We start from the raw sequence: 57,493 nt of genomic DNA, 5'->3' as shown, positions 1-57,493 counted from the left end.
CGGCCGGCCGAGACCGAGAGACGTGAAGAACGACGCGAGCGCCGAGACCAGCGACGGCATGCCGGCGAAGTCGTCCGGAAGCAAGGGGGACCGGCCGAACCCCGGCAGGTCGACCGCGATCACGTCGTGGTGCGCCGCCAGCTGGTCGAGCACCGGCTCCCAGGCCCGCCAGTGATGCCCGATCCCGTGCAGCAGCACGAGCGGCGGCCCGGAACCACGGCGGGTGAAGAAGAGCGACGTCACTGCGGCGCGGTGTTGCGCCCGTAGCCACGCCCGAGCGCGCCCAACTGCGCCTCGAGCTCCGGCACCGAGGTGGCCGCCGCCCGCCGGGCGATCCAGCCGCCGAACGAGCCGTTGGCCACCGACCGGAACGCCGAGGCCAGCGCGACCACCCGCGGCACGTACACCCGGCGGCGGCGCCGCGCGACCGCGTCGACAAAAGCCTCCGCGCACCGCTGCACCGGCACGCTGCGCCCGAGCGGGCCGGGCAGCCGGTCGAGCGCGGCGCGGAACGTCGGCAGGTCGTCTTTCACGTCGCGGACCAGATCGGTGTCGACCCAGCTCATGTGTGCGGTGCCCACGGCGACACCGCGATGGGCGAGTTCGAGCCGGATCGCGTTGCCGAAGTGCTCGAGCCCGGCCTTCGCGGCGCAGTAGCCCGACATGCCCGGCAGCGCGGCGAACGCGGCGGCCGACGAGACGAGCAGGTAGTAGCCCCGCCGGGCGGACACCTCCGACACCGTGGCGCCGACCGTGCGGACGGCGCCGATCAGGTCGACCTCGATGGTCCGGACCAGTGCCTCCAGGTCGCCGACCGCGATCGTGCCGCGGTTGGCGATGCCGGCGTTGGCGACCACCGCGTCGATGCCGCCGAACGCGTCGACCGTGCCGCGCACGGCGGCCTCCAGCGCGGCCTGGTCGGTCACGTCGGCCTCGAACCACCGCGCGGCGTCGCCCAGCGACGCGGCCAGGTCGGCGAGCCGTGCGGGCTCCAGGCCGACGAGCGCGACCCGCGCGCCGCGGGCGACCGCGAGCCGGGCGGTGTGCGCCCCGATCCCGCGCGCGGCGCCGGTGATGAACAGAACGGAGCCGTTCACAAGATCACTCCAAACCGACGGGACGAAACGCGCGAGCGTCGAAGCGACGGGTGCGCAGCCAGAAGGACCAGGTGTGCCCGGGCCAGAGCGCCGACACCCGGCCGTTGCGGTCCTGATACCAGCTATGGCAGCCACCGGACTGCCAGACCGTCCCGGCCATCCGCCGGTCGACGAACGCGCCGAACGACGAGTGCGCGGCCGGCGTCGGCTCCCACGCGCCGCCACCGGCGGAATCGATGTGCCGGAGCAGCCGTACCAGATGATCGATCTGGCATTCGATCATGAACACCACCGACGTGTGCCCGAGCCCCGTGTTCGGCCCCAGCAGCAGGAACAGGTTGGGGAATCCGGGCACGGTCGAACCGAGGTAGGCCCGCATGCTCCCGCCCCAGGCCTCGGCCAGTGTGGACCCGGACGCGCCCCGGATGAGCGAGGCCAGCGGTGGGTCGGTGGCCTCGAAGCCCGTCGCGAAGATCAGCGTGTCGGCGGCATGGCTCGTGCCGTCGGCGGTGACCAGCCCGTCAGGCGTCACCGAGGCGATCGGCGACGTGACCAACGAGACGTTGGGCCGGGACAGCGCCGGATAGAAATCGTCGGAGAGCAGAACCCTTTTACAGCCCATCCGGTACGCCGGCGTCAGCGCTTCCCGCAACGCCGGATCGGCGACCGACGCCGCGAGATGCCGCCGCGCCGCCCGCTCCGCCAGCCGCATCACCGGCGGATGCAGGAACCCGACGGCGGCCAACTCGCGTCCCCAGTAGACACCGGCCCGGGCCAGCCGCCGCGCACCCGGCACCCGCGTGAACACCCGCCGCTCCCGCGCGGAGAAGTCGCGGTCGCCACGCGGCATCACCCACGGCGCCGTCCGCTGGAACAGCGACAACGACGCCACCGATGGCGCGATCCGGGGCACGAACTGCACTGCCGAGGCACCGGTGCCGACCACCGCGACCCGGCGACCACGCATCTCCAACGAGTGGTCCCAGCGGGCCGAGTGGAACGCGGCGCCGGCGAACGAGGTCAAACCGGGGAGCGGGGGGATGACCGGCGACGACAGCGGACCACCGGCGGCGACCAGGAAGTCGGCGGTGTGCACACCCTCGGAGGTGTCGATGACCCACCGACCGCCCTCCCACGCCGCGCCGCGCACCTCGTGGCGCAGCCGCAGGAACGGCCGCAACGACGCGGCGCACCGCCGCAGATATGCCCAGATCTCCTCCTGCCCGGAGAAACTGCGGGTCCACTCCGCGTTGGGCATGAACGACAATGAATACATGTGGGAAGGTACGTCGCACGCGCACCCGGGATATGTGTTGTCCCGCCAGGTGCCGCCGACGTCGTCGCCGCGATCGAAGATGACGAAGTCGTCGTGGCCGGCCGCCAACAGGCGCAGGCCGGTCGCGATCCCGCCGAAGCCCGCGCCGATGACGGCGATCCGACTGTGTCGGTCTTGTGCCGGCGCGGCGCCGTCGCCCGTGATCAGCTCAGCCATGATCGGCTCACCTCCACCAGCATTCCTCCGGAGGCGACACCCATGACCGCCCCGCGCACCGCGGCCGACGTGCGCGCGAGCCTGGAGCTCGCGCTCGCCAACGCCGTTGCCGAGAAAGGCTACGCCGCGACCACGATCGCCGACATCGTCGCCAACGCGCGCGTCTCGAAACGCACCTTCTACGAGCACTTCGCCGACAAGGAAGCGTGCCTGATGGCGCTCTACGGCGACGCCTGCGCGCGGATCATGGCGGTCCTGCGCAGCGCCGGCGCGATCGAGCAGCCCTGGCCCGACCGGATCCGCGCGCTGACCGCCGCCTACCTGGGCTCCCTCGACGCGATGCTGCCGGTCAACCGCGCCGTCGTGGTCGAGATGCAGGCCGCCGGCGTGCGGGCCTACCGGATGCGGCAGCGGGTGCAGCGCGAGTTCGCGCAGACCCTGGTCGACGTCGTCGACGGCGCGCGGCGGACCAACCCGAAGATCACGCCGCTCACCGCGCCGATGGCGCTCGCCCTGGTCGGCGGCATCAACGAGCTCATGCTCGACGTCGTCGGCCCGAGCGGCGAGCCCGGCAACACGTTCACCGGCCTCACCGAGCACGTGGTCGCACTGTTCACCGCGGTCGTCCCGGAGGGATGATGAACGGCGAAGCTCACAGGTGGCACACAGGAAACCCCTAAACGGCGCACAGTAAGCGCCCTCACGATATGGAGCATGGTCACGATCGGCGACGGGCGGCTAACCGACTTTCGGCGCATCGACGGCGCGCCGATCCGGGTGCTCGTCGTCGACGACGAGCCGACGCTGGCTGACCTGCTGTCGATGGCCCTGCGCTACGAGGGCTGGGACGTGCGGTCGGCACTGACCGGCGGCGGTGCCGTGCAGGAGGCGAAACTCTTCGGCCCCGACGTCGTCGTGCTCGACGTGATGCTGCCCGACTTCGACGGGCTCGAGGTGATGCGGCGGATGCGCGTACACGCGCCCAATGTTCCGGTCCTGTTCCTCACGGCGCGTGACGCGGTGGAGGATCGGGTCGCGGGGCTCACTGCCGGGGGCGACGACTACGTGACCAAGCCGTTCAGCCTCGAAGAGGTGGTGGCCCGGCTGCGAGCGCTGATGCGGCGGGCCGGGGTGGGTGTCAGCGCGCGCGAGGAGGCGGTGCTCACCGTCGGTGACCTCACCCTTGACGAAGACTCCCATGAGGTACGCCGCTCCGGTGCCCTGATCACCCTCACCGCGACCGAGTTCGAGCTGCTCCGGTTCCTGATGCGCAACCCGCGACGGGTGCTCAGCAAGGCACAGATCCTCGACCGAGTATGGAACTACGACTTCGGCGGGCAGGCCAACGTCGTCGAGCTTTACATCTCCTACCTGCGGAAGAAGATCGACGCCGGGCACGCACCGATGATCCACACGCTGCGGGGCGCCGGATATGTCCTCAAGCCCGCCGACTGAGCCGCCGGGGGCGCTCTCCCCAGCGCCCCCGGCGCCTCGTAGGCGGCGGACCCGGTCGCTCCGTGCCCGGCTGCTGTTCGCGGTGATCGCCCTGCTCACGCTCGTGCTGATCAGCACTGGCGCGATCACCACCGTCGCGCTCCGCCGTTCGCTGGTCGGCCAGGTCGACCGGCAACTCGCCGCCAGCCAACTCCGCGCCGGCCTGCCACCGGCCGGCGCCCACCCGGACAACGGCGACCCAGACCGGGGAGACGGCAACCCAGCCGCGGGCGATCAGTCCGGCGACGGCACCCCTTCGAGCGGCGATCAGTCCGGCGACGGCAACTCTTCCAGCGGCGGTCAGCCCGGCGACGGCACCCCTTCCGGCGGCGGTCAGCCCGGCCAAGCCACCCCATCCCCAGGCGATCAGCCCGGCGACGGCACCCCGTCCGCGGGCGATCGTCAGGGCTACAGCACCCCGCCGCCGGGGCGGCCACCGCGCAACGGCCGGCCTCCGGGACCGCCGCCACCGCCCGGGCCGCCGAGCGAGTGGCCCGACGTCGGGCCGGCCATCAACGGCCAGCCGCCCGACACGCTGGCCGCCGTGGTCCGCGACGGGAAAGTCACCCTCTCCGGCAAGCGCGACCCGGAATCCACCACCGAGATCCTCGCGATTCCCGCCGCGCTCCACCCGCTGCTGGCGAACGTGCCCGCCGACGGCCGCGCGCACGGCCGCGACCTCGGCGACCTCGGCGAGTACCGGCTCGCCGCCCGCGACGACGACGGCAGCACGGTCGTGATCGGACTGCCCATGAAGCCGGTCGACGACACCGTCCGCGACCTGGTCATCATCGAGTCGGCCCTGGCCGCCGCCGCGCTGCTGCTCGCCGGTGGCGCGGGCGCCCTCATCGTGCGCCGCTCGCTGCGCCCGCTCGAACGCGTCGCCGCCACCGCCGCCCAGGTCAGCGAGCTGCCGCTGGATCGCGGCGAGGTCGCGCTGTCGGTCCGGGTGCCGGCGGCCGACACCGATCCGGACACCGAGGTCGGCCGGGTCGGTGCCGCGCTCAACCGGATGCTCACCCACGTCAGCGACGCGCTCGCCGCCCGGCATGCCAGTGAGACCCGGGTACGCCAGTTCGTCGCCGACGCCAGTCACGAGTTGCGCACCCCGCTCGCCGCCATCCGTGGCTACGCCGAGTTGACCCGCCGCAACCGCGAGCCGGTGCCGGCCGACGTGCTGCACGCGATCCGCCGGGTCGAATCCGAGAGCGCGCGGATGACCACGCTGGTCGAAGACCTGCTGCTGCTGGCCCGTCTCGACGCCGGCCGCCCGCTCGCCGCGGGTGCCGTCGACCTGACCGCGATGGTGGTCGACGCGGTTGGCGACGCGCACGTGGCCGGGCCCGACCACCACTGGCGGCTCGACCTGCCGCCCGAGGCGGTCCTGGTCGACGGCGACGCGCTGCGGCTGCACCAGGTGCTCGCCAACCTGCTGGCCAACGCCCGCACCCACACGCCACCGGGCAGCATCGTCGTCACCTCGCTGACCACCGACGCCGGGTCGGCGGTGCTCGTCGTCGCCGACGACGGCCCGGGCATCCCGGCCGACCAGCAGCGCGAGGTGTTCGAGCGGTTCGCCCGCGGCGACTCGTCGCGGTCCCGCGCGGCCGGCAGCACCGGGCTGGGTCTGGCGATCGTGGCCGCCGTCGTCGACGCGCACCGCGGCACGGTCACCGTCGACAGCGAGCCAGGACAGACCGTTTTCACCGTACGGCTGCCGCTGTTCACCGACGACGACCCGGAAACCGGACAACTCCCGCCCGGATGACGCCGCGCGCCCGCCCGGTTTGCCGGTTACGCCAGCCGGGTATCGCACCCGTGCGGGATATCGACGGAGGGGAGTGGCCGTGGCCCGTCGGAGCGTGACAGCAGGTATCGCGTGCGGCGTGGTGATCGGCGTCGTGCTCGGGATGTTCGTGTTCGACAACATGGCCATCGGCATCGCGATCGGCATCGGCATCGGCCTGGCCATCGGGATCGCGCTCGGCTTCGGCGAGGCGGGCGAGCCGGGCGAGGCGGTCGGCCCGGGCGGCCCGGGAGGGCCGGGCGGGCCGGGACGGCCGGGCGGGCCGGGCAACGCGCGCGAGGCCGGCGCCGGCGAGTGGTCCGAGCAGGACCCGTGACCTGTCATACCCGGGTGGGACGCTGACCGGCATGAGCGTGCAGGAGTCGGCCGCCACCCGCATCCCCGGCGCGGTCGTCTGGCAACGGAGGATGACCGGCCCGGCGCAGGCGCGCATCCTGCCCGACGGCTGCACCGACCTGATCTGGTCGAGCCGCACCGGGCTGCTGATCGCCGGCCCCGACACCACCGCCGACCTGGCCGAGCTCAGCGCCGGCGAGGTGATCGTCGGCCTGCGCTTCCCGCCCGGCACCGGCCCGGCCGTCTTCGGCGTGCCCGCGGCCGAGCTCACCGACCAGCGGGTGCCGCTCGACGCGCTCTGGCCGGCCGCGACCGTCCGCGAGATCGACGACGGCATGGCCGGCGGTGGCGGCGGCGACCTGCTCGACCGGGTCGCCGACGCGCGGCTGCGCGCGGCCGGCGGCCCCGACCCGCGGGCCCGCGTGGTCGCCAGCCGGCTGGCCGGCGGCGCGACGGTGGCGCAGACCGCGGCGACCATCGGGCTCAGCGCCCGGCACCTGCACCGGGCCAGCCGCGACCTGTTCGGCTACGGCCCCAAGACGCTGGCCCGCATCCTGCGGCTGCGCCGCGCGCTCGCGCTGCTGCGATCGGGGGTGCCGGCAGCTCTGGCGGCCGCCGAGGCCGGCTACGCCGACCAGCCGCACCTGTCGCGTGACGTGCGCGACCTGGCCGGCGTGCCGCTCGGCGACCTGCTTCAGCCGAGCGCGGCGAAAAGGTCGACCGCGTTGCCGTCGGGGTCGGTCAGGGTCGCATAGCGCTGGCCCCAGAAAGCGGCGAATGGCGCGAGGTGCCCGGTGTGCCCGTCCTTCGTCATCCGCGCATACGTCTCGTCGACCTCCGCCGGTGAGTCACACCGGAACGCGAGCGAGGCGCGGGCCGAGCCGCTCGGCGGCTGCCACGACGGGTCGAACGACCGGATCGTCTCGACGGTGTCGAAGGCCAACCGCAGGCCACCGGGCAGCGTGACCTCGGCGTGCGGCTCCTTGTCGGCCTCGGCGGGGATGTCCAGGCCGAGCGCGCGATAGAACGCGAGCGATCGCTCCATATCGGCCACGACCAGCCCGAACAGGTCAATGCGAAGTGTCATGCCGCCACCGTAGGACGGCCGGCGGGGGTGGGTCTTGAAGGAATCGGACCCGGCCATGTTGGACAAGACACGCCAGGGCACGCGCTCGGGACGCTGCGCCGATCCGATCTCAAGCGTAGGGTCGGGGCACGGCACGTGACAAACATCCGTCCGGGTGGAAAACGGGTGTTGTCCGCGTGATGACGCGGTGCCGGGGAGGACGGGGCAGTCAACACCGCGTGCTCAACCGACCGCGGGGGCGGTCGCACGAGCGCGGGTGGCAAAGAGGGAGGAGTGGGCGGGATGCAAACCCATCTGGCCTATCTGGACGCGGGGTCCGGCAGCCTGATCGTGCAGGCGCTGGTGGCCGGCACGGCCGGTGTGGTGGTGGCCGCCAAGCTCTACTGGCGACGGTTGAAGAGCGTGTTCCGCCGCAAGACGCCGGCTGAAGCGACAACGGCCGACCAGGACTGAGCGCTCGGTGACACCTGAAAACCCCCGGCCGCACGCCGAGCCGGGTTCTTTCCGCGACCCTCAGACCCGGGTCTTCTACTCGGGCGACGAGGTCCTGCGCGGTCTGGGTGCGCAGGCGGCGCAAGACTGGAAGGCGCTGCGGGCCAGCGACTTCTTCGCGCGCACCCAGACCGACGGCACGGTCACCGCGACCGACGAGGTCGACCGGGAACTGCCCGGCGAGCCCGGCACCTGGAGTGCCACGCTGCGCCACACGCCGATCCCGTTCGTGACCTATCCCTACGAGTGGTCGCACGCCATGCGGCAGGACGCCGCCCGGCTGCACCTCGACCTGCTGCGGCGCGCGTTGGCCGCCGGCTTCACGATGAAGGACGGCTCCGCCTACAACCTGCAGTGGCGGGGAGCGGCGCCCGAGTTCATCGACATCGGCTCGTTCGAGCCGGCCCGGCCGGGCGAGCCGTGGGCCGGCTACCGGCAGTTCTGCCAGACGTTGCTCTACCCGCTGATGCTCCAGGCGCATCTCGACCTCGACCCGCGGCCGCTGCTGCGGGCCCAGATCGACGGCGTCGAGCCGGCGCAGATGCGCCGCCTCTTCGGCGGCACCAGGCGGCTGGCGGCGGGCGTGCTCAAGCACGTGCACCTGCACGACAGCATCCAGTCGCGCAACGCCGACCGGAGCACCGGCGCGGTCCGTGAGCAGCTCCGCGACGCCGGCTTCAACAGCGAGCTGGTCGCGGCCGCCGCGCGGGCGATGGCCAAGCTGGTCGACAAGCTCGACTGGGCGCCGCCGGCCACACACTGGGGCGGCTACCGGGAGACGTGCAGCTACTCCGACGACGACCGGGCGGCCAAGGCCCGCTTCGTCGACGCGGCGCTCGACGCCGCCGACCGCACCGACCTGGTGCTCGACCTGGGTGCCAACGATGGCGTGTTCGCCCGGCAGGCGGCCGCCAAGGCCGGCTACGTGGTCGCCGTCGAGGCCGATCCCGCGGTCGTCGACACGCTCTACCGCCAGCTCCGCGCCGACGGCGAGAAGCGCATCCTGCCGATCGTGATGGACCTCGCCGACCCTTCGCCGGGCGGCGGCTGGGCCGGCGTCGAGCGGGCCGGGTTCGCCGCCCGCGCCGCCAAGGCCGACGTCGCGCTGGCCCTGGCGCTCGTGCACCACCTGGCGATCGGGCGCAACGTGCCGCTGCCGGCGATCGTCGACTGGCTGGCCGGGATGGGCCGGCACGTGGTCGTCGAGTTCGTGCACGCCGAAGACCCGATGGCGCGGCGGTTGCTGGCCAACAAGCCCGACGGGCTGTTCCCCGACTACCACGTCGAGACGTTCGTCCGGCTGCTCGGGGAGCGCTTCGACATCGCGCGGCGGGAGACGTTGCCGGGCGGCACTCGTACCCTGATCGCGGGTGTCCGGCGTGACTGAAGCGGCGGCCGCGCCGCACCAGGTCCGGGTCTGGGCCCGGGGAGAGCTCGCACCGCTGCTGGAGATCATCGCCCTGTGCGGGCTGGCGATCGCCCAGCCGCTGCTCGACGTGACCGGCCGGAGTCCCGACTTCTTCCTCTTCTACGGCGCCGGCCGGGGCGACATCCTGCTGCTGGTCGCGCTGGTCACGGTCGTGCCGCCGGCCGTGCTCTGGACGCTCGGCGCGCTGACCGGGCTGGTCGGGCCGCGCACCCGGAAGATCACCCATACCGTCACCGTCGGCCTGCTGGTCGCCGCGATCTCCGTGCAGGTCGGCAAGAAACTGCTGCCCATGCGCGGCCTGCCGCTGGCGGTGCTGGGGCTCGCGGTCGGTGCCGCGATCGCCTACGCCTACTGGCGCTGGCGGGTGCCGGGCCAGCTCATGCGGATCGCCTCGCTGGGCCCGCTGGTGTTCGTCGCGCTGTTCGCGTTCGCGTCGCCGACCTCGGCCGTGGTGCTGCCGTCGGCCGCGCTGTCGGCACGCTCCGACGTCACCAGCACCAAGGCCAGCCACCCGCCGGTGGTGATGCTCATGCTCGACGAGTTTCCGCTGGTCTCGCTGCTCGGGCCCGACGGGCGGATCGACAGCGCGAAATACCCCAACATCGCGGCGCTGGCCGGCGGCTCGACCTGGTATCGCAACGCGACCGGGGTGAGCGGCTGGACCCCGTACGCGATGCCCGCGATGTTGACCGGTCGTTATCCGGCCAAAGAGGTCGCCCCGCACTACGCGGCCTATCCCGACAACCTCTTCACGTTGCTCGGCGGCACCTACGACACCAATGTGCAGGAGACCATCACCGAGTTGTGCCCGCCCAGCGAGTGTGGCGACGCGGTGAAGCACGACGGCGGAATGAAAGCGTTGCTCCGCGAGGTGGCCGGCGTGCTGGGCCAGATCGCCTCGCCGCGCGACGAGCCGGCCGACGACCCGGAGGCGACCTACCGCGAGTCGACGATCGCCGAGGCGCGCTCGGGTGTGGCGCCCGGCGACCCGAAGTTCCGCTGGGACAGCCTCGACGACAACCAGCCGTCCCGGTTCACCACGTTCCTCGACGGGCTGGTGCCGACCCAGCGGCCCGAGTTGCATTTCCTGCACCTGCTGATGCCGCACACGCCGTGGAACTATCTGCCCTCCGGCACGCGTTACGAGGCGCCGGAAGACTTCCCGCTCGACGGCCCCGGCTGGGTGGAGACCGCCCGCGACCGGCACCTGGCCCAGGTCGGCTACACCGACCTGCTGGTCGGCAAGATGATCGAGCGGATGAAGCAGACCGGCCTGTGGGACAAGGCGGTCGTCGTGGTGACCGCCGACCACGGTGTCTCCTTCACCCTCGACCACCAGGGCCGGGGGATGGGCGCGGTGACCGCGTCGCCCGAAGAGGTGCTCTGGGTGCCGCTGTTCATCAAGTCGCCGGGCCAGCAGGCCGGCGCGGTCGACGACCGCAACTGGCAACACGTCGACCTGCTGCCGACGGTCGCCGAGATGGCCGGTGTCACGGTGCCGTGGCAGGTCGACGGTCGCCCGGTGTCGGCACCGCCGCGAACCACCCCTGACCACACATACTGCGATCTGCCTGGCAAACCCGTGCAAATCTCCGATACGAGCACGTTCCAGAAGATCATCTCTGGCCAGGCGGGCCCGCACATGGCCCCCAGAACCCGGCCGGACCTGGTCGGCCGGCGGGTCGACACGCTCACGGTCAGCGAGGGCGCCGGGCCCAACATCAAGGTCGACGACGCCGACGCGTTCGCCGACGTCGAGCCGGAGACCGGCACGATCCCCGCGCTGGTCTACGGCGAGCTGCCCAGCAAGATCCGCGACGGCACGCCGATCGCGATCGCCGTCAACGGGAAGATCGGCGCGGTCACCCAGGCGACCTGGGCCGACAAGAAGGGCCGCCGGTTCGCGGCGCTCGTCCCCGACGAGACGCTCTTCGTGCCCGGCGCCAACACGTTGACGATCTACGAAGTTGCTGGCGGAGAGCTCAAGCGACTCCCGACCGCCTGATCGACCGCTCAGGTGTGGCAAATCCCTCGTCGCCGGGGACCTGGGCGCGATTCCGGCGGATCATGTCGAACGATTACCGTTGTACTGAGGCGTAACAACGACGCGACATCCCCCCACCCGTCAAAAGCGAGGACCTGATGACCGATGTCAAGCTAGACCACCCGGCCGGGCAGCTCTCGATGGCGGTACGACCGGCCGTGGAGGGCCCCGCGGGCCTCGACGTCGGCGCGCTGCTGAAAGAGACCGGATATGTCACCTATGACCCGGGTTTCGTCAACACTGCCGCGACCTCGTCGGAGATCACCTATATCGACGGCGACGAGGGGATCCTCCGCTACCGCGGCTACCCGATCGAGCAGCTCGCCGAGCACTCCTCGTTCCTCGAGGTCACCTACCTGCTGATCTACGGCGAGCTGCCGACCGCCGACCAGCTCGGTGAGTTCACCGACAAGATCCGCCTGCACACGCTCCTGCACGAGGACTTCCGCGGCTTCTTCGACGGCTTCCCGCGCGACGCGCACCCGATGCCGGTGCTCTCCTCCGCGGTCAGCGCGCTGTCGACCTTCTACCAGGACAGCCTCGACCCGTTCGACCGCGACCAGGTCGAGATCTCCACGATCCGGATGCTGGCCAAGGTGCCGACGATCGCGTCCTACGCCTACAAGAAGTCGATCGGCCAGCCGCTGCTCTACCCGGACAACTCCCTCGGCTACGTCGAAGACTTCCTGCGGATGACCTTCGGCGTCCCGGCGACCAAATACGAGGTCGACCCGGTCATGGCCAAGGCGCTCGACATGCTCTTCATCCTGCACGCCGACCACGAGCAGAACTGCTCGACCTCGACCGTACGGTTGGTCGGCTCGGCCAACGCCAACCTGTTCGTCTCGGTCGCGGCCGGCGTCAACGCGCTGATGGGCCCGCTGCACGGCGGTGCCAACCAGGCCGTGCTGGAGATGCTCGACCAGATCCAGCGCGACGGCGGCGACGTCAAGGCGTTCGTCAACAAGGTCAAGAACCGCGAGGCCGGCGTCAAGCTGATGGGCTTCGGCCACCGGGTCTACAAGAACTACGACCCGCGCGCGGCGATCGTGAAGAAGTCGGCGCAGGACGTGCTCTCCCGCATGTCGAAGGCCGACCCGCTACTCGACCTCGCGATGCAGCTCGAGGAGATCGCGCTGGCCGACGACTTCTTCGTGTCGCGCAAGCTCTACCCCAACGTCGACTTCTACACCGGCCTGATCTACAAGGCGATGGGCTTCCCGACGAAGATGTTCACCGTGCTGTTCGCGCTGGGCCGGCTGCCCGGGTGGATAGCGCAGTGGCGCGAGATGATCGCCGACCCGGCCACCAAGATCGGCCGCCCGCGGCAGCTCTACACCGGCGCCGCACAGCGTGACTTCGTGGGCATCGACCAGCGCTGACGGTATTCTGGAAAGATCCGGCAAAGCGCTCGACGAGGTCGTCAACGGACGACCCGCTGGATTGACGCTACCGTCGGTGGGGCAATAGGCGGCACCGGCCGGGATCCGGCCGGTGCCGCTCTGACACCGCCAACAGGAGGCTGCGTCACATGCAGGTCTGGCCTGGCCAGCGATATCCGCTCGGTGCCACCTATGACGGCACCGGCACCAACTTCGCGATCTTCTCGGAGGTCGCGGAGGGGGTCGAGCTGTGCCTGTTCGACGAGTGGGGGCTCGGCAACGAGCGCCGGGTCAGCATGCAGGAGGTCGACGCCTACGTCTGGCACGCCTACCTGCCCGGCGTCGAGCCGGGCCAGCGTTACGGCTACCGGGTGCACGGGCGCTACGACCCCCGCGCGGGGCTGCGCTGCAACCCCAACAAGCTGCTGCTCGACCCCTACGCCAAGGCGATCGACGACGACGTCAACTGGGACCCGGCGGTCTACGACTACGACTTCGACGACCCCGACCGGATGTCGACCACCGACTCGGCGCCGTTCGTGCCCAAGGCCGTCGTCGTCAACCCCTTCTTCGACTGGGGCAACGACCGGCCGCCACGGACGCCCTACCACGAGTCGGTCATCTACGAGGCACACGTCAAGGGGCTGACCCGCAAGCACCCGGCGGTCCCCGACGAGCTGCGCGGCACCTACGCCGGAATCGGTCATCCCGCGGTCGTCGACCATCTCAAGAAGATGGGCGTGACCGCCCTCGAGTTGATGCCCGTGCACCAGTTCGTGCACGACAACCGGCTGGTCGACCTCGGGATGCGCAACTACTGGGGCTACAACACCATCGGCTTCTTCGCGCCCTACCACGGCTACTCGGCGATGGGCCGGCTCGGCCAGCAGGTGCAGGAGTTCCGCGGCATGGTCAAGACCCTGCACGCGGCCGGCATCGAGGTGATCCTCGACGTGGTCTACAACCACACCGCCGAGGGCAACCACCTGGGCCCGACGCTGGGCTTCAAGGGCATCGACAACCCGAGCTACTACCGGCTCTCCGACCAGGACCGGCGCTACTACGTCGACTACACCGGCACCGGCAACAGCCTCAACATGCGGCAGCCGCACTCGCTCCAACTGATCATGGACTCGCTCCGCTACTGGGTCGAGGAGATGCACGTCGACGGCTTCCGGTTCGACCTGGCCGCGACCCTGGCCCGCGAGTTCTACGAGGTCGACCGCCTGTCGACATTCTTCGAGGTGGTGCAGCAGGACCCGGTGGTCAGCCAGGTCAAGCTGATCGCCGAGCCGTGGGACATCGGCCCCGGCGGCTACCAGGTCGGCAACTTCCCGCCGGTGTGGACCGAGTGGAACGGCAAATACCGCGACACCGTCCGCGACTTCTGGCGCGGCGAGCCGGCGACGCTGGCCGAGTTCGCCTCCCGGATCTCCGGCTCGGCCGACCTCTACCAAGACGACGGCCGCCGGCCGTTCCACAGCATCAACTTCGTCACCTGCCACGACGGCTTCACCCTCAATGACCTGGTGTCCTACAACGACAAGCACAACGACGCCAACGGCGAGGACAACCGCGACGGCGAGAGCCACAACCGGTCGTGGAACTCCGGCGTCGAGGGGCCGACCGACAACCCCGGCGTGCTCGCCCTGCGGGCCCGGCAGCGCCGCAACTTCCTCGCCACCCTGCTGCTCTCCCAGGGCGTGCCGATGATCGGGCACGGCGACGAGTTGGGCCGCACGCAACACGGCAACAACAACGCCTACTGCCAGGACAACGAGCTGAGCTGGGTCGACTGGGAACACGTCGACGAGCACCTGCTGGCCTTCGTCCGCAAGCTCACCGCTTTCCGGGCCAGCCACCGGGTGTTCCGCCGCCGCCGGTTCTTCACCGGCCTGCCGGTGCAGACCCGCAGCGCCGGCGCACCGCTGCCCGACCTCGCCTGGTTCACCCCCGACGGGCGGGAGATGACCCAGCAGGACTGGGACAACCACTTCGGCCGCGCGGTGATGCTCTTCGTCAACGGCGAGGGCATCCGCGAACGCGGCCAATACGGCCAGCGGCACGTCGACGACTCGTTCCTGCTCTGCTTCAACGCACACGACGACGGTCTGCGGTTCACCGTCCCCGGGCACGAATATGGGCAGAAATGGGAAGCCGTGATCAGTACCGCCGAATATCCGGGGGAGACCCAACAGGTGATGGAAGCCGGGGCGTCGATCCTGGTCCCGGACCGGTCCCTCGTCGTGCTCGACCGATCGGTCTGAGGTCACCGGGATGGCGACGCCGACCGGGACCTACCGCGTGCAGATCCGCCCCGACTTCACCTTCGACGACACCGCCGCCCTCGCCGGCTACCTGGCCGACCTCGGTGCCAGCCACCTCTACAGCGCGCCGCTGCTGACCGCCGCGCCCGGCTCGGCGCACAACTACGACGTGGTCGACCACCGCCACGCCAACCCGCAGCTCGGCGGCGAGGCCGGTCGGCTGCGGCTGGTCGCCGCGCTGCGCGCCGCCAAGCTGGGCTTCGTCGTCGACATCGTGCCCAACCACGCGGGCATCGCCGTCCCGGCGGCCAATCCGGCGTGGTGGGACGTGCTGACCAACGGGCGGGACTCGGCGTACGCCTCCTGGTTCGATATCGATTGGTCCCGGGACCGGATCCTGGTGCCGGTCCTGGGCGACGACGGCGATCTCGACGCCCTCCGGATCGAAGACGGCGAGCTGCGCTACTACGACCACCGTTATCCGATCGCGCCGGGCACCGGTGCCGGCACCCCGCGCGAGGTGCACGCCCGGCAGCACTACGAGCTGGTCGGCTGGCGGCGCGGCGATGCCGAGCTCAACTACCGGCGCTTCTTCGCGATCAGCGACCTGGCCGGGCTGCGGGTGGAAGACCAGGCGGTGTTCGACGCGACGCACGCCGAGGTGCTGCGCTGGCTCGACGCCGGCGAGATCGACGGGATCAGGGTCGACCACCCCGACGGGCTGCGCGACCCGGTCGGCTACCTGACGCGGCTCCGCGGGGCGGCCCTGGGCGCGTGGTTGATCATCGAAAAGATTCTGGAGTACGGGGAGGAGCTGCTCGCCTGGCCCGTCGACGGCACCACCGGTTACGACGCGCTGCGTGAGGTCTGCGGCCTGTTCGTCGACCCGGCCGGGGAGGCGGCGTTCACCGCGCTGGACACGTCGCTGACCGGCGTCGCGGTGTCCTGGCCCGAGCTGACCCACGCCTGCAAGCTCGAGGTCGCACACCGGATGTTCCCGGCCGAGCTGCACCGGCTGTCCGCACTGGTCCCCACGCTGCCCGACGCCGCCGCCGGGCTCGCCGAGCTGGCGGCCAACTTCCCGGTCTACCGGTCCTACGGTGCCGACGGCCTGCGCCACCTGGCCCGCGCCCGATCCGAGGCCGGCCGGCGGCGCCCCGACCTCACACCGACGCTCGACGCGCTGACCGCCCGGCTGCGCGACCCCGACGACGAGCTGGCGCAGCGCTTCTCCCAGCTCACCGGCGCGGTGATGGCCAAGGGCGTGGAAGACACCGCCTACTACCGGTGGACCCGGTTCGTCGCGCTCAACGAGGTCGGCGGTGCGCCGGAGCGGTTCGGCGTCGGGCTCGGCGAGTTCCACGGCGCCGCGGCGCGCCGGCACCGGCGCTGGCCGCGCGGGATGACCGCCCTTTCCACCCACGACACCAAACGCGGTGAGGACGTACGCGCGCGGCTGGCCGTGCTCGCGGAGGTGCCGGACCGCTGGGCGCGGGCGCTCGGATCGTGGATGTCCGCGGCGCCGCTGCCCGACCCGGCGTGTGCGCACCTGCTCTGGCAGACCGTCGCGGGAGCGTGGCCCATCTCTCGGGAGCGGTTGCACGCCTATCTGGAAAAGGCCGCCAGGGAAGCCTCGGTGTCGACCAGTTGGGCGTCGCCGTCCGCCTCGTTCGAGGGCGCCTTGCACGCCGTGGTCGACCGCATCTACGACGACCCGGCTCTGAACGCGGCGGTGTCGACGTTCGCCGCCGAGATCACTCCCGCCGGCTGGTCCAACGCGCTCGGGCAGAAGCTGGTGCAGCTCACCATGCCCGGCGTGCCCGACGTCTACCAGGGCACCGAGCTCTGGGAGAACTCGCTGGTCGATCCCGACAACCGGCGGCCGGTCGACTTCGCCGCGCGGGCGGCTCTGCTGGAGCGGATCGATCGCGGGTGGCAGCCGCCGGTCGACGCGTCCGGCGCGGCGAAGCTGCTGGTTGTCTCGCGAGCGCTGCGGCTGCGCCGCGACCGGCCCGACCTGTTCACCGGCTACCGGCAGCTACCCGTGTTCGGCCCGGCGGCCGACCATGTGGTCGCGTTCGACCGCGGCGGCGCGATCGCGGTGGCCACCCGGCTGCCCGTCGGGCTGTCCTTGCGTGGCGGCTGGGACACCACGTATCTGACCCTTCCGGGCAATTCTTCCGTTCCTGATGACTCTGCGTCTTCGCGGCGTTTTACGGATTCGTTCACCGGACGGGCTTACAGTGGACCCCGGCTACCGGTGTCTGACCTGCTCGTCAGCTATCCGGTCGCACTGCTGACCCCCGCCGAAACCGTGGTGGCGCCGTGACTGTGTTCTCTGTGTGGGCCCCGGACGTGTCGCGTGTGCGGGTGCGCTTGGATTCTGGCGATCTTGCGCTTTCGCTGGATGCCTCCCGGCCCGGCTGGTGGACGCTCGACGTGCCGTCCGCCGGTCCCGGCACCGACTACGCCTACCTGCTCGGCGATGACGACCAGCCGTTGCCCGACCCCCGCTCGGCCTGGCAGCCGGCCGGGGTGCACGGCTTCAGCCGGGTCTACGACCAGTCGGCCTACCAGTGGGCTGACGTTTCCTGGACGGGCCGGCAGCTGCCTGGCAGCGTGCTCTACGAGCTGCACATCGGCACGTTCACTCCGGAAGGCACCTTCGACGCGGCGATCGAGCGCCTCGACCACCTGGTCCGCCTCGGCGTCGACCTGGTCGAGTTGCTCCCGGTCAACGCGTTCAACGGCGACCACAACTGGGGCTACGACGGCGTCTGCTGGTTCGCGCCGCAGGAGTCCTACGGCGGTCCCGATGGCCTGAAGCGCTTCGTCGACGCCTGCCACCAGCGCGGCCTGGGGGTGGTCCTCGACGTCGTCTACAACCATTTCGGCCCTTCGGGGGCCTACGCGCCGATGTTCGGTCCCTACCTGTCCGAGGGCCCGGGCACCAGCTGGGGCTCCTCGGTCAACCTCGACGGGCCGCTGTCGGGCGAGGTCCGCGCCTACATCGTCGACAGCGTGACGGGCTGGCTGCGCGACTACCACGTCGACGGCCTGCGGCTAGACGCCGTGCACGCCTTGGTCGACCGCGGCGCCACCCACCTGCTGGAGGAACTGGCGGTCGCGGTCGACGCCCTGTCCGCCCACGTGGGCCGCCCGTTGTCGCTGATCGCCGAGTCCGACCTCAACGACCCGAAACTGATCACCGCCCGCGAGGGCGGCGGCTACGGTCTGACCGGTCAGTGGAACGACGACGCCCACCACGCGCTGCACACGCTGCTGACGGGGGAGCGGCAGGGCTACTACGCCGACTTCGGCTCGCTCCAGACCCTCTCGGACGTGCTGACCGGAGCCTTCTTCCACGCCGGCACCTGGTCGTCGTTCCGCCAGCGGGTGCACGGCCGCCCGGTCGACCGGACCCGGGTCCCCGGTTACCGCTTCGTCGCCTACCTGCAAAACCACGACCAGATCGGCAACCGCGCAATAGGCGACCGCTTGTCGGCGTCGCTGTCGCCGGGCCTGCTGCGGGTCGGGGCAACGCTGCTGTTCACGGCCCCCTTCACCCCGATGCTGTTCATGGGCGAGGAGTGGGGCGCCACCACCCCGTGGCAGTTCTTCACCAGCCACCCGGAGCCGGAGTTGGCCGCCGCGGTGGCCACGGGCCGCCGCCGCGAGTTCGCGTCACACGGCTGGCCCGAGGGCGACGTGCCCGACCCGCAGGACCCGGCGACCTATCTGCGGTCACGGCTGGACTGGGCCGAGCTCGACAAGCCCGACCATGCGGAAATCCTGGATTTCTATACGCGCCTGATCGCCCTGCGCAAGGCGACCCCCGACCTGTCCGACCCCCGTTTGGACAAGATCGAGGTAACCCACGGCGACCAGTGGCTGGTCATGCACCGAGGTTCGGTAGCGGTGGCAGCCAACCTGGCCGGCAAACCCCAACGCATCACAGTGCCGGGCTTCATCCGCTCAGTCCTGATGGCAACAGAATCCGGTGCGACGGTCATGCGTGACGGCATCCAACTCCCGGCCGAATCGGCAGTCGTCGTCGCCCTCGCGTAGGCGTCCACCATCTGGCCAAGGGACCAAGCGAAGAATCAGGTGAGCGCGGGCCTGCTCGAACATGCGGAACGCCACGCACGCGACCGCACTGGACCGTGGGTCATCGGCGGCAAACGTTGCGACGGGGTCGGGAAGGCCGGCGTTTCAACGTCAGCAACGAGAGGGAGTTCGCTCATCAACTGACCTGGAGCGCGTCTCTCGGATGGCAGATGGGCGCCAGCAGACCGGCGGTGCGCCGCGGTTCGACGCGGACCATCAACGATCTCGCGACCAGATGACCAGAGGCGCATCGGCGTTGGGTAGCCGAGGTGTGCGCTCGACGGCTGTTCGCCAACGCGTTTCCGGCCACCGTGTCCGCGCCATTGATTTTGCATTATCGAAAACCTCTGGCGGGGCAGATTTTCAGCAGTTGATCAGAGATAATTGATGCATGCGGCAGCTCCAATTCTTTACCACAAAGGAGCTAGCCGTGATGCGCGACCGCACCGCGGCCCGCAATTATTCGCCTGCGGGTGAGGAGTTCCGTCGTGAGCATCAGCGCCATCGTGCCTGGGGCTTGACCCAACGGCAGGCCGAGCGCCTGCGCCACGCCACTGACCGCGACCCCCGCGCACCAGCTGCTGGCGAAAGCTCGCCAGAGCCCGTCTCCCCGACAGCCACGCCGCTCCACCGCGCGGTGCGCCCGACCACGAACCCAGGCGTCATCGCAGGTCAGGGCGACTCGGGCGGTGCGAAGCCCATGACCGACCAACCGCGCACGCAGGCAAGGGGATCATCGCAGCCGGCCGCGGAGGCATCGACTGGGCCCGAGGGAGCGGCGCCGTCGCGACCGTCGCGAAATGCACCGATGTCCCGAGAAAAGAAAGCCAAGAATCGGCCCGAAATGCCGATAGGGGATTGTCGAAGCCGACCACACTGGCCCCGACCAAGCGACCAAAGACGCACCCTCGCGCGCGGCGGGAAATGCGCTTCCTCGGCCGAGCGAAAGACGCACCGGCGTTCTCAACACGATATCCGCTATCGCGCTCAATCGGGAACGCACCGACGCGGGCCGCCGGATAACGACGATCAAAGGCCGGCCCCACCTGCGCTCGCCGGTCTGGGACTGCACATCGGCATGGCGGCGGCCAACTTGATCCGGCGGGTGTTGCCGTCGATGCAGTTGCCGTGGTCGCCGGTGCGCGCCGACTTGCACACGGCGTCGAAGCGGCCGCCGATGATCGGGTCACACAGGTCCGAGATCCCGCACGACGTTGAGACGGCCGACGGACTCCTCCATGCGGTGCTCGACCGCGCCGATCTGCAGGAGCTGGTCGATCGGCATCACCGCGCGAGATATTCCGGGTTCATCGGTTTGGGTGATCTAGTGCCGCTCGCCGAGGTGTGACGCGGCTCTCGCCCGAGCTGTCGATTTCGGCCCAGCCGGGTTCGTCGGTGCGGCAAAGGGGTTCCATCCAGGGCCCCTACCCGGGGAAGGTGTGTCTCATGGCGAAATACATGCTGCTCATCTACGGCGACGCCGAGCAGTGGGAATCCATGACGCCCGAGCAGGGCGCGGCGCATGACGCCGCCCATGTCGCGTTCCGCGACAGTGCCGGTGTGCAAATCATCGGGGGGCACGAGCTCGTGTCGTCGCCCGTGGCGACCTCACTGCGGGCCGACGCCGCCGGAGACGTGATGCTGACCGACGGGCCGTTCCTGGAGACCAAAGAGGCGCTCGGCGGCTACTACCTGCTCGAGGCCGACGATCTCGATCAGGTGGTCAAGCTGGCCTCGCTGCTGCCCGAGGTGCGGGCCGGGCACAGCGGGGTCGAGATCCGTCCGGTGCTCGAGCACGAATGACCGACGCGGTCGGCGCGGCGGTGGCGTTGGCCCACCGCCGCGAGTGGGCGCAGGTCCTCGCCACCACGGCGCAGGCCACCGGTGACCTCGATCTCGCCGAGGAGTGTGCCCAGGACGCGTTCGCGCGGGCGCTCAAAACCTGGCCCCAGACCGGCATTCCGGACCGGCCTGGCGCCTGGCTCACCCAGGTCGCCCGCAATCAGGCCCGCGACGAGTTGCGCCGGCGGGAGGCGTTCCGGCGGCGGATGCCGCTGCTTGTCACCGACGAGGCCGCCGCGGGGCCGGATGCCGGGCTCGACGACGACCGGCTGCGGCTGATCTTCACCTGCTGCCACCCTGCCCTGGCGCGCGAGGCCCAGGCCGCGCTGACCCTGCGGCTGGTCTGCGGGCTCTCGACGAGTGAGGTGGCCCGGGCCTTTCTGGTGTCGCCGGCGACCATGGGCGCGCGGATCACCCGGGCCAAGAAGAAGATCGCCGAGGCCCGGATCCCTTACCGCGCCCCGGCGCCCGACCAGCTCGGCGCGCGGGTCGGTGTCGTGCTCGAGGTGGTCCAGCTCATCTTCACGACCGGGCACACGGCGCCCGCGGGTCCCCGGCTGATCCGGCACGACCTGCTCGACCGCGCCCTTGATCTCGGGCGGCTGCTGCACCTGCTGATGCCCACCGACGCCGAGGTCAGCGCCCAACTCGCGCTGATGCTGCTGATCGACGCCCGGTCGGCCAGCCGGGTCGGCGATGACGGCCGCCTGCTGCTGCTCGAAGAGCAGGACCGCTCCCGCTGGGACACCGACCAGATCAACGAGGGCGTCGCCCTGCTGGTGCGCGCACTCCGACACCACAACCCCAGCCGCTACGCGCTCCAGGCCGCCATCGCCGCCGTGCACGCCGAGGCGAAGACCTGGGCAGACACCGACTGGCCGGCGATCGTCGCCCTCTACGACCGGCTGCTGACGCTCTGGCCCTCGAAGGTCGTCGCGCTCAACCGGGCGGCGGCGATCGGCATGCGTGACGGGCCACATGCGGGACTAGAGCAACTCGACCCGCTGCTCGCCGATCCCACCCTCGCCACCTACCCCTACCTCAGCGCCGCCCGCGCCGACTTTCTCCGCCAGCTGCGCGAATGGGACAAGGCCGCGGCGGCGTACGAGGAAGCCATCGCCCTTACCGGCAACGACCCCGAGCGCCGCTTCCTCACCGAGCGGCTCGAAGCCGTGCGCCGGGCCTCCGCGTAGTCAACGCGTCAAGAAAGCATCAGGCCGCGTATGGAAAGCGTCTGAGCCAGTTCCCTCACGCCCGCTTCGGCGTTTCGATGCCTCCGGCGCCTGTCCGTTGTCGAGGGCCGCCCCGGTTTCGATGAATAGGAGTTACGCACGTGCATGACGTGCTGTTCGTACTCGTGACGGTGGCCTTCTTCGCCATCCTCGCGCTGGTGGTGCGAGGGGTGGAGAAGCTGTGAGCGCCGTCAACCTGATCGGCCTGATCGTTTCGGCCGCGCTCGCGGTGTTCCTGCTCGCCGCACTGCTGTTCCCGGAGCGTTTCTGATGAGCATGACTGTCGCGGGCATACTGTTCATCGTTTCGCTCCTGGTCGCCCTGGCGGTCGCCTACCGCTACTTCGGCGACTACATGTACCGGGTGGTGGTCGGGGCCAAGCACTCCGTCGTCGAGCGCGGCATCTACCGGGTGCTGAGGGTCAACCCCGAAGGCGAGCAGACCTGGAAGGCGTACGCCGGAAGCCTGTTGGCGTTCTCCGCGCTCTCGATCCTGTTCCTCTACGCGCTGCTGCGCCTACAGGGCGTGCTCTGGGACAACCCGAAGTTCCCGGGCGTCACCGACCACATCGCCTGGAACACGGCGGTCTCGTTCGTGACCAACACGAACTGGCAGGCCTACTCGGGTGAGTCGACCATGACCCACCTGTCGCAAATGGGCGGCCTGGCGGTGCAGAACTTCGTGTCGGCCAGCGTCGGCATCGCGGTCGCGGTGGCCCTCGTTCGCGGGTTCGCCCGGCGCAAGAGCGGCACGCTTGGCAACTTCTGGGTCGACCTGACCCGGATCACGCTGCGCATCCTGCTGCCCGTCGCGGTGGTCGCCACCGTCGCGCTGATCATCGGCGGCGTCGTGCAGAACTTCTCCGGCGGTCACGACGTGTCCACGCTGACCGGCGGGTCGCAGACCCTGACCGGCGGGCCGGTGGCCAGCCAGGAGGTCATCAAGGAACTGGGCACCAACGGCGGCGGCTACATGAACGCCAACAGCGCCCACCCGTTCGAGAACCCCACGCCGTGGACCGACTGGATCGAGCTGTTCCTGATCCTGCTGATCCCGGTCAGCATGCCGCGGGTGTTCGGCCGGATGGTCGGTCAGAACCGCCAGGGGTACGCGATCCTCGCGGTGATGGGCATCCTGGCCATCGCCAGCATCGGCCTGACCAACGCGTTCGAGCTCGCCGGCAACGGCACGGTCCCGCACGCGGTCGGCGCGGCGCTGGAGGGCAAGGAGATCCGGTTCGGGACGTCGAACTCGGCGACCTTCGGCGCGATAACCACGCTGACGTCGACGGGTGCGGTCAACTCGTTCCACGACTCCTACACGTCGCTCGGCGGCATGATGCCGATGATCAACATGATGCTCGGCGAGGTCGCGCCCGGCGGTGTCGGCGCGGGTCTCTACGGCATGCTCGTGCTCGCCGTGATCACGGTCTTCGTCGCCGGCCTGATGGTCGGTCGTACGCCGGAATATCTCGGCAAGAAGATCGGGTCCCGTGAGATCAAGTTCGCGTCGCTCTACTTCCTGATCACACCGGCGGTGGTGCTGATAGGTGTGGCGGCGGCGATGGCGACGTCGAACCACACGACGATGCTCAACGTCGGTCCACACGGCTTCTCCGAGGTGCTCTACGCGTTCACCTCGGCCGCCAACAACAACGGTTCGGCGTTCGCCGGCATCACCGTCAACACCGGCTGGTGGGACAACGCGCTCGGCTTCGCTATGCTGCTCGGCCGCTTCCTGCCGATCATCATGGTGCTCGGCCTCGCGGGCGCGCTGGCCAGACAGCAACCGGTGCCCGAGTCGAAGGGCACGTTGCCGACGCACCGGCCGCTCTTCGTCGCGATGCTCGTCGGCGTGACGGTGGTCCTGGTGGCCCTGACGTTCCTGCCCGCCCTCGCTCTCGGCCCGCTGGCCGAGGGTCTCTGAGCCGCCGTCCACAAAGGATTCTGGAGATGACTGCAACAACAACGGCGGCCGCACCGACTGCGGCGCCGCGCCGGATCGGCGGCGGCCTGCTCGACCCCAAGCAGCTATGGACGTCGCTGCCCGACGCGACCCGCAAGCTCGACCCGCGCACCCTGTGGCGCAACCCGGTGATGTTCATCGTCGAGGTGGGCGCGGTGTTCACCACCGTGCTCGCGATCACCGACCCGACGCTGTTCGCCTGGCTGATCACGGTCTGGCTCTGGCTCACCGTGATCTTCGCGAACCTCGCCGAAGCCGTCGCCGAGGGGCGAGGCAAGGCGCAGGCCGCCACGCTCCGGGCGGCCAAGCGGGACACGATGGCCACCCGGCTGACCGGCTGGGAGCCGGGCACACCGACGTCGCGCTACCGCGACGAGGTGGTGTCGGCCGGCGAGCTTCGACAGGGCGACATCGTCGTCGTCGAGGCAGGCCAGACGATCCCCGGCGACGGTGACGTCGTCGAGGGCATCGCCAGCGTCGACGAGTCGGCGATCACCGGCGAGTCGGCACCGGTTATCCGCGAGTCCGGCGGCGACCGCAGCGCGGTCACCGGCGGCACCAAGGTGCTCTCCGACCGGATCGTCGTCAAGATCACCCAGAAGCCGGGCGAGAGCTTCATCGACCGCATGATCGCGCTGGTCGAAGGTGCCACCCGGCAGAAGACGCCCAACGAGATCGCGCTCAACATCCTGCTGGCCGCGCTGACCATCATCTTCCTGCTCTCGGTGGTCACCCTCCAGCCGATGGCGATCTTCGCGAAGGCGTTCCAGGGCGCCGCGCCGGACACCCAGTCGCTCAACGCCGACGGCATCTCCGGGATCGTCCTGATCTCGCTGCTGGTCTGCCTGATCCCGACCACGATCGGCGCGCTGCTCTCGGCGATCGGCATCGCCGGCATGGACCGGCTGGTGCAGCGCAACGTGCTGGCCATGTCCGGCCGGGCCGTCGAGGCCGCCGGCGACGTCAACACCCTGCTGCTCGACAAGACCGGCACGATCACCCTGGGCAACCGCCAGGCATCGGAGTTCCTGCCGGTCGAAGGGGTCACCGCGGAGACGCTCGCCGACGCGGCGCAACTCTCCAGCCTCGCCGACGAGACCCCCGAGGGTCGCTCGATCGTCGTGCTCGCCAAGCAGGACTACGGCCTGCGGGCGCGCGAGGAGGGCGTGATGCCCAACGCCCAGTTCGTGGCGTTCAGCGCCGAGACGCGAATGTCCGGTGTGGACCTGACCGACCGTCGGATCCGCAAGGGTGCGGCGTCGGCGGTGATGAAGTGGGTACGCGAGAACGGTGGCCACCCCACCGAGGAGGTCGGCGAGACCGTCGACGCCATCGCGGGCAGCGGCGGCACGCCGCTGGTCGTGGCGGAGCACATCGAAGGGCAGCCCGCCCGGGCGCTCGGCGTCGTGCACCTCAAGGACGTGGTCAAGGCCGGCATGCGGGCGCGGTTCGAGGAGATGCGCCGCATGGGCATCCGGACCGTCATGATCACGGGCGACAACCCGCGCACCGCAAAGGCGATCGCGGACGAGGCCGGTGTCGACGACTTCCTCGCCGAGGCCAAGCCCGAAGACAAGATGGCCCTGATCAAGAAGGAGCAGGAAGGCGGCCGGCTGGTCGCCATGACCGGCGACGGCACCAACGACGCGCCCGCCCTGGCGCAGGCCGACGTCGGCGTGGCGATGAACACCGGCACGTCGGCGGCCAAAGAGGCCGGCAACATGGTCGACCTCGACTCGGACCCGACCAAGCTGATCGAGATCGTGGAGATCGGCAAGCAGTTGCTGATCACCCGTGGTGCGCTGACCACGTTCTCGATCGCCAACGACATCGCCAAGTATTTCGCGATCATCCCGGCCATGTTCGCCGGCATCTACCCGAGCCTGGACGCGCTCAACATCATGAAGCTGTCCAGCCCGGAGTCGGCGATCCTCTCCGCGGTCATCTTCAACGCGCTGATCATCATCGCGCTGATCCCGCTCGCCCTGCGCGGCGTGCGCTACCGGCCGAGCAGCGCGTCGAAGCTGCTGACCCGCAACCTCTGGATCTACGGCCTGGGCGGGATCATCGTCCCGTTCATCGGCATCAAGATCATCGACCTGATCATCCAAGGGATCTTCTGATGCGCCTACCTTCCTGGATCTCCCAGCACCTGACGGCGTTGCGCGCCGTGCTGGTCTTCACCGTCCTGCTCGGCCTGATCTACCCGCTGGTGATGACCGGCGTCGCCCAGATACCGGGCCTGCACGACAAGGCCAACGGTTCGATCGTCAAAACCGCCGACGGCAAGGAGGTGGGCAGCGGGCTGATCGGGCAGTCGTTCACCGACGCCGACGGCAACGCCGTGCTGACCTACTTCCAGTCGCGCCCGTCGGCGGCCGGCGACGGCTACGACCCGACCTCGACCGCGGCCAGCAACCTCGGCCCGGAGAGCATCGAAGACGTGCTCCCGGTGCCGGGCGCGGTCGACGACGAGGGCAACCCCGACGAGGGTACGCAGAGCCTGCTCACCCAGGTCTGCGCCCGCAGCGCCGAGGTTGGCCAGCGGGAAGGCGTCTCCGGCGCCCGCCCGTTCTGCACCAGCGACGGCGTCGGCGCCGTGCTCCGGGTCTTCCGGGCCCAGGGCCTGACCGGCACCGTCACCCGGGCGGTCAGCGTCAACCAGGCCTGCCCGGCGACCCCGTTCGTCGCCACCTACGAGGGCGTCGCCGTCGAGTGCGGCAAGCCCGGCGAGGACTATTCGGGCGGGGTGCTGACCGCGATCCGCGGTGACGCGCCGGCCGACCCGGCGGTGCCGTCCGACGCGGTCACCGCCAGTGGCTCGGGCCTCGACCCGCAGATCAGCACCGCGTACGCGGACCTCCAGGTCAACCGGGTCGCGCGCGAGCGTGGCGCGGACCCGGCCGCCGTGCGCAAGCTGGTCGACGAGAACACCCAGGGCCGCGCGCTCGGCTTCATGGGTGAGCCCGGTGTCAACGTTCTGAAGCTCAACCTCGCGCTGGACCGCGAGCTGCCCGCTCGCTGACGGGGGGCCAGGGGCGGTTCTTAGGAAGGGATCCGATGGCACGCGGAGAACTGCGGATCTATCTCGGGGCCGCCCCTGGTGTGGGCAAGACGGTGGCCATGCTCGAGGAGGCACAGCGCCGCCTCGATCGGGGCACCGACGTGGTGGTCGGGTTGGTCGAGACGCACGGCCGGGCGTACACCGGCCGGATGGTCTCTGATCTTGAAGTGGTGCCGCGGCGCGCGATGGAGTATCGCGGCGTCGCGTTCACCGAACTCGACGTCGACGCGCTCCTCGCGCGGGCGCCCGAGGTGGCGCTGGTCGACGAGCTGGCGCACACCAACGTGCCCGGCTCGCGCAACGAGAAGCGCTGGCAGGACGTCCAGGAGCTGCTCGACGCGGGGATCACCGTGCTGTCCACGGTGAACATCCAGCACCTGGAGTCGCTCAACGACGTCGTCGAGCAGATCACCGGCGTCGCACAGCGCGAGACCGTGCCGGACAGCGTCGTGCGCGGAGCCGACCAGGTCGAGCTGGTCGACATGACGCCCGAGGCGCTGCGCCGGCGGATGGCGCACGGCAACATCTACCGGCCGGACAAGATCGACGCGGCGCTCGGCAACTACTTCCGGGTCGGTAACCTCACGGCGCTGCGCGAGTTGGCCCTGCTGTGGGTCGCTGACAAGGTCGACGAGCAGCTCGAGCGCTACCGCGCCGCCAACGGGATCGGCACGACCTGGGAGACCCGGGAACGCGTCGTCGTCGCGGTCACCGGCGGGCCGGAGGGCGAGACGCTGATCCGCCGCGCCGCCCGGATCGCCGCCCGCAGCAAGGGCACCGACCTGATGGCGGTGCACGTCGCCCGCTCCGACGGCCTCACCGGCGCCGACCCGGCCCTGCTGGCCAAGCAGCGGCTGCTCGTCGAGAGTCTGGGCGGCAGCTACCACCAGGTGGTCGGCGGCGACATCCCGCGGGCGCTGCTCGAGTTCGCCCGGGGCGTCAACGCCACCCAACTCGTGCTCGGCGTGAGCCGGCGCGGCCGGCTGGCCCAACTCCTCGCCGCCGGCGTCGGCGTCACCACCTCGGCCCGCTCCGACGCCATCGACGTGCACCTGGTGACCCACGACGAGGTCGGCCGGGGCCGCCGCCTGGCCGCTCCCGCACCCGCCCTCTCGGCCCGGCGCCGGCTGATCGGCCTGGGATTGGCGGCCTTCGGGCTGCCCGCGCTGACCGGCCTGTTGTGGCCGTTGCGCGGCGACCTGTCGCTGCCCAGCGAGATCCTGCTCTACCTGGCCGCGGTCGTCGGCATCGCGCTGGTCGGCGGCATCTGGCCGGCCCTGCTCGCCGCCGTCGCCGCGTCGCTGCTGATCAATTTCTTCTTCACCGAGCCGGTGCACACCTGGACGATCGCCGAGCGGGAGAACATCCTCGCGCTGCTCGTGTTCGTGGTGATCGCGGCGGCCGTGTCCTGGATCGTCGACGTAGCCGCCCGCCGGACCCGCGACGCCGCCCAGGCCAGCGCCGAGGCGCAGACCCTGGCCACGGTCGCCGGCAGCGTGCTGCGCGGCACCCGCCCGCTGACGGCCTTGCTCGAGCGGCTCCGCGAGACCTTCGGGCTGGAGGCCGTCACGCTGCTCGAACGCCGCGCCGACGCCCGGCCCGACCAGCAGCGCGACCCGCGGGCCTGGTCGGTCGCGGCCTGCGTGGGCGGCCCGCCGTGCGCCGCGCCCGGGGACGCTTCGACGGAGGTGAGCGTCGACGACGGGCTGGTGCTGGCACTGAGCGGGCGGACGGTCGCGGCCGCCGATCGCCGGCTGATCGAGGCGTTCGCCGCCCAGGCCGCGGTCGCGCTCCGGCACGAGCGGCTGGCCGAGCAGGCCGCGCAGGCCCGCCCGCTGGCCGAGGCCGACCGGATGCGTACCGCCCTGCTGGCCGCGGTCAGCCACGACCTGCGTACCCCGCTGGCCTCCGCCAAGGCCGCCGTCGACAGCCTGGTCAGCCAGGAGGTGGCGTTCTCCGAGGACGACCGCGACGACCTGCTCGCGACCGCCGACGAGTCGCTCGACCGGCTGGCCCGGTTGGTCGACAACCTGCTCGACCTGAGCCGGCTCCAGGCCGGCGCGCTCGGCGTGACGCTCGCCGAGATCGGCCTGGAGGACGCGGTGCCACGGGCGCTCGACGAGCTGGGCGAGGCCGGCCGGCTGGTCCGCGCCCAGATCACCGCCGACCTGCCGGCCGTGGCCGCCGACCCGGGCCTGCTGGAGCGGATCCTGGTCAACCTGATCACTAATGCGCTGCGCTTCAGCCCCGCCGGCCGGCCGCCAACGGTCACCGCCCGCTACCACGGCTCACTGGTGGAGTTGCGCGTGGTCGACCGTGGCCCGGGGATCCCGGAGGCCGACCGCGACAAGGTCTTCGTGCCGTTCCAGCGGATGGGCGACCGCGACAACCACAACGGCGTCGGCCTGGGTCTGGCGCTGTCCCGGGGCCTGGCCGAGGCGATGGGCGGCACCCTGATGCCGGAGACCACCAACGGCGGCGGGCTGACCATGGTGCTGGCGCTGCCCGCCGCGGTCTCCCCGGGCGACGGCGCGGCACCCGAGGCGGTCGAGCGGGCTGTGCGGGAACGCCGCCACCGTCGATGATGCGGGTGCTCGTCGTCGACGACGACCCGCAGATCGTGCGGACACTTCAGATCAACCTTCGCGTACGCGGCTACGCCGTCGATTTCGCCAGCGACGGTGCCGGCGCGTTGCGGCTGGCGTTGCGGGCGCGCCCCGACCTTGTGGTCCTTGATCTCGGCCTGCCGGACATGGACGGTCTCGAGGTGATCCGCGGCCTGCGTTCCTGGACCGCCGTGCCGGTGGTGGTGCTGACCGGCCGCAGCGGCGGCGCGGTCGCGGCCCTCGACGCGGGAGCCGACGACTATCTGACGAAGCCGTTCCTGGTCGAGGAGTTGCTGGCCCGCCTGCGGGCGGTCGCGCGGCGCCGGCTTCCCACGTCGGGGGTGCCTTCGGTGCGGATCGGCCGCTACGTCGTGGACGTCGCCGACCGCACCCTGCGCGGTGGCGATCCGTCGGTCCGGCTCACGCCGACCGAGTGGCACCTGCTGGAGATCCTGGTCCGGCACGAGGGGCGGCTGGTCAGCCACCGCCAGTTGCTGCGGGAGGTGTGGGGGCCGTCGTATGAAGGATCGACGAACTACCTCCGGCAGTACGTGACGCAGCTCCGGCACAAGCTGGAATACGTGCCGTCGCGGCCGCAGCATCTGCTGACCGAGCCGGGGGTCGGCTATCGGCTGGTGTTATAGGCGGTGTTTCTGCACCTTGCCCAGGGCGTTGCGGGGGAGTTCGGCGACGAAGACGACCTCGCGGGGTCGCTTGTGTGCGGACAGGGTCGTTGCCACGTGCCGGATCAGGGCGTCCTGGTCGGCTCCGTCGGCCACCACGTAGGCGACGATCCGCTGGCCCAGGTCGTCGTCCGGGCGGCCGACCACCGCGGCCTCTTTGACGCCCGGGTGGGTGAGCAGGGCATCCTCGATCTCGCCGGCGCCCACCCGGTAGCCGCCCGTCTTGATCAGGTCGGTCGAGGCCCGGCCGACGATCCGGTGCACGCCGTCGCCGTCGATGGTGGCCACGTCGCCGGTGCGGAACCAGCCGTCCGCGGTGAAGCTGGCCGCGGTCGCGTCGGGGCGACCTAGATAGCCCTCGAACACCGTGGCACCGCGGATCTCCAGGGCGCCCGGCGTCGTGCCGTCGTGTTTTCCGGGCTCGCCGTGGTCATCGACCAGGCGGGTTTCCACGCCCTTGATCGGGACGCCGACGGCGCCCGGCTGGCGGTGGCCGTCGGCCCGCGTCGCGACGGTGATCAGGGTTTCGGTCATGCCGTAGCGCTCGACCGGGGCCTGCCCGGTCAGCTCTTCGATGGCGGCGAAGACGCCGGCGGGCAGAGCGGCGCTGCCGGAGACGAGCAGGCGGGCGGTTCTGAGTTGGCGGGCGGCCTCCGGCGCTGCCGCTACCCGGTGCCAGATGGTGGGGACGGCGAAATAGAGGGTGCCGCAAGCCTGCGCCAGGAGGTCGGGGAGTGGGCGACCGGTGTGGTGGAGGCGGCTGCCGGTGCGCAGGGCTCCGAGCACCCCTAGGACCAGTCCGTGTACGTGGTAGAGCGGCAGCGCGTGCACCAGGCGGTCGTCGGCGGTCCAGTCCCAGGCGGCGGCGAGGCCGTCCAGGCAGGCGGCGATCGCGTCCCGGGTCATCGGGACGCCCTTGGGCTTGCCGGTGGTGCCGCTCGTGTAGAGGACGAGCGCCGGTGTCTCGGTCTGCGCGGCCTCAGCCCAGGGTGCTTTCTCGGAGATGTCGATGGGGACAAGCTCGACGCCGGTCGGCAGGGTCGTGCCGGTCGTGCCGGTCGTGCCGGTCGTGCCGGTCGTGCCGGTCGTGCCGGTCGTGCCGGTCGGCCCGGTCGTGCCGGTCGTGCCGGTCGGCCCGGTCGTGCCGGTCGTGCCGGTCGGCCCGGTCGTTCCGGTCGGCCCGGTCGCGCCTCTCGGCCCGGTCGCGCCTCTCGGCCCGGTCGCGCCTCTCGGCGCGGTCGCGGCGGTCGGCCCGGTCCGCGTGGCGTGGCCGGTCCGCCACGTCGTATCGGTCGTCGCGGTGAGCAGCACGTCGGCGCCGGAGTCGCGGAGGATGTGGTCGCGCTCAGCGACCCCCGCGTCGGGTGGGACCGGCACGATCGGAACGCCTGCCGCCAGCCCACCCAGGACGGCGGCGACGGTCTCCACCGTGGACGTGGCGAGGACGGCCGCCGCCTTGGCGCCCTGGATCCGCCGGGCCACGGCACCGCCGGCCGCGGCCAGGTCGGCGAACGAGAGCGCGTGGTCACCGACGCGGACGGCCTCGGGTTCGTCGCCGAAGGCGCCGGTCAGGGCGGGGAGCAGAGACACCCGGTCAACGCTGCCATATCGGGGCGCACGGGCCGGCCGTACCCCCGTCTGTGGTTCCGTAGCTGAAGGACAACGCGCCGTAACCCTTCCGGCGGGCCGCGTGTCGTGGGAGCTTTGTGGGTACATCGGGTGGATCCCTCTCCGACGGGCGGTGTCTGATGGGCGAAGAGGTCGACCAGCGGGAGTTCACCCGCGAAGACCGGGCGCGCTACCGGCAGAAGGTGCGCCGGTGCCTCGACGTGTTCGCGGAGATGCTGCGCGAGTCACGCTTCGACTTCGAGCGGCCCTTGACCGGCATGGAGATCGAGCTCAACCTGATCGACGACTCGGCCGACCCGGCGATGCGCAACGCCGACGTGCTCGCCGCCGTCGCTGACCCGGCCTTCCAGACCGAGCTGGGCCAGTTCAACGTGGAGATCAACGTCGCGCCCCGCCGGATCGGCGATCGGGGCTCCGCCGAGTTCGAGAGTGACATCCGGGCGAGCCTCAACGCCGCCGAAGACAAGGCCCGCGCGGTCGGCGCCCACATGGTCATGATCGGCATCCTCCCCACGCTGCGGCAGAGCCACCTGACCGTCGAGTCGCTGTCGGCCAACCCGCGCTACGCGTTGATCAACGAGCAGATCTTCACGGCCCGCGGCGAAGACCTGACCATCCGCATCGACGGCGTCGAGCGCCTCAACACGACCGCCGACACGGTGGCGCCCGAGGCCGCGTGCACGAGCACCCAGTTCCACCTCCAGGTCAGCCCCACGCAGTTCGCCTCCTACTGGAACGCCGCGCAGACGATCGCCGGCGTCCAGGTCGCGCTGGGCGCCAACTCGCCCTTCCTCTATGGCCGCGAGCTGTGGCGGGAAACCCGCATCCCGCTGTTCGAGCAGGCCACGGACACCAGATCGGAAGAGATCAAAGCTCAAGGTGTACGCCCGCGGGTCTGGTTCGGCGAACGCTGGATCACGTCGGTGTTCGACCTGTTCGAGGAGAACGTGCGCTATTTCCCGGCGCTGCTCCCGATCTGCGACCCGGCCGATCCGGCGGAGACCCTGGCCAACGGCGACACGCCGAGCCTGGCCGAGCTGCGTCTGCACAACGGCACCATCTATCGCTGGAACCGCCCGATCTACGACGTGGTCCGCAACCGCCCCCACCTGCGGGTGGAAAACCGGGTGCTGCCCGCCGGCCCGACGGTCGTCGACACGATCGCCAACGCCGCCTTCTACTTCGGCGTCGTCCGCACCCTGGCCGAGTCAGACCGTCCGCTGTGGTCCCAGATGTCGTTCAGCGCGGCTGAGGAAAACTTCCACAACTGCGCCCGCAACGGCATCGGCGCCCAGGTCTTCTGGCCGGGCCTGGGCTACCTCCCGGTGACCGAGCTCGTGCTCCGCCGCCTGCTCCCGCTGGCATCGACGGGCCTTGACCGCTGGGGCGTCGAGCCGGCCGAACGCGACCGCCTGCTGGGCATCATCGAGCAACGCTGCCTACTCGGCCGCAACGGCGCGAGCTGGCAGGTCGACACCCTGCACCACCTGGAGGTCGAAGGAAACCTCGACCGCCGCGAGGCGCTGCGCGAGGTGGTCCGCCGCTACGTGCCCCTGATGCACAGCAACCAGCCGGTCCACGAGTGGCCGTCGCCGTAGCTTTTCGCCCCAGTCATCCGGCGGTCGCCGCGCGAAAGAACTCATTCGACGGCGGCAGCGCCAGCAGGATGATCACCGAAACCACCGTGAGCAGCCCGATGAGGCCGAGGATCGCGACGCTCGGGACATACCAGGAAGGCAGCGCGGCGGTCACGTGCCGCTGCACCGTGAGGGCATCGGTCCCCTCGGGAGTCTCACCCCAGACGATCAGCCCGGCGCGGAAGCCGCTGTCGACCAGGGTGAAGGCTCCGCAGCACACGCCGATGCCACCGAGGGCCCTGATGGCTGCGCGGGCCTTGACGTTGCCCCGGCCGTTGAGGACCGCGAGCACGAGGTAGGCGATCGTGAACAGCCCGGCCAGGACGGCCCCCACCGTCGTGGTGACGATGATGCTGACGCTCTCTTCATCGCCGGTGCCCCAGTAGGCGGCGGCGGTGGCGTCGACGATGGTGCCGGCCTGGCTCAGCTGCACCACCAGGCCGACCACCTGCACGGCCGCCAGCAGGTAGAGCAACCGCACGGCGACGGTCACGCCGGCCGGTCTCGTCCATGGTGCCGGCCCGAGGGCGAGACTCAGCACGAACCTCAGCCGCCGGATCCCGCCTCGATGCTGGCCGCGGAGCGTTTCGAGCTCGGCGGTCCACTCGCGACTCTGCTCGTCGCGAAGGTGGGCCGGCCACCGCCGGACCGCCGCTCGCTGAAGGATGCCGACGAGACCGTGGGTTCGTCGGTGCACTCGCGCGCTCATGCCGGCCTCGGCTTCGTGCTGGGGCGGACCGCGGGGCCGAGCTGCTGGTAGAGCTGTGCGACGCCCTGCCGAGCGGCGGCCACCCCGTGGGCGGTGAGCCGGTAGTAGCGGCGCGGCGGCCGTGCCGCCTCGGGGTCGAGGATCTCCCATTCCGCCCGCACCCAACCGGCCTGCCTCAGCCGGGCGAGGATCGGGTAGAGGGTGCCGCTGGGCATGCCGGTCGCGTTCATGAGATCGAGGCCGTAGCGGTCGCTCGCGGGGTCGTGAAGAAACGCGGCCAGCACTTTGGCCACCCCTGCTGTCACGCGCACGTCACCGGTCATGATCGACCGACCCGACTCTCGGCACCCGACACATGTTGGAAATCTACATAGTCCTTGGCCAGCAGCGCAAGGGCCGCGTCGCGAGACGGTCACAATCCGCGCTTGGCGATGTATGAATCACCAGCCAGCGCCGACGCGACGCACCAGGTTCGCCGACTAGTCGGCGGGAGCCGCTGGGCGGCGATCGGCTCGCCTGCTCCTGGCGGGGTCGGGTTTGCCGACTAGTCGGCGGGAGCCGCTGGGCGGCGATCGGCTCGCCTGCTCCTGGCGGGGTCGGGTTTGCCGACTAGTCGGCGGGAGCCGCTGGGCGGCGATCGGCTCGCCTGCTCCTGGCGGGGTCGGGTTTGCCGACTAGTCGGCGGGAGCCGCTGGGCGGCGATTGGCCCGCTTGCTCCTGGCGGGGTCGGGTTTGCCGACTAGTCGGCGGGAGCCGCTGGGCGGCGATTGGCCCGCTTGCTCCTGGCGGGGTCGGGTTTGCCGACTAGTCGGCGGAAGCCGCTGGGCGGCGATCGGCCCGCCTGCTCCCGGCGGGGTCGGGTTCGACGGCCAGCGACGCCAGGCTCCGCCGGGCCAACCCGGTCGCGCGCTCTCGACTGCGTCGGGTTTGGCGCCCAGCGACAGCGGGACCCGCCGGGAGTCCACCCGGTCGCCCGCTCCTGGACGGGGTCGTTTGACGACCGGGGACGGCAGGCTCTGCCAGGCGGGTCCGGCCGCAGGCCTCTGGGTGCCGGCCGACCGTCTTAAGTGCCTAGCGCGCTGCGGTCCAGGCGGCGAAGACGGCGCCGAGGAGGGTGAGGCCAAGCGTCGCCTGGAGGAGGAGGGCGGGGCCGATGTGGGACCACAGGGTCGGGATGCGCGGCCGCAGGAGTTGGCCCGTCGTGATGTTCACGATGCGCTCCACTTTGGGGGGTGTGGCGCGGTCTTTCGGGCGGATGACCGTGACCTGGATGTGGTCGGAGGGTTCGAGGGCACTCTGCGGTAGGTGGCCATGGATCTCGACCTCGCAGAGCCGGCCCGCGCTGTCGCGCAGGCGCAGCGGGGTGACCAGGAACTCCGGTGCTTTGCGAAGGTCCTTGAACCTTCTTGGCGCGCCGGCTCGGGTGCCGGCCTGGAGGAGTGACAGCAGGGCGCGGCCGATCAGCCGGCCCACTGTCGCCGCCGTCACAACCGCCACCAGGACGGGTTGGCCGACCTTCATTTCGCGGGCGTACCCGGGCATTAGCCGCACGACGCGACCGGTCAGGATCGGACCACTGTGGTAGAAGACGGTGTCGTTCATCATCGCGGACCACCACTTTGCGTTAAGCCGTGTTCACCCAGTGTATTGATCCGCGCGAATGATCGCCCGTGAATGAATCGGCTTTTCGATCACCCGACCGGGCGACCGGCCACCTCCTCGTAGAGCGCGACGTAGCGCTTCGCCATCGCCGCCGGCGTGAAGCGGCGGGCCGCCTCGTGCCGGCATTCGGCCGGGTCGAGCTTGCCGGCTGCGAGCACCAGGTCGGCCAGTTCGTCTTCGGAATCGGTGAGCAGGCCCGTGCGGCCGTGCTCTATCAGTTCGGGCAGGCAGCCACGGGCGGTGGCGACCACCGGGGTGCCGAGCGCAAGAGACTCGACGACGAACGTGCCGCCCGGCTCCTCCCAGCGCAGCGGCGCGAGCATCGCGCGGGCCTCGGCGACCAGGTTGTCGCGGGCCGCGCCGGTCAGTGTGCCGACCCAGCGGACCCGGTTGCCGTCGACGTAGGGGCCGACCTTCTCGCGCCAGAAGCGAACGTCGGGGTTGGTCGACGCGGCGGGGTCGCGGAGCGCGGCGGCGAGGTCTTCGGGCTGCTTGTAGGGGCCGACCGGGCCGGCCAGCACGAGGTCGAAACCGGCTTCGTGCGCGAGGCGTACACCTAAATCCTGGCCTTTTCCGGGGGTGATGCGGCCGAGCATGACGACGTGCTCGGCGCGGTCGGCGATCGGTCGTGTCTCGGCGTCGACCGCGAGCGGGGTCGCGAGGTAGACGTGGCCTATGGCGTGCGCGCGAAGTGCGCGCGGTGCCCTCCTCAGCTGAGCGGCGCTGACGCCGTTGACGCTGATCCGGCCGCCGCCGTCGAAGGCGCCGTAGAGCTCCGGATGCTTGGCCAGGTCCCAGTGCAGCGTGTGCAGCACCGGCGTGGCGCTCGGCTCCATCGCGGCCAGCATGGCCAGGCCGATCGCTTCGACGTGGTCGTGCACGAGGTCGATGTCGTCGCGTTGCCGCACCGTGCGGACCACGGCCGCCTGGTGCGCCGTGGCCACGCCGCTGGCCTGGTTGAAGGGGCGTTGCAGCCAACCGAACTGGCCGTCCGGGAAGGGCGCGACCAGTTCGTCGACGGGTTCGGTGCTGGTGCCCACCGAGGCGAGCACCACGGTGACGCCGAGCCGGCGTAGCTCCGGCACGAGCGTCGCGACGATGTTCTCGATGCCGCCGTAGCCCTGCGGCGGCACGGGCAACCAGGGCCCGGCGTTGACCAGCACCGTGAAGGTCATGCCGGTGCCCCGGCTATTCGTATGGCGCGTCGTCTGGTCATGCCGCCACCCGGCTGCGGCGTCGCCGGGTTTGCAGGTCGGCCATGTCGCGCAGTGGCGGGCGCTCCTGGACGGAGACGTCGGTGACGACGATCTCGCGGTCGAGGTTGGGCAGTGAGTCGGTGCCGCCGCGGCGGAACTGGGTGAGCAGCGTCGAGGGCTGTGTGTCGGTGGTGACCCAGCCCTGGCGCTGGAGGCGTACCCAGACCGTGTGCAGGATCTGCCCCGACATCCGGCCGAGCGCCTCGGTGCTCTGGTGGCGGTGGCGCCGTTCGCCGAGGTCGACCTGGGCGAGGGCGTCGAGGCCGACCAGCTCGAGCAGGTCGATCAGCATGGCGATCTCGACCCCGTAGCCCGAGACGAACGGGAGCTTCTCCAGGAGCGTCCGGCGGCCGGCGTATTCACCGGCGAGCGGCTGGACGAAGCCCGACAGTTCCGGCCAGAAGAGGTTGAGCAGCGGCCGCGCCGTCAGCTCGGTCACCCGGCCGCCGCCGTCGGCCTCGACCACGCCGGCCGAGTGGTGCAGGCCACGGTGGTAGAAGCCCTTGACGTAGCCGACGCTCTGGTCGGTGAGCAGTGGCCCGACCAGCCCGGTGACGAACCTGGCGTCGAAATCTTCGAGGTCGCCGTCGACGAACGCCACGACGTCGCCGCTGGCGGCCACCAGACCGGCCCAGAGGGCATCCCCCTTGCCTTCCAGCCGCGGCAGGCCGCGGGTCATCTGGTCCTGGCTGACCACATGTGCGCCCGCCGCCGCCGCCACCCGGGCGGTCGCGTCGGACGACCGCGAGTCGACCACGATCAGCTCGTCGACCAGGTGGACGCGTTCGACGAGCTGCTGCCGGATCGTGGCGACGATCGCTCCGATCGTCGCCTCCTCATTGCGGGCGGGAATGACCACGCTCACCGTCGTGCCGCGCTTGGCGGCGACGAGCTGGCGCGGCGTCCATTGCCCCGCTGATCCGGTGCGGTAGGTCGACCAGGCCTCGACCACTGGTGAAACGCTTGTTCGCGAGTGCCACACAGGCACACCCCCAGACGCGATTCGCTGTGCCCTAAAAGTTCTCCTGTGCCATCCAGCGGGGCCGTGGCCCTCAGAAGCTGTTGAGAGTCGGTCGATTTCCCCGGATTGCCCGCCCCAAACTGTGCCCGCTTTTACACATACTGATCATCGAATTGCGCATTGCCCACTCACCTGTGTGAACGTTTGATGACGCGGCAGGTGTCGATGGTTCCCGAGGTCCGACACATATCAGATGTTTGATCCGAATACGCCGGTGGCAAAAGTAACTGGTGTGACGGCGACATTCGAGGTGAAAGGTCGGCTTATGGCGTTTAGCGAAAAGTGTCGAGTAGGCATGATCGGTGCGGGAAATGTCGCTCAGCGGCATGCGCGCGTCCTGTCTGGTTTCGCCGACGTGGAGATCATCGGCGTGACCGACGTGGTGCCGCCCGCTGCTGAGGCGCTGGCCGCGAGGCACGGCATACCCGCACTTCCCGACTCTGCGGCCCTCCTCTCGCTCCAACCCGACGCCGTCTACGTGTGTGTTCCCCCTTTCGCCCACGGCCATGCCGAGGAAGCCGTGCTGGCCTCCGGGGCGGCGATGTTCGTCGAGAAGCCGATCGGCGTCGACCTCACGGTGCCGACCCGGATTGCCGCCGAGGTGGCCCGCCGCGGCACCCGCACGGCGGTCGGCCATCACTGGCGCTACCTGGACATCGTGAGCACCGCCGCCCACCTCCTGGCCGACCGCCCGGTGCGGTTGGTCAACGGCGTGTGGTGGGACAAGGTGCCCCCGGTTGCCTGGTGGATCCGTGCCGACCGGTCCGGCGGACCGGTCGTGGAGCAGGCGGCCCACGTGGTGGACCTGGCCCGGGCCCTGGTCGGCCCGGTGACCTCGGTGCGCGCCGTCGGAACCGGGGCCCCGCCCCCGGTTGAGGGCGCCGACGTCGATGCGGCCACAGCGGCGACGATGACCTTCGCCAGCGGTGCGGTCGGGACGCTGAGCTCGGCTTGCGTCCTGGGCTGGAAGCAACGTGCCGGCCTCGAGATCATCGCCGACGGATTGGCGCTCTTCGTGGGTGAGGACGAATTGCTCATCCGGGACGGATCAGGCGAAGAGCGCCGGATCGCCGGCGATCCCGAGGCCGCCCGGGTGGCCGTCGACCGCGCGTTCGTCGACGCCCTGCGCGGTCTCGCCGACGACGTCCGGGTGCCCTACGCGGAGGCGCTGGAGACGCACCGCGTGACCTGCGCGATCGCCGAATCGGTCCGGACCGGTCAGGCGATATCCCTCGTCGAGCCAGCCGCCACCTCCATACCCGCGCCGCGCCCATCGGCCGAGGGACAGGCGGGGGTCGCGCCTCGCCCGGCGCCTGAGCTGCAGGCGGCAGCGGTCCCGCGCCCAGCGGCCGAGCAGCAGGCGGTGGCCCCGCCCGCGCCGCTTCAGCGTGCCGACTCGGCGCCGGTGCCGTCGCCGCAAGCGTCCGCGGGGATGGACGGGCCTGGTGGGGCGGGGACCGCTCGGGGCGGTGAGCGGGCCGATGGGTGACCGCGTGGTGGTGGTGACCGGCCCGGGGGAGGTCGCCATCCGTGACGTTGCCGCCGAGCCGGTGCGACCCGGGACGTTTCGGGTGGAGACCGTCTTCAGCGGGGTGTCGGCCGGCACTGAGTTGAGCTATGTCAAAGGCACCAATCCCTATCTCGGGTCGACCTGGAACGCCGAACTCGGACTTTTCGAGCCGGGTGCGGCGTCGTCGCCGTACCCCGTTGAGCGGTTGGGTTATATGGAGGTCGGGCGGGTCGTGGCCAGCCTGACCTCGGCGGTCTCGGACGGTGACCTGGTCGCGATGACCATCGGTCATCGCACCGGCTATCTGGGCGACCCGCTGGTCGACCGGGTGGTGCCGCTGCCGGGCGACCTCGACCCGATGCTCGGCGTCTATGCCGCCCACATGGGGCCGATCTGCGCGAACGGGCTGCTGCACGCGGCCGCCGACCTTGGCCAGGGTGAGGTGCGCGACCTCGGCGACGGCGTGCGGGGGCGGCGGGTCGTGGTCGTCGGCGCCGGCGTCGTCGCGCTGCTCACCGCCGCGCTGGCCCGGCAGCATGGTGCGGCCTCGGTCGTCGTCGTGGATCCGACGCCGGAACGCCGGGCCGTCGCGGCGGCGCTGGGCTTCGATGTGCTCGACCCGGACGGCGACGCGGACCCCGCCGTGGTGCTGAAGACCCGGTGGCGGCACGCCGCTGGCGACCGCGGCGCCGACGTGGTTTTTCAGTGCCGGGGGCAGGCCTATGCGCTGCAGCTGGCGCTGCGGCTGCTGCGACCGCAGGGCACGGTCGTCGACCTCGCCTTCTATCAGGGCGGCGCCGACGCGGTGCGGCTTGGCGAGGAGTTTCACCACAACGGCCTTTCGGTGCGCTGTGCGCAGATCGGGCGGGTGCCGCGTGGGCTCGCCCATGCCTGGGACCGGGACCGGCTTTCCGCTGAGACCATCGACCTGCTCCGTTCTCCGTGGGGTGCGCTGCTCCGCCAGCACCTGGTGTCGGCCGTCGTGCCCTTCGAGTCGGCCGCCTCGCTGCTGGTCGATCTCGCCGACCGCAAACGCCAGGAACTACAGGTGATTCTGAGCTTCTGAACGAAGATCAGGTCGGTTATCCACAGGCAGATTCGAACACTTGTCCACAGGCTCGTGCCGGGCTCCTCTTCGTCGCACCTTCCGGGTACCGTTTCGGTCCATGGGAGTCATGCAGCGGTTGAAGAACAGGACCCAGCGGTTCCTCCAGCGTCCCGGCACGACCGTCGACCTGGCGCCGCTGCAGAAGGTGCTTCCCGAGATCGAGGCGTTAGAAGACGAGCTCAAGGAGCTCGACGACGAGGCGTTGACGGCGCGGGCCGACGAAGCGACCAAGGTCGCCGAGATCTGCGCGCTCGGGCGCGAGGCCGCCCGGCGCGCGATCGACGAGCGCCCCTACGACGTCCAGCTTCTAGGCGTGATGGCGATGCTCGGCGGCAGTGTCGCCGAGATGGCCACCGGTGAGGGCAAGACGCTGACCGCGGCGATCGCGGCCTACGGGCACGTGCGCAGCGGCAACGGTCCGGTGCACGTGCTCACGGTCAACGACTACCTGGCCCGCCGCGACGCCGAGTGGATGGAGCCGATCTACAAGCTCCTCGGCCTCACCGTCGGCTGGGTCACCGAGGCGTCGACCCCCGAGGAGCGGCGCGCGGCCTATGCCTGCGACGTCACCTACGCGTCGGTCAGCGAGGCGGGCTTCGACTACCTGCGCGACCAGCTCGCCACCGACGTCGACGACCGGGTCCAGAGCACGCTCGCCACGGCGATCGTCGACGAGGCCGACTCGATCCTGATCGACGAGGCGCGGGTGCCGATGGTGCTGGCCGGCGCGGTGCCGGGCGAGCAGGACCCGGTGCACGTCGCCGCCGGTGTGGTTAAAGGGCTGCGCTCCGGTCGCCACTACGAGATCGCCGACGACGGTCGCAGCGTGGCGTTCACCAACGCCGGTCTGTCCGTGGTCGAGCGCAAGCTCGGTGGCATCGACCTCTACGACGACGAGCACGTCGAGCAGCTCTCCGCCGTCAACGTCGCCCTGCACGCGCACGCGCTGCTGCACCGCGACGTCGACTACATCGTGCGCAACGGCGCCGTCGAGCTGGTCGACGAGATGCGTGGCCGGGTGGCGCAGCGGCGCCGGTGGCCCGACGGCCTCCAGGCCGCGGTCGAGGCCAAGGAGGGTCTCGACGCGACCGCCGAGGGCGAGGTGCTCGGCACCATAACGGTCCAGGCCTACATCGCGCTCTACCCGACGGTGTGCGGCATGACCGCGACCGCCGTGCTGGTCGGCGAGCAGCTCCGCGAATACTTCAAGCTCGAGGTCGCGGTGATCCCGCCCAACACCCCGTGCATCCGGGTCGACGAGCCCGACCGCATCTACGCGACCCGCGCCGAGAAGGAAGACGCGCTCGTCGCCGAGATCACCCTGAGCCACGAGAAGGGTCGCCCGGTCCTGGTCGGGACCCTCGACGTGAAGGAGTCGGAGAGTCTGGCCAAGGCGCTCGACGCCGCCGGCATCCCGTGTGTCGTGCTCAACGCGAAGAACGACGACGAGGAAGCCGCGATCATCGCCGAGGCGGGCAAGGCCGGCGCGGTGACCGTCTCCACGCAGATGGCGGGCCGCGGCGTCGACATCCGGCTGGGCGGCAGCGACCAGGCCGACCGGGAGCAGGTCGCCGAGCTCGGCGGCCTCTACGTCCTCGGCGGCGGCCGGCACCACAGCCGCCGCGTCGACGACCAGCTCCGTGGCCGTGCCGGCCGGCAGGGCGACCCGGGCTCCTCGGCGTTCTTCGTGAGCCTCGAAGACGACCTGATCCAGCGCAACGCGCCCGACGCGATCCCCGCGTCGCCGCGGATGAACTTCGACGGGCTCGTCACCGACGAGCAGGTCGACTACGCCGTGGAGCACGCGCAGCGGGTGTCCGAGGGCGTGCAGCACGAGATCCACAAGAACACGTGGCGCTACAGCGTGGTGATCGAGCAGCAGCGCAAAGCCCTGTCCGAGCGGCGCGAGCGGGTGCTGACCACTGACGTGGCCGCCGACATGCTCAAGAAGCGCAGCCCGGAGAAGGCCGAGGAGCTGGTCGAGCTCGACGGGGAGCTGCTCCCGCGGGTGGCGCGGTCGATCGCGCTCTACCACATCGACCGGTTGTGGGCGGAGCATTTGGCAGAGCTTTCGGAGGTACGCGAGGGCGTGCACCTGCGTGCCCTCGGCCGCCTCGACCCCCTCGACGAGTTCCACCGCGCTGCGGTCCCCGCCTTCAACGCGGTGGTCCCGGCGATCGAGGAGCGCACCGTCGAGACGTTCGACGAGAACGAGTTCGACGAGAACTGGGCGCCCGACGACAAGACGCTGGTCCGGCCGAGCGCGACATGGACCTACCTGGTGCACGACAACCCGTTCGGCTCCGAGCTCGACCGCCTCATCGCCTCCGTCGGCCGCCGCCTCAGCTCCGGCGGCGGCAACTAGGGCGGCTCCGACCGCTGTCCGCCACGGCGCCGGAGCTGATCCGGACGTCCGGTGACGGATGGCGCGTCCGGTCGATTTGGTGACGTGCATCGCAGAGCGCGCCGGATCCTGCCCGGGCCGATCTGCGTCCGGGCAGGATGGCGTGGAGGCGGGCGCTGGGGGTACCCCGGTGTCGCGCGGCGCGCACAGGGGTGCCTCGGCGTCCGTGGTGCGGGGGGAGGACAACCGATATGGCGGGTCCGGGTTCGGATCGGGATCCGATCAGTTTGGTGGCCGTGGAGACCGCGGCTCTGCTCCGGGAACTGACCGCCGGTCTGTTGGCCAGCAACGACCTCGAAGAGGCGCTCGACCACCTGGCGAAGACCAGCCGGCACGCCCTACCAGGGGTGTCCTGGTCGAGCGTGACCCTGCTCCGGGCGGGTGAGCCCGCCAGCGTCTCCGCCTCCGACCGCCGGGCGCGGCGGTTGGACTCACTGCAATACGCGGCCGACGGGCCAGCGATGAGCGCCATCCGCCAGCGCGAGGTCGTGCTCTGCGACGACCTGGTCACCGAGACCCGCTGGCCGGAGTGGACGCCGCGGGCGGTGACCTACGGCGCGTGCGCGGTGCTAGCGGCGCCGGTCGACGTCGACGACCAGGTGCTCGGCTCGATCAGCCTCTACGCGTGCGAGCCGGGAGTCCTCGAGCAGAGCGCGCAACTGACCGCCATGTTGCTCGCCGAGCACGCCGGGCTGCTGCTCGCCGCCGTGCGCGAGCGCGACCGCCGCGACTCGGTGCCGAGCGACCTCGCCGACACGCTCGCCTCTGGCGAGGTGATCGGCCAGGCGATCGGCGTGGTGATGATGCAACGCCGATGCCCGCCGGCCGAGGCGCTCGACGTGCTGCGCGGCGCGTCGACCGCGCTCTCCCTGCCGGTCGAGGACGTGGCCCGCCGCCTGGTGCACTCGGCCGAGGCCCGCGCTAGGGCCAGCGCCAGCTGAGCAGGGCGTTCCGAGACTTCGCGCTGGGCCTCGCCGGCTCGGCCGAGGCCCGCGCTCGCGCCAGCTGAGCACGGTCCGTGACTTCGCGCTGGGCCTCGCCGGCGGGGACGTCCCGCGGCCTTGGCGCCAAGTCGCCTCGAGCCGTGACCTTCCCGGCGGTCTTGGCCGGACCTAACGGGCCGGGGGGAGCGCGGTTCGGTGCGTGGTCTGGTGATCCACATCGGATTTGCGGTCGGCAGCGCGTCGGTTTGGGCGTAGATCTGGCGGCTGGGGTGGCGCCTTACCGGACTGTCGGCTGTGGAGGGTGGGGGCGCCGGCGACGGTGCGATCGCCGAACGGACTAAGGCATGGGCCGAACCGGCGACCCTGACGGATGGTGCCAACAGGGCTTTAGGCGTATCGATCGGGTGAATCGGGCGACGTGGGTTTTCGTCCGGCGGTTTCGGGTATGGCTGCGTGGCACCCTGACCTCGACAACAGGGGTGGAGGAGCTCGTGGATACCCGCCTTCGAATCTCCGGCCATCCGATCCAGCCGGTGCTGATGACATTTCCCGTCGGCCTTTTCGTGTGTGCCGTCGTCTTCGACGTTGGACGGTTGGTCGGCGCACCGAGCGTCGTCGGAGAGGTGGGCTACTGGACGGCGGTTGCCGGACTGGTCGGCACCGCCTTGACGATGGTTGCCGGCCTGATCGACATCTGGGACGTGCCCGCCGGCCCGATCCGCCGCGACGTCGTGACCTTCAACGCGGTCAACGGCGCCATGGCCGGAATCTTTCTGCTCGTCTGCCTGATGCGCGCTGGCAGCGGGCATCCGCTGGCCAGCGTCCCGATGGTGATCATGGAGGGCGTGGCCCTCGGCGTCGGCGTGTTCGGAATCTGGCTCGGCGCGCGGCTGATGCGCCGCTTCGGCACGATGGCCGGCGACCGCGTCGCGCCGCGCGGTCGGCGACTCGTCGCCAGGCCCGACGCGGAAGGATCGGGCACCGTGTACGCCACCAACCGTGCCGCCAGTCGTGCCGGGCTCAATTTCCGGCAGCCCGACGCGAACGATCTCGACCTCACTACCGAGATCCGCCCCGGCCTCGGTGGTCTCGGTGGCCTCGGCGCTGACAAACCGAACGCTGCTGCCTGACGCCAGCAGCACCCCCGATGGCCCGTAATGGGTCCGGCGCGGCGTGAAGGGGCCGGCTGTGGAATCTGGCCGGCACATCCTGGCGAGTCGATCGCTCTGGACACCGAGCGTGCCGGGGCTTGGTCGGTGATCGTTTGCATCCGGCCGGCCACGGTGGGTGGGGCGCCCATGATCGTTTGAGTCTCATCGAGACGTAGCGCGGCGTGTCGTGCAGTTCTGACGCACATGATCATGCCTGGGCGTTGGAATCGTGCAGATCCAATGCAAACGATCAAGGCGTTCGATGTGCGTTGCCCAACCCAGCACCTCAAGCCCTCTTCGGCGCCGTGCGCTACAGCAGATCTAGGTAAAATTTGCTGCCATGGGGGCATTTATTTACCTAGATCTCGCGCAGACAGAAGTCGTGACCGGCGTGGCGGCGGCGACACGCCGGCGGGCAGCGCTGCTCGGGGCGCGCAGGTCTCGTCGGCGCGTCTGCGGCTCTCCGCGTCTGCGATCGGCAGCGCCCGCGGCTAGGTCGCCAACGGGTGGCAGGTTGTGGGCCGGGCGGTATCGGTGGTCGGGTCTCCGGCGGCATGGCGGGCCGGCGGGTGGGCGGCGTCTGCGGCCGGGTCTCAAACGGCGCGGGTCGGGACGCGGGGCCTAGAGGCGTCGAGGGTCGGGTCCCAACGGCGTGGCAGGCTGGTGCATCCGGGCTGCGCTGCGGCTGGGTGTCTGATGGCGTAGCCGGCAGGCGGGTCCGGTGGCGTCTGCGGCCGGTTCTCAAACGGCGTGGGTCGGGAGCGGGCCCGGAGGTGTCTGGGGCCGGGTCTCCTGCGGCATGGCGGGCCGGCGGGTGGGCGGCGTCTGCGGCCGGGTCCCAAACGGCGCGGGTCGGGAAGCGGGGCCCAGAGGCGTCGAGGGCCGGGTCCCAAGGGCGTGGCAGGCTGGTGCATCCGGCTGCGCTGCGGCTAGGTGTCTGATGGCGTAGCCGGCAGGCGGGTCCGGCGGCGTCTGCGGCTAGGTCTCAAACGGCGCGGGCGGCACGCGGGCCTGGCAGGATCCGCAGCTAGGTCTGTCTCCAACGGAATAGCCGGCAGGCGGCCCCGGAGGGCCGGCGCCGACTGCGGCTAGGTCTCCAACGCCGCGCGGTCAGAGGACGCGGGTCACGCCTTCGGCGGCCACGCGGGACTCGATCAAGGATTGGTCGAGGTTGGCGCACAGCACCACGGACGCGCCCACCGACAGCGGAGCCAACAGCCACTTCAACGGATGTTCATGCTCAGCCGCGTCGATCAGCAACCGGTCACCCGCCGCCAGCCCGGCGTCGGTCGCGACCCAGCGCGCCAGCGCACCCCACTGCGCATACGTCGTCCCGTCGACGCTGGCCGGGTCCGTGGGGAGCAGCGAGACCGACGGCGAAGCCGAGAACCCCGACAGCGACGGCAGGAACTCCTGGTAACCGGAAGGCGTCGACACCGGCCGCTTCGAGTCGTAGACCGATAGCAGGAACCGGTGCGTCGCCGCCGGCACGTCGACTAGCCAGTCGTCCAATTGCCCACGAGACACGAAGACCGCGTCCAGCGGCTCGTTGAGCCCAGGCTCGAGCGTCGGCAACCCCGCCGTGGCCGACAAGCGGAACGACACCGCCACCCCGGCCGACCACGCACCGAGCAGCGCCGCCGCCGTTTGCCAATGGGGCGGCAGCAGGACCGCGGCCCGGCTGCCCGGACCAAGGCCGCAACCCGAGGTCAACAGGCCAGCCACGCGAGCGGCCCACCCGCCCAGCTCGACGGCCGACAGCGCGACCCGCGAACCCGTCGCGTCGTCATAGAACGTGAGCAGCGGCCGCGACGCATCCGTCAGCGCGCCGGCGCGGGAAACCAGAGACGACGGAGAACTGTCCACGGACGACCACGATATAGAACCTCAGCGCGGCAGTGCGCCCTCGGACACGCATGCCGCCCGCAAGGCCGCCGCCTCCGCGTTGGACGGGCGGACCACCGCCACCATCGACGGGCCTCGGGCCGTCATGGCCGCCTCGATCGCTCGCACGCCGTGTTCGCGCAGCGATGCCTTCGTGGAGCGGGCGAACATGTCCTGCAACCGCTGGTATTCCGGCTCGGTCAGCTCGACCGGCGCTCGCCGGGCGAACGAGCTGCACGCGCGTAGGCCCGGGTCCTGCCGGATCTGCTCGTCGTAGGTCATCCAGACGCTGCCCGCCAACAGCACGATCACCGCGCCCACGATCAGGCCGATGAAGGACTTGCGGGCGCGGGTGGTCATCTGCCACTCGGGCGTGGCGGCCGGAGAAGGTGACATCTGGGCAGCTCCGTCGCGCGGGGGTGCGGGACTCCGCCATTGAACTAGACGAAACCGCCCATGCCGCCCGCGGCCGGAACAACCACACGATCGACGGGTGGTCTCGGCCGCCCGGATTAACCCGAAAGAAGCATGATCAGTGGTACGCCGACCGGTGCTCGGCCAGCAGGTCCGCCCCGAAGTCCGCGGACGGCCGGCGCAGCACCGTGTGCGCGTGGTTGCCACCCGCGGTGTTGTCGTACTCGATCAACAGGTCGGCGCCCTGGAGACGGTAGTAGTAGGGCACCCCGGGACGGTCCGGGCCGGCCCACGCGAAGCGCAACTCCTCGAGACCCGGGCTCAACTCCTCGGCCAACGAAGCCGGCAGCCGATCGAGATAGACCCCGACCAGTGCGGCCAGCAGCGCACCAGCCGCGGGATTGAGCACCGTCGCCGAGATGCCGGCGGGCGACAGCGGCACGGCGACAGGCGACACGCCGCTCTCGATGTCCGGCGGCGGCGCCTCCGACACCACCGCCAACGAGCGCTCCGTCGGCGACAGCGCCGCCAGCAGGGCGAACGCGACATCCTCCTCCGGCGCCAGCGGCCGGGACACGGTGTGCGCGCCGTAGGAGACGCGGGCCGGGTTGGCGCCGAAGAACACCGGGGCGGGGGAGACCAGGCCGCCGGCCACCGTCATCGACACCGACAGGTGGTGCCCCTCGAACCGCCACGACCACGGCGCCGACGAGCCGGGCGTCCCGAACACCGACACCCAGTAGTCGTTGAGGTGCCGGCCGCGGGCGAATCCCTCCGAACGGTCCAACACCTCTTCCAAGGACACGATCGACAACGCCTGGGCGTACGCGTGTGGGCTCAGCCCCGTCGCCAGCAAGCGGAACGCCGCCTTCCGCGCCGGCACCTCCAGCGTGGCCAGCGAGACGCCCGGACGGGTGTGTGGCCGGTATTCGATCCACCGACGGCCCGAGTCCTCGAACGGGTAGGGCAGCGGCGGCCCGACCAGCGCCAGGAACTCGCCGGCCGCGGCGGCCATCGATTCGGCCAGACCGGCGGCAGAGGTGTCGTCGATGCTCACGGGTCCAGCCTCACACACCCGCGAAGCGGCCCACCATGCAAGGATCAAGAACGTGGGAGACGTACGCCGGATCGATCTCGGTTTCTTCGTCCGCCCGGCCGAAGAGGCCGGCGCGCCGCACCCACGGGTCGAGCCGGTCTACGGCTACCTGGTCCGCCGCCCCGAGGGCCTGCTGCTCTTCGACACCGGCATGGGCGCTCATCCCGATGCCGACGCGCACTACCAGCCGACCCGGCGGCCGATAAGCGAGGCACTCGACCACGCCGGCGTCAGCATCGACGACGTCACCATGATCGTCAACTGCCACCTGCACTTCGACCACTGCGGCGGCAACCCGCTCTTCACCGGGCGGCCCATCCTGGTGCAGGCCGAGGAGCTGGCCGCGGCCCGCAAGATCACCGACTACACCCTGCCCGAGCTGGTCGACTTCGCCGGCGCGCACTACCTGGAGGTCAGCGGCGAGACCGAGCTGTGGCCGGGGGTGTGGATCATCCCGACGCCGGGGCACACCGACGGGCACCAGTCGGTCGCCGTGCGCCGGGCCGACGGCACCGTGGTGCTCGCCGGGCAGGCCCGCGACGACGCCACCACCTACGGCCGGGATCTGCTGGCGCACCAGAGCGGGCAGGACATCCCGTACCCGAAATGGGTCGAAAGGCTCGTCGAGCTCGATCCTCGCGCGATCGTCTTCGCACACGACGCCGCGGTCTGGATGCCCGGCGAACGAAAGGACTAGCAGCGTGTTCCAGGTCCGGATCATCGTCCGCGGCTACGAGCTCGACAGCCTGGGCCATCTCAACCAGGCGGTCTACCTGCAATACGCCGAACACGCGCGGTGGGAGATCCTGCGCGCCGCCAAGCTCACCCAGGAGAGCCTGCTGAAGGAGGGCATCGCGCCCGTCGTCCTGGAGACCACCATCAAATACCGCCGTGAGCTGCGCGCCGGCGACGAGGTCGACGTGAGCTGCGAGTTCCGCTGGGGCGACGGGCGCACCTTCGGCATGCACCAGGAGATCCGCAAGGCCGACGGCACCCTCTCCGCCGAGCTCGACGGCGTCGGGGGACTGATCGATCTGAACACCCGCAAACTGGTCGCCGACCCCCGGGAACGGTGGAAAGCGATCACTCCCGAGCCCGCCACGCTGGGGCTTTAGCCAAATCGGGATACCGCCACGGCCTTGCGATCTGTCGTCGGGGCCTCCTCGGTCATAGGCTGAACGGATTCACGCTGGCCGGGGGACGAGGAGGTTCCGATGGCGGAGAGCATCCGCGCGGCGCTGGTGCAGACGAGTTGGACCGGCGACAAAGAATCAATGATCAAGGCTCATGAGGAGTACGCCCGCCAGGCGGCAGCACAGGGCGCCAAGGTCATCTGCTTCCAGGAGCTGTTCTACGGTCCCTACTTCTGCCAGGTGCAGGACAAGCAGTACTACTCCTACGCGGAGAGCATCCCCGGGCCGACCACCGAGCGCTTCCAAGCGTTGGCAAAAGAGTTGGGCCTGGTCATGATCCTGCCGATGTACGAGCAGGAGCAGCCGGGCGTCCTCTACAACACCGCGGCCGTGGTCGACGCCGACGGCTCCTACCTCGGCAAATACCGCAAGACGCACATCCCGCAGGTGAAGGGCTTCTGGGAGAAGTTCTACTTCCGGCCCGGCAACCTCGGCTACCCGACGTTCGACACCGCGGTCGGCCGGATCGGCGTCTACATCTGCTACGACCGGCACTTCCCCGAGGGCTGGCGGGCCCTGGGCCTGGCCGGCGCGCGGATCGTGTTCAACCCGAGCGCGACCCACCGCGGCCTGTCCAGCTACCTGTGGAATCTCGAGCAGCCGGCCAGCGCCGTGGCCAACGAATACTTCATCGGCGCGATCAACCGCACCGGCATCGAGCCGCTCGGCGAGAACGACTTCTACGGCTCGTCCTACTTCGTCGACCCCGAGGGCAAGTTTGTCGGCGACGTCGGCGACGCGCACGAGCCCGAGTTGATCGTCCGCGACCTCGACATGGAGTTGCTGGCCGAGGTCCGCGACCGGTGGCAGTTCTACCGCGACCGCCGCCCCGACGCCTACGACCAACTCGTCCAGCCGTAAGGGAGCGACCCGTGACTCTCCTGATCACCGGCGGCGAGGTGGTCGGCCCGACCGGCCGCTTCGCGGCCGACGTCCTGGTCGACGGCGAGACGATCAGCGCCCTGCTGGCGCCCGGCACCGGGCCCGCCGAGGTCGACGAGCGGATCGACGCCACCGGCAAGCTGGTCATCCCCGGCGGCATCGACGTGCACACCCACATGAAGCTGCCGTTCGGCGGCACCTTCGCCTCCGACGACTTCGACTCCGGCACCAAGGCGGCGGCGTTCGGCGGCACCACCACGATCGTCGACTTCGCGGTGCAGCGCACCGGCGAGGTCGTGCAGGACGGGCTGGCCGCCTGGCACGCGCTGGCCGACGGCAACGCGCACATCGACTACGGCTTCCACATGATCATCGGTGGGGTCGACGACGACGCGCTCAAGGCCATGGACCAGCTCGTCGCCGACGAGGGCGTGACCAGCTTCAAGCTGTTCATGGCCTACCCGGGCGTCTTCTACTCCGACGACGGCAAGGTGCTGCGCGCCATGCAGACGGCGCGGGAGAACGGCGCGACGATCATGATGCACGCCGAGAACGGCATCGCGATCGACGTGCTGGTCGCCCAGGCCCTCGCGAAGGGCCAGACCGACCCCGTCTACCACGGGCTGACCCGCCCCTCGATCCTCGAGGGCGAGGCCACCCACCGGGCCATCGCGCTGGCCCAGGTCGCCAAGGACACCCCGCTCTACTTCGTGCACCTGTCAGCCAGCGAGGCGCTCGCCGAGGTGGCCGCGGCCCGCGACGCCGGTCGCAACGTGTTCGCCGAGACCTGCCCGCAATACCTCTACCTGACGCTGGAGGACCAGCTCGGCGCGCCCGGCTTCGAGGGCGCCAAGTGGGTCGCCTCGCCGCCGTTGCGCCCGAAGGACGAGTCGCACCGCGACGATCTCTGGCGCGGCCTGCGCACCAACGACCTGGCGATCGTGTCGACCGACCACTGCCCGTTCTGCATGAAAGACCAGAAAGAGCTGGGGCTCGGCGACTTCTCCAAGATCCCCAACGGGATCGGCACAGTCGAGCACCGGGTCGACCTGGTCTACCAGGGTGTCGCCGAGGGCAAGCTGTCGGTCGAGCGCTGGGTGGAGACGATCGCGACGACGCCGGCCCGGATGTTCGGGCTCTACCCGAAGAAAGGCGTGATCGCGCCCGGGTCCGACGCCGACATCGTGCTCTACGACCCCAACGGGCAGACCACGATCAGCGCGGCGACCCACCACATGAACCTCGACTACTCCGCGTGGGAGGGCGTTCAGATCGCCGGCAAGGTCGACACGGTCATCTCGCGCGGCGAGGTCATCGTCGACCGCGACGGCGGCTACCACGGCCGCAAGGGCCGCGGCCGCTACCTCAAGCGCGGCCTCTCCTCCTACCTCCGCTGAGGTGAAAGCGATGCGTCAGATTCCACACTGGATCAGTGGCCGCGAGGTCGCCGGCACCGGGTCCCGCCGGCTGCCCGTCTTCGACCCGGGCACCGGCGAGATCCAGGCCGAGGTGGTCGCCGCCACCACCGAGGAGGTACGCACCGCGGTGCAGACCGCGCTCGCCGTGCAGCCGGCGTGGCGGGCGGCCAGCCTGTCCCGCCGGGCCGAGGTGATGTTCCGCTTCCGCGACCTGGTCGACGGCCACCGCAAGGAGATCGCCTCGCTGCTCTCGTCGGAGCACGGCAAGACGATCGCCGACGCGTCCGGCGAGGTCGCCCGCGGCCTGGAAAACGCGGAGTTCGCGGCCGGCGCGCCACACCTGCTCAAGGGCGGCTACAGCGAGCAGGCCGCCGGCGGGGTCGACGTCTACTCGATCCAGCAGCCGCTCGGGGTGGTCGCCGGCATCACGCCGTTCAACTTCCCGGCCATGGTGCCGATGTGGATGTTCTGCAACGCGCTGGTCGCCGGCAACGGGTTCATCCTCAAGCCCAGCGAGAAGGACCCGTCGGTCTCGCTGCTGTTGGCCGACCTGCTCCGCCGGGCCGGCCTGCCCGACGGCGTGTTCAACGTCGTGCAGGGCGACAAGGAGGCGGTCGACGCGCTGCTCGCCGACCCCGACGTCAAGGCGATCAGCTTCGTCGGCTCGACCCCGGTGGCCCAGTCGATCTACGAGACCGGCACCCGCAACGGCAAGCGGGTGCAGGCGCTCGGCGGCGCCAAGAACCACATGGTGGTGCTGCCCGACGCCGACGTGCCGGCGGCCGCCGACGCCGCGGTCTCCGCGGGTTTCGGCTCGGCGGGGGAGCGCTGCATGGCGGTCTCGGTCGTGGTCGCGGTCGGCACGGTCGGCGACAAGTTGGTCGAGGAGATCGCGACCCGGATCAACAAGATCCGGGTGGGTGCGGCCAGCGACCCCGACGCCGAGATGGGCCCGCTGATCAGCGGGGCACACCGCGACAAGGTGCGCTCCTACCTCGACGGCCAGGGCGGCGAGGTGGTCGTCGACGGCCGCAAATCGGATATCTCCGATAGCCCCGGCTTCTTCCTGGCGCCGTCGCTCGTGGACAAAGTGGACACCGCGTCGCCGTATTACACCGACGAGATCTTCGGGCCGGTGCTCTCCGTCGTCCGGGTCGACAGCTACGACGAGGCGCTCAAGCTGGTCAACGACAACCCCTGGGGCAACGGCACCGCCATCTTCACCCGCGACGGCGGCGCCGCCCGCCGCTACCAATACGACGTCGACTGCGGCATGGTCGGCGTCAACGTGCCGATCCCGGTGCCGGTGGCCTACTACAGCTTCGGCGGCTGGAAGGCGTCGCTCTTCGGCGACGTGCACATGTATGGGCCCGACGGCCTGCGTTTCTACACCCGCACCAAGGTCGTCACGTCGCGCTGGCCCGACCCGGCCACCAGCGAGGTCGACCTGGGCTTCCCGAAGGTCCGATAGAAAGGAGCCTCTGGATGGACATCGGTGTCGTCTTCCAGTGTGACCCGCCCGCGAGCGAGGTCGTCCGCCTCGCGAAGCAGGCGGAGACGCTGGGCTTCAGTCACGTGTGGACCTTCGACTCCCACCTGCTCTGGGAGGAGCCGTTCGTCATCTACAGCCAGATCCTCGCCCAGACCTCGCGGGTGATGGTCGGGCCGATGGTCACCAACCCGGGGACCCGCGACTGGACGGTGACGGCATCGCTGTTCGCCACGCTCAACGAGATGTTCGGCAACCGCACGGTCTGCGGCATCGGCCGGGGTGACTCGGCGCTGCGGACGCTCGGCTACAAGCCGACGACGATCGCCGAGCTCCGCGAGTGCGTCACGCTGATCCGCGAGCTGGCGCACGGCCGGGAGGCCGACTACAAGGGCCGCCCGGTGCACTTCCCGTGGGTCAAGGACGGCCAACTCGACATGTGGATCGCGGCGTACGGGCCGCGCGCCCTCGCGTTGGCCGGTGAGGTCGGCGACGGCTACATCCTGCAACTCGCCGACCCCGACATCGCCGCCTGGATGATCGGGTCGGTGCGGGCCGCGGCCGAGAAGGCCGGCCGTGACCCGCTGTCGGTCAAGTTCTGCGTCGCCGCGCCGGCCTACGTCGGCGACGACCTGGCACACCAGCGCGACCAGACCCGCTGGTTCGGCGGCATGGTCGGCAACCACGTGGCCGACATCGTCGAGCGCTACGGCGAGTCAGGCGCGGTGCCGCAGGCGCTGACCGACTACATCCGGGCCCGCAAGGGCTACGACTACGCCGAGCACGGGCGGGCCGGCAACACGCACACCGACTTCGTACCCGATGAGATCGTCGATCGGTTCTGCCTCCTCGGGCCGATCGAAGCGCATCTGGAGAAGCTGGAGCGGCTCCGCGAGCTCGGTGTCGACCAGTTCGCGCTCTACCTGCAACACGACGACAAGGAAAACACCCTCCAGGCGTACGGGGAGAAGATCATCCCAGCGTTGTCGCAACCGGCGCGATGAGCCCCGGGCAGCGCCGACTGCGCCTGGCGGTCGGCATCCTCGGTGCCGTGGTCGTGGGTGTGCTGCTCTGGGAGGGTTACAAGGCCGTCGGTCCCGCCGACGGCGTGCAGGTGTGGGGAGCCAGGGTGCTGCCCCGCACCGACGACGCCGCGATGCCGCACATCGGCACGATCCTGTCCCGCTTCGGCGACCCCGAGTTGGCCGGCGGCGACCCGATCTGGCTGGTCGTGCTGCGGGCCTGCCTGGTCACGCTGCGCAGCGTCGCGATCGGCTTCGTCGCCGGCGGCCTGGTCGGGCTGCTGCTCGCGGTGCTGATGCAGCGGCTGCGGATCGTCGAGCGCGGGCTGCTGCCCTACGTGATCCTGTCGCAGACCGTGCCGCTGATCGCCCTCGCCCCGGTGATCGCCGGCTGGGGCGGCGCGCTGTCCATCGGCTCCTACCCGTGGCAGCCCTGGATGTCGGTCTCGGTGATCGCGGCCTACCTGGCGTTCTTCCCGGTCGCCGTCGGCATGCTGCGCGGCCTCCAGTCACCGGCGCCGATCGCCGAGGAGCTGATGCGCAGCTACGCCGCCGGCTGGTGGCAGACGCTGGTCAAGCTCCGGCTGCCGGCATCGACGCCCTACCTGTTCCCGGCCCTGCGGCTCGCCGGCGCCGCGGCCGTGGTCGGGGCGGTGGTCGGCGAGATTTCCACCGGCACCCGTGGTGGAGTTGGTCGATTGGTGATCGAATACTCACGGGAGGCCACCACGGATCCCGCCAAGGTCTACACGGCGATGATCGGTGCGGCCGCGCTCGGTCTGGCGGTCGCCGCGGTCGTCGGTCTCAGCGAGTTCCTGGTCCGCCGGCGGAGGGCCGACGCATGACGGCAGTCGCATTAGCTGGGGTCACCAAAGTCTTCAACGCGGGCCGCACCGACGAGGTGACCGCGCTGGCCACTATCGACCTGACAGTCGAGAACGGCGAGTTCGTCTCGCTGATCGGCCCGTCCGGCTGCGGCAAGTCGACGCTGCTGCGGCTGGTCGCCGACCTGATCCAGCCGACCGCCGGCACGGTCACCGTCGCCGGCAAGCCCGCCAAACAGGCCCGGATCGACCAGGAATACGGCATCGCGTTCCAGCAGGCCGGCCTCTTCGACTGGCGCACGGTGCAGCGCAATGTCGAGCTCCCGCTGGAGCTGCGCGGCTCGTCGCGGTCGGAGCGGCACGACCGGGCCCGCGAGATGCTCGAGCTGGTCGGCCTGGCCGACTTCGCCGGCCACTATCCCGCCCAGCTCTCCGGCGGCATGCAGCAGCGGGTCGCGATCGCCCGGGCGCTGGCCGTCCACCCGCCACTGTTGCTGATGGACGAGCCGTTCGGGGCGCTCGACGAGATGACCCGCGAGCGGTTGCAAGACGAGTTGCTGCGGATCTGCGCCAGCACGGGCACCAGCGTCGTCTTCGTCACCCACTCGATCCCCGAGGCGGTCTACCTCTCCCACCGGGTCGTCGTCATGTCGGCCCGGCCCGGCCGGATCACCGAGATCGTGCCGGTCGACCTCGGCGAGCGCGGCGAGGCGACCCGGCAGTCGCCCGGCTTCTTCACCGGCATCACCAAGGTCCGCCGGGCCCTGCGCGGCGGGCCTGTCCCGGCCGAGGCGCCGGCATGAGCGGCGGGCTCAGTCAGCCGAGCGGGGCACGCGCATGACGCAGGCCGTCGACCCGGTGGTCGCGGCCGACCCCGCCGCACCGGTCCTGTCGACCCGCCGCCGGGGCGGCGGGCTGCTCGCCGTCGTGCCGCCGGTGCTCGTCGGCGTGGCTGGGCTGCTCGCCTGGGAGCTGATCGTCAAGCTCGGCCGGATCGCGCCCTACGTGCTGCCCGCGCCGTCGGCGATCGGCCAGGAGTTCTGGCAGACCCGCGAGGTGGTCTGGCGCACCGGCCTGGCCAGCGGGGAGAACGCGCTGATCGGCCTGCTCGTCGGCGCGCTGGCGGGGCTGCTCGCGGCCATGGTCGCCGCGCGGTTCAGGTTTCTCGGCGAGGTGTCGATCCCGGTGGCGGCCGCAGCGGGGGCGCTGCCGATCATCGCCCTGGCACCCATCCTCAACAACATGTTCGAGTCGACCAGCAACGTACCCCGTCGCCTGGTCGTCGCGATCGTCGTGTTCTTTCCCGTGTTCGTCAACGCGTTACGCGGGCTGCGCGAGGTCGACCCGATCCACCGGGACCTGATGGCCAGCTACGCGGCGCGTGGCTGGACCGTGACCCGGCTGGTCCGCCTTCCCGCCGCCCTGCCGTTCGTCTTCACCGGTCTGCGCCAGGCGTCCTCCCTGGCGGTGATCGCGGCGGTGGTCGCGGAGTATTTCGGCGGTCTGCAGAACGGCCTCGGCTCCCGGATCACCTCGGCGGCGGCCAACACCGCGTACCCCCGTGCCTGGGCCTTTGTGGTCGGTGCGTGTGTGCTCGGTCTCGTCTTCTATCTGGCGGCCCTCGCCCTGGAACGGCTCGCGATGCCATGGCGGAGGGTCTGAAACCCTGGAGGACCGGTTATGCGTACGAGATTCGCCATTGCTGTCTTAGCCCTGTCCACTCTGGTGCTCACCGCGTGCGGCACCGCCGACCAGCCGTCGACACCGACCGGCAGCGGCGGCACGAAGAGCGTGAAGCTGCAACTCCAATGGTT

The 57,493-nt window shown here is 70.7% G+C and carries 50 protein-coding genes (2 of these 50 only partly in view); 37 read left to right on the top strand and 13 right to left on the bottom strand.

The window, feature by feature from the left end; genetic code table 11:
• The 3 genes in view from DFJ67_RS38285 to DFJ67_RS38275 are tightly spaced (at most 4 nt apart) and all read right to left on the bottom strand, a layout consistent with a single transcriptional unit that may run on beyond the window.
• A protein-coding gene (locus DFJ67_RS38285; RefSeq protein ID WP_239097564.1) for an alpha/beta fold hydrolase crosses the window boundary here: on the bottom strand, nt 1–243 show its beginning. The gene continues 558 nt to the left of window position 1, outside the view; 243 of the gene's 801 nt are visible here — the first part of the coding sequence; the start codon lies at nt 241–243; its stop codon lies beyond the left edge, outside the window.
• Nucleotides 240–1,097, bottom strand: a complete 858-nt coding sequence (locus tag DFJ67_RS38280; RefSeq protein WP_239097565.1) for an SDR family oxidoreductase — start codon at nt 1,095–1,097, stop codon at nt 240–242. Before DFJ67_RS38280 ends, DFJ67_RS38285 begins: the two co-directional genes overlap by 4 nt.
• A gap of 4 nt (nt 1,098–1,101) precedes the next feature.
• Entirely contained in the window at nt 1,102–2,589 is a 1,488-nt protein-coding gene (locus tag DFJ67_RS38275; RefSeq protein ID WP_116074038.1) for a flavin-containing monooxygenase, read from the bottom strand.
• A 42-nt stretch (nt 2,590–2,631) separates the two neighbouring features.
• On the opposite strand from DFJ67_RS38275, the gene DFJ67_RS38270 reads away from it, so the two are divergent.
• The 5 genes from DFJ67_RS38270 (at nt 2,632) to DFJ67_RS38250 (ending at nt 6,981) form a co-directional block, all read left to right on the top strand.
• Nucleotides 2,632–3,228, top strand: a complete 597-nt coding sequence (locus DFJ67_RS38270) for a TetR/AcrR family transcriptional regulator (protein WP_116074036.1) — start codon at nt 2,632–2,634, stop codon at nt 3,226–3,228.
• Nucleotides 3,229–3,303: 75 nt separating this feature from the next.
• A complete protein-coding gene (locus DFJ67_RS38265) occupies nt 3,304–4,044 on the top strand; it encodes a response regulator transcription factor (RefSeq protein WP_116074034.1) in 741 nt (246 codons plus the stop codon).
• 82 nt (nt 4,045–4,126) lie between these two features.
• Nucleotides 4,127–5,851, top strand: a complete 1,725-nt coding sequence (locus tag DFJ67_RS43515) for a sensor histidine kinase (protein WP_239097566.1) — start codon at nt 4,127–4,129, stop codon at nt 5,849–5,851.
• A gap of 94 nt (nt 5,852–5,945) precedes the next feature.
• Complete coding sequence (locus DFJ67_RS43085) at nt 5,946–6,206, top strand: hypothetical protein (RefSeq protein ID WP_170216160.1); 261 nt, start codon at nt 5,946–5,948, stop codon at nt 6,204–6,206.
• Between the two features lie 31 nt (nt 6,207–6,237).
• Entirely contained in the window at nt 6,238–6,981 is a 744-nt protein-coding gene (locus DFJ67_RS38250; RefSeq protein WP_116074030.1) for a helix-turn-helix domain-containing protein, read from the top strand.
• Here the strand turns inward: DFJ67_RS38250 and DFJ67_RS38245 are convergent.
• A complete protein-coding gene (locus DFJ67_RS38245; RefSeq protein ID WP_116077147.1) occupies nt 6,921–7,313 on the bottom strand; it encodes a VOC family protein in 393 nt (130 codons plus the stop codon). The two genes, DFJ67_RS38250 and DFJ67_RS38245, sit on opposite strands and share 61 nt — an antisense overlap.
• Before the next feature lie 282 nt (nt 7,314–7,595).
• Here DFJ67_RS38245 and DFJ67_RS43080 point away from each other — a divergent pair, with 282 nt between their 5' ends.
• From DFJ67_RS43080 to DFJ67_RS38170, 16 genes are all read left to right on the top strand, one after another.
• Entirely contained in the window at nt 7,596–7,766 is a 171-nt protein-coding gene (locus tag DFJ67_RS43080; RefSeq protein ID WP_170216159.1) for a hypothetical protein, read from the top strand.
• Nucleotides 7,767–7,773: 7 nt separating this feature from the next.
• On the top strand, nt 7,774–9,192 hold the full coding sequence (locus tag DFJ67_RS38240) for a class I SAM-dependent methyltransferase (RefSeq protein ID WP_116074028.1): 1,419 nt from the start codon (nt 7,774–7,776) through the stop codon (nt 9,190–9,192).
• Nucleotides 9,176–11,239, top strand: a complete 2,064-nt coding sequence (locus tag DFJ67_RS38235) for a sulfatase-like hydrolase/transferase (RefSeq protein WP_116074026.1) — start codon at nt 9,176–9,178, stop codon at nt 11,237–11,239. Before DFJ67_RS38240 ends, DFJ67_RS38235 begins: the two co-directional genes overlap by 17 nt.
• A gap of 137 nt (nt 11,240–11,376) precedes the next feature.
• Entirely contained in the window at nt 11,377–12,660 is a 1,284-nt protein-coding gene (locus DFJ67_RS38230; protein ID WP_116074024.1) for a citrate synthase, read from the top strand.
• A gap of 149 nt (nt 12,661–12,809) precedes the next feature.
• On the top strand, nt 12,810–14,927 hold the full coding sequence (gene glgX, locus DFJ67_RS38225; protein ID WP_116074022.1) for a glycogen debranching protein GlgX: 2,118 nt from the start codon (nt 12,810–12,812) through the stop codon (nt 14,925–14,927).
• 10 nt (nt 14,928–14,937) lie between these two features.
• Nucleotides 14,938–17,256 carry a malto-oligosyltrehalose synthase gene (gene treY / locus DFJ67_RS38220; RefSeq protein WP_116074020.1) on the top strand — a complete coding sequence of 773 codons (2,319 nt, stop codon included), beginning with the start codon at nt 14,938–14,940 and terminating at the stop codon, nt 17,254–17,256.
• A complete protein-coding gene (gene treZ, locus DFJ67_RS38215) occupies nt 17,253–18,995 on the top strand; it encodes a malto-oligosyltrehalose trehalohydrolase (protein ID WP_116074018.1) in 1,743 nt (580 codons plus the stop codon). Before treY ends, treZ begins: the two co-directional genes overlap by 4 nt.
• Nucleotides 18,996–20,112: 1,117 nt before the next feature.
• Entirely contained in the window at nt 20,113–20,382 is a 270-nt protein-coding gene (locus DFJ67_RS38210; RefSeq protein WP_116074016.1) for a hypothetical protein, read from the top strand.
• 98 nt (nt 20,383–20,480) lie between these two features.
• On the top strand, nt 20,481–20,837 hold the full coding sequence (locus DFJ67_RS38205; protein WP_203784320.1) for a YciI family protein: 357 nt from the start codon (nt 20,481–20,483) through the stop codon (nt 20,835–20,837).
• Complete coding sequence (locus DFJ67_RS38200) at nt 20,834–22,069, top strand: RNA polymerase sigma factor (RefSeq protein WP_116074014.1); 1,236 nt, start codon at nt 20,834–20,836, stop codon at nt 22,067–22,069. The genes DFJ67_RS38205 and DFJ67_RS38200 overlap by 4 nt, the downstream gene beginning before the upstream one ends.
• Nucleotides 22,070–22,289: 220 nt before the next feature.
• Nucleotides 22,290–22,379, top strand: a complete 90-nt coding sequence (kdpF, locus tag DFJ67_RS38195; RefSeq protein WP_116074012.1) for a K(+)-transporting ATPase subunit F — start codon at nt 22,290–22,292, stop codon at nt 22,377–22,379.
• Nucleotides 22,379–24,034, top strand: a complete 1,656-nt coding sequence (gene kdpA, locus DFJ67_RS38190) for a potassium-transporting ATPase subunit KdpA (RefSeq protein ID WP_116074010.1) — start codon at nt 22,379–22,381, stop codon at nt 24,032–24,034. The genes kdpF and kdpA overlap by 1 nt, the downstream gene beginning before the upstream one ends.
• 26 nt (nt 24,035–24,060) lie before the next feature.
• Nucleotides 24,061–26,196, top strand: a complete 2,136-nt coding sequence (gene kdpB, locus DFJ67_RS38185; protein WP_116074008.1) for a potassium-transporting ATPase subunit KdpB — start codon at nt 24,061–24,063, stop codon at nt 26,194–26,196.
• Entirely contained in the window at nt 26,196–27,098 is a 903-nt protein-coding gene (locus DFJ67_RS38180) for a potassium-transporting ATPase subunit C (RefSeq protein ID WP_116074006.1), read from the top strand. The genes kdpB and DFJ67_RS38180 overlap by 1 nt, the downstream gene beginning before the upstream one ends.
• Before the next feature lie 35 nt (nt 27,099–27,133).
• Nucleotides 27,134–29,722 (top strand): sensor histidine kinase, encoded by a 2,589-nt coding sequence (locus tag DFJ67_RS38175; protein ID WP_116074004.1) that lies wholly within the window; start codon nt 27,134–27,136, stop codon nt 29,720–29,722.
• Entirely contained in the window at nt 29,719–30,387 is a 669-nt protein-coding gene (locus tag DFJ67_RS38170) for a response regulator (RefSeq protein ID WP_116074002.1), read from the top strand. Before DFJ67_RS38175 ends, DFJ67_RS38170 begins: the two co-directional genes overlap by 4 nt.
• Here the strand turns inward: DFJ67_RS38170 and DFJ67_RS38165 are convergent.
• Nucleotides 30,382–32,016: an AMP-binding protein gene (locus DFJ67_RS38165; protein ID WP_211333985.1), complete on the bottom strand. Its 1,635-nt coding sequence runs from the start codon at nt 32,014–32,016 to the stop codon at nt 30,382–30,384. The genes DFJ67_RS38170 and DFJ67_RS38165 overlap by 6 nt on opposite strands.
• A gap of 158 nt (nt 32,017–32,174) precedes the next feature.
• Between DFJ67_RS38165 and DFJ67_RS38160 the strand changes: the two genes are divergently transcribed.
• Entirely contained in the window at nt 32,175–33,653 is a 1,479-nt protein-coding gene (locus DFJ67_RS38160) for a glutamate-cysteine ligase family protein (protein WP_116073998.1), read from the top strand.
• Nucleotides 33,654–33,666: 13 nt separating this feature from the next.
• Here the strand turns inward: DFJ67_RS38160 and DFJ67_RS38155 are convergent, their stop codons facing one another.
• The 5 genes from DFJ67_RS38155 to DFJ67_RS38135 all read right to left on the bottom strand — a co-directional run bounded on the left by DFJ67_RS38155 (nt 33,667) and on the right by DFJ67_RS38135 (nt 38,301).
• Nucleotides 33,667–34,401: a hypothetical protein gene (locus DFJ67_RS38155; protein ID WP_147315772.1), complete on the bottom strand. Its 735-nt coding sequence runs from the start codon at nt 34,399–34,401 to the stop codon at nt 33,667–33,669.
• Entirely contained in the window at nt 34,398–34,724 is a 327-nt protein-coding gene (locus DFJ67_RS38150; protein ID WP_203784551.1) for a PadR family transcriptional regulator, read from the bottom strand. Before DFJ67_RS38150 ends, DFJ67_RS38155 begins: the two co-directional genes overlap by 4 nt.
• A 748-nt stretch (nt 34,725–35,472) precedes the next feature.
• Entirely contained in the window at nt 35,473–36,006 is a 534-nt protein-coding gene (locus DFJ67_RS38145; RefSeq protein WP_116073993.1) for a hypothetical protein, read from the bottom strand.
• An 86-nt stretch (nt 36,007–36,092) separates the two neighbouring features.
• Nucleotides 36,093–37,238 (bottom strand): glycosyltransferase, encoded by a 1,146-nt coding sequence (locus DFJ67_RS38140; protein WP_116073991.1) that lies wholly within the window; start codon nt 37,236–37,238, stop codon nt 36,093–36,095.
• A 37-nt stretch (nt 37,239–37,275) separates the two neighbouring features.
• Nucleotides 37,276–38,301: a glucosyl-3-phosphoglycerate synthase gene (locus DFJ67_RS38135; RefSeq protein WP_116073989.1), complete on the bottom strand. Its 1,026-nt coding sequence runs from the start codon at nt 38,299–38,301 to the stop codon at nt 37,276–37,278.
• A 271-nt stretch (nt 38,302–38,572) separates the two neighbouring features.
• Here DFJ67_RS38135 and DFJ67_RS38130 point away from each other — a divergent pair, with 271 nt between their 5' ends.
• From DFJ67_RS38130 to DFJ67_RS38110, 5 genes are all read left to right on the top strand, one after another.
• Nucleotides 38,573–39,829, top strand: coding sequence for a Gfo/Idh/MocA family protein (locus tag DFJ67_RS38130; protein ID WP_239097613.1), 1,257 nt, complete (start codon nt 38,573–38,575; stop codon nt 39,827–39,829).
• A complete protein-coding gene (locus DFJ67_RS38125; protein ID WP_116077141.1) occupies nt 39,822–40,916 on the top strand; it encodes a zinc-dependent alcohol dehydrogenase in 1,095 nt (364 codons plus the stop codon). Before DFJ67_RS38130 ends, DFJ67_RS38125 begins: the two co-directional genes overlap by 8 nt.
• A gap of 100 nt (nt 40,917–41,016) precedes the next feature.
• Nucleotides 41,017–43,323, top strand: coding sequence for an accessory Sec system translocase SecA2 (secA2, locus tag DFJ67_RS38120; RefSeq protein WP_116073985.1), 2,307 nt, complete (start codon nt 41,017–41,019; stop codon nt 43,321–43,323).
• A gap of 230 nt (nt 43,324–43,553) precedes the next feature.
• Entirely contained in the window at nt 43,554–44,303 is a 750-nt protein-coding gene (locus DFJ67_RS38115; RefSeq protein ID WP_116073983.1) for a GAF and ANTAR domain-containing protein, read from the top strand.
• Nucleotides 44,304–44,785: 482 nt separating this feature from the next.
• Nucleotides 44,786–45,436, top strand: a complete 651-nt coding sequence (locus DFJ67_RS38110) for a DUF2231 domain-containing protein (RefSeq protein ID WP_170216158.1) — start codon at nt 44,786–44,788, stop codon at nt 45,434–45,436.
• 1,131 nt (nt 45,437–46,567) lie between these two features.
• Here the strand turns inward: DFJ67_RS38110 and DFJ67_RS38105 are convergent.
• The 3 genes from DFJ67_RS38105 to DFJ67_RS38095 form a co-directional block, all read right to left on the bottom strand.
• Nucleotides 46,568–47,323 (bottom strand): TIGR03089 family protein, encoded by a 756-nt coding sequence (locus DFJ67_RS38105; RefSeq protein WP_239097612.1) that lies wholly within the window; start codon nt 47,321–47,323, stop codon nt 46,568–46,570.
• A gap of 21 nt (nt 47,324–47,344) precedes the next feature.
• Nucleotides 47,345–47,737, bottom strand: a complete 393-nt coding sequence (locus DFJ67_RS38100; RefSeq protein WP_147315771.1) for a hypothetical protein — start codon at nt 47,735–47,737, stop codon at nt 47,345–47,347.
• 136 nt (nt 47,738–47,873) lie between these two features.
• Nucleotides 47,874–48,770: a DUF3500 domain-containing protein gene (locus tag DFJ67_RS38095; RefSeq protein ID WP_116077138.1), complete on the bottom strand. Its 897-nt coding sequence runs from the start codon at nt 48,768–48,770 to the stop codon at nt 47,874–47,876.
• A gap of 94 nt (nt 48,771–48,864) precedes the next feature.
• On the opposite strand from DFJ67_RS38095, the gene DFJ67_RS38090 reads away from it, so the two are divergent.
• The 10 genes from DFJ67_RS38090 to DFJ67_RS38045 form a co-directional block, all read left to right on the top strand.
• On the top strand, nt 48,865–49,548 hold the full coding sequence (locus tag DFJ67_RS38090) for an N-acyl homoserine lactonase family protein (RefSeq protein ID WP_116073977.1): 684 nt from the start codon (nt 48,865–48,867) through the stop codon (nt 49,546–49,548).
• Nucleotides 49,549–49,552: 4 nt separating this feature from the next.
• Entirely contained in the window at nt 49,553–49,966 is a 414-nt protein-coding gene (locus DFJ67_RS38085; RefSeq protein WP_116073975.1) for an acyl-CoA thioesterase, read from the top strand.
• Between the two features lie 99 nt (nt 49,967–50,065).
• The gene (locus tag DFJ67_RS38080) at nt 50,066–50,905 is read left to right on the top strand and encodes a nitrilase-related carbon-nitrogen hydrolase (RefSeq protein ID WP_116073973.1); all 840 of its coding nucleotides are present in this window, start codon (nt 50,066–50,068) and stop codon (nt 50,903–50,905) included.
• Between the two features lie 11 nt (nt 50,906–50,916).
• On the top strand, nt 50,917–52,323 hold the full coding sequence (gene hydA / locus DFJ67_RS38075; protein WP_116073971.1) for a dihydropyrimidinase: 1,407 nt from the start codon (nt 50,917–50,919) through the stop codon (nt 52,321–52,323).
• A gap of 10 nt (nt 52,324–52,333) precedes the next feature.
• Nucleotides 52,334–53,815, top strand: a complete 1,482-nt coding sequence (locus tag DFJ67_RS38070) for a CoA-acylating methylmalonate-semialdehyde dehydrogenase (protein WP_116073969.1) — start codon at nt 52,334–52,336, stop codon at nt 53,813–53,815.
• A 14-nt stretch (nt 53,816–53,829) separates the two neighbouring features.
• A complete protein-coding gene (locus DFJ67_RS38065; protein ID WP_116073967.1) occupies nt 53,830–54,837 on the top strand; it encodes a TIGR03842 family LLM class F420-dependent oxidoreductase in 1,008 nt (335 codons plus the stop codon).
• Nucleotides 54,834–55,700: an ABC transporter permease gene (locus DFJ67_RS38060; protein WP_116073965.1), complete on the top strand. Its 867-nt coding sequence runs from the start codon at nt 54,834–54,836 to the stop codon at nt 55,698–55,700. The genes DFJ67_RS38065 and DFJ67_RS38060 overlap by 4 nt, the downstream gene beginning before the upstream one ends.
• Entirely contained in the window at nt 55,697–56,482 is a 786-nt protein-coding gene (locus DFJ67_RS38055; protein ID WP_116073963.1) for an ABC transporter ATP-binding protein, read from the top strand. The genes DFJ67_RS38060 and DFJ67_RS38055 overlap by 4 nt, the downstream gene beginning before the upstream one ends.
• Nucleotides 56,483–56,516: 34 nt before the next feature.
• On the top strand, nt 56,517–57,341 hold the full coding sequence (locus DFJ67_RS38050) for an ABC transporter permease (protein ID WP_116073961.1): 825 nt from the start codon (nt 56,517–56,519) through the stop codon (nt 57,339–57,341).
• 18 nt (nt 57,342–57,359) lie between these two features.
• Nucleotides 57,360–57,493, top strand: the 5' portion of a protein-coding gene (locus tag DFJ67_RS38045) for an ABC transporter substrate-binding protein (protein WP_116073959.1). 997 nt of this gene lie beyond the right edge of the window; the window shows 134 of its 1,131 coding nt (coding positions 1–134); the start codon lies at nt 57,360–57,362; the stop codon falls past the right edge of the window.

The organism is Asanoa ferruginea (genome assembly GCF_003387075.1).
In the GTDB taxonomy this organism is placed as follows: Bacteria; Actinomycetota; Actinomycetes; order Mycobacteriales; family Micromonosporaceae; genus Asanoa; species Asanoa ferruginea.
Note: the sequence above shows the minus strand (reverse complement) of the source record. Positions and strands in the feature narration are given on the sequence as shown.

What these genes read in the sequence shown, in the direction of transcription:
- DFJ67_RS38275 (WP_116074038.1), bottom strand. Translation starts at nt 2,589, where the DNA reads ATGGCTGAGCTGATCACGGGCGACGGCGCCGCGCCGGCACAAGACCGA.
- DFJ67_RS38270 (WP_116074036.1), top strand. Translation starts at nt 2,632, where the DNA reads ATGACCGCCCCGCGCACCGCGGCCGACGTGCGCGCGAGCCTGGAGCTC.
- DFJ67_RS38265 (WP_116074034.1), top strand. Translation starts at nt 3,304, where the DNA reads ATGGTCACGATCGGCGACGGGCGGCTAACCGACTTTCGGCGCATCGAC.
- DFJ67_RS38250 (WP_116074030.1), top strand. Translation starts at nt 6,238, where the DNA reads ATGAGCGTGCAGGAGTCGGCCGCCACCCGCATCCCCGGCGCGGTCGTC.
- DFJ67_RS38245 (WP_116077147.1), bottom strand. Translation starts at nt 7,313, where the DNA reads ATGACACTTCGCATTGACCTGTTCGGGCTGGTCGTGGCCGATATGGAG.
- DFJ67_RS43080 (WP_170216159.1), top strand. Translation starts at nt 7,596, where the DNA reads ATGCAAACCCATCTGGCCTATCTGGACGCGGGGTCCGGCAGCCTGATC.
- DFJ67_RS38230 (WP_116074024.1), top strand. Translation starts at nt 11,377, where the DNA reads ATGACCGATGTCAAGCTAGACCACCCGGCCGGGCAGCTCTCGATGGCG.
- glgX (WP_116074022.1), top strand. Translation starts at nt 12,810, where the DNA reads ATGCAGGTCTGGCCTGGCCAGCGATATCCGCTCGGTGCCACCTATGAC.
- treY (WP_116074020.1), top strand. Translation starts at nt 14,938, where the DNA reads ATGGCGACGCCGACCGGGACCTACCGCGTGCAGATCCGCCCCGACTTC.
- DFJ67_RS38210 (WP_116074016.1), top strand. Translation starts at nt 20,113, where the DNA reads ATGGCGGCGGCCAACTTGATCCGGCGGGTGTTGCCGTCGATGCAGTTG.
- DFJ67_RS38205 (WP_203784320.1), top strand. Translation starts at nt 20,481, where the DNA reads ATGGCGAAATACATGCTGCTCATCTACGGCGACGCCGAGCAGTGGGAA.
- DFJ67_RS38200 (WP_116074014.1), top strand. Translation starts at nt 20,834, where the DNA reads ATGACCGACGCGGTCGGCGCGGCGGTGGCGTTGGCCCACCGCCGCGAG.
- kdpA (WP_116074010.1), top strand. Translation starts at nt 22,379, where the DNA reads ATGAGCATGACTGTCGCGGGCATACTGTTCATCGTTTCGCTCCTGGTC.
- kdpB (WP_116074008.1), top strand. Translation starts at nt 24,061, where the DNA reads ATGACTGCAACAACAACGGCGGCCGCACCGACTGCGGCGCCGCGCCGG.
- DFJ67_RS38180 (WP_116074006.1), top strand. Translation starts at nt 26,196, where the DNA reads ATGCGCCTACCTTCCTGGATCTCCCAGCACCTGACGGCGTTGCGCGCC.
- DFJ67_RS38175 (WP_116074004.1), top strand. Translation starts at nt 27,134, where the DNA reads ATGGCACGCGGAGAACTGCGGATCTATCTCGGGGCCGCCCCTGGTGTG.
- DFJ67_RS38170 (WP_116074002.1), top strand. Translation starts at nt 29,719, where the DNA reads ATGATGCGGGTGCTCGTCGTCGACGACGACCCGCAGATCGTGCGGACA.
- DFJ67_RS38160 (WP_116073998.1), top strand. Translation starts at nt 32,175, where the DNA reads ATGGGCGAAGAGGTCGACCAGCGGGAGTTCACCCGCGAAGACCGGGCG.
- DFJ67_RS38155 (WP_147315772.1), bottom strand. Translation starts at nt 34,401, where the DNA reads ATGAGCGCGCGAGTGCACCGACGAACCCACGGTCTCGTCGGCATCCTT.
- DFJ67_RS38150 (WP_203784551.1), bottom strand. Translation starts at nt 34,724, where the DNA reads ATGACCGGTGACGTGCGCGTGACAGCAGGGGTGGCCAAAGTGCTGGCC.
- DFJ67_RS38145 (WP_116073993.1), bottom strand. Translation starts at nt 36,006, where the DNA reads ATGATGAACGACACCGTCTTCTACCACAGTGGTCCGATCCTGACCGGT.
- DFJ67_RS38140 (WP_116073991.1), bottom strand. Translation starts at nt 37,238, where the DNA reads ATGACCTTCACGGTGCTGGTCAACGCCGGGCCCTGGTTGCCCGTGCCG.
- DFJ67_RS38125 (WP_116077141.1), top strand. Translation starts at nt 39,822, where the DNA reads ATGGGTGACCGCGTGGTGGTGGTGACCGGCCCGGGGGAGGTCGCCATC.
- secA2 (WP_116073985.1), top strand. Translation starts at nt 41,017, where the DNA reads ATGGGAGTCATGCAGCGGTTGAAGAACAGGACCCAGCGGTTCCTCCAG.
- DFJ67_RS38115 (WP_116073983.1), top strand. Translation starts at nt 43,554, where the DNA reads ATGGCGGGTCCGGGTTCGGATCGGGATCCGATCAGTTTGGTGGCCGTG.
- DFJ67_RS38100 (WP_147315771.1), bottom strand. Translation starts at nt 47,737, where the DNA reads ATGTCACCTTCTCCGGCCGCCACGCCCGAGTGGCAGATGACCACCCGC.
- DFJ67_RS38095 (WP_116077138.1), bottom strand. Translation starts at nt 48,770, where the DNA reads ATGGCCGCCGCGGCCGGCGAGTTCCTGGCGCTGGTCGGGCCGCCGCTG.
- DFJ67_RS38080 (WP_116073973.1), top strand. Translation starts at nt 50,066, where the DNA reads ATGGCGGAGAGCATCCGCGCGGCGCTGGTGCAGACGAGTTGGACCGGC.
- DFJ67_RS38070 (WP_116073969.1), top strand. Translation starts at nt 52,334, where the DNA reads ATGCGTCAGATTCCACACTGGATCAGTGGCCGCGAGGTCGCCGGCACC.
- DFJ67_RS38065 (WP_116073967.1), top strand. Translation starts at nt 53,830, where the DNA reads ATGGACATCGGTGTCGTCTTCCAGTGTGACCCGCCCGCGAGCGAGGTC.
- DFJ67_RS38060 (WP_116073965.1), top strand. Translation starts at nt 54,834, where the DNA reads ATGAGCCCCGGGCAGCGCCGACTGCGCCTGGCGGTCGGCATCCTCGGT.
- DFJ67_RS38055 (WP_116073963.1), top strand. Translation starts at nt 55,697, where the DNA reads ATGACGGCAGTCGCATTAGCTGGGGTCACCAAAGTCTTCAACGCGGGC.
- DFJ67_RS38050 (WP_116073961.1), top strand. Translation starts at nt 56,517, where the DNA reads ATGACGCAGGCCGTCGACCCGGTGGTCGCGGCCGACCCCGCCGCACCG.